Below are 57,471 nucleotides of genomic sequence, written 5' to 3' on the forward strand. Positions count from 1 at the left end.
CAAATCCGTCATCAGTCATTAGTTCAATGACTTTCTTTTTTGCTGTGTCTGAAACTTTTATCATCGTTTAAATAGATTAAATCTAAGTGACTGCAAAGATAATGACAAAATATGATTTATATCATTTTTTGAAATGAATATAGTTATTAAGCGATAAAAATTGTCTATACTTTAAATCTGCTTGCTGATTGTTAGAAGATTATTGCTGAAAATCAGGATTGTTTACAAAATTTGTATCAGAAAGACTCAAAAGAAAAGCTTTTAAGTCAGCTTTATCTTTGTTTGAGAGTTGTACACCTCCTTGATTGGCTTTTTTCATTAAAGGGTCGATTGTAGAAGATAACTTTAATCCTTCAGAATAATGATTTATTACTTCTTCTAAAGTAGTAAATCGCCCATCGTGCATGTAAGGAGCGGTGAATTTTAAGTTTCGTAAGGATGGGCTTTTAAATTTTCCATTATCGTTAGGGTCACCTGTAACAGCGCCTAAACCTAAGTCGGTGAAAGTTTCGTCTAAACCATTGTTATGGAATTTGTTGTCTGTCCATAAAGGGTTGTTGTCGCTTCCATGACAATGAAAACAATCGCCACGAGTTTCCTCCATAAAAACATTGAATCCGTTTTGTTCTTCAGGAGTCAATTCAACTTTTCCTAAAAGAAATTGATCAAATTTTGAGTTCCCTGAAATTAAGGTTCTTTCAAATTGAGCGATTGCTTTGGTAACTAAGGTTGAGTCTATTTTAGATGCTCCAAAAGCTTGTTGAAAAAGCGTTGGGTATTCAGCATGTTCTTGTAATTTTTCAGCTACATTTTCCCAGTTACTATGCATTTCAATTGGGTTACGTACAGGTGAAAATACTTGACGTTCAATACTGAGTTCTTTTCCGTCCCACATAAAGCGTTCATCAAAGTTCCAAGCTAAATTAAATAACGGCATTGAATTTCTTGTTCCGAATTTACCATCAACACCTTCACTAAATTGAGTATCATCAGTAAATGCTCTTTTAGGGTTGTGACAGCTTGCACAAGATTGAGTATTGTCTTTAGATAAAATGGGGTCAAAGAATAATTTTTTGCCCAAGGCTATGCCTTCTTCGGTTAAAGGGTTGTTGGTTGGAATAACAGGAGCAATTAATTTTTGTTGAAATAACTCCGGGATTTCTAAACTAGTTTGAACAGGTGTGTATACACTCTCTTCTTCTCCTTTTGAAGAACAACTTATTAAAAGAAGTAGTAGCAAAGTAAGATGTATACTTTTTTTTATCATTTTATTGAGAAATATTTCCTAAGCTAAATACACCACTTTTCCCATTTTCAGAAATTTCTTTCTGAGCTTCAAAATCCATCATCAAATCAACACTTTTTTCGTTTAAATCCCAATCATTAGGACTTTTAAACCACCCAGCTACATTCATTTTTATTTCTATAGTAGCATTGTTTTTTAATAGGATAGAACCAGTTTCAACTCCAAAAGAAGTATCTAAAATAGAGTCTTTTTCTTTGTCGTAAGCTCTTATAGCATGAAAATTATATGGGTTTTCTACTCCTAAAGTGTCTTTGTATTTACCGTCTAGTTGCATGTAGTGATACCCTCCCCCCATCATATCGGGTACATTCCAATCAGCAGAGTTTAAATCTGGATATACCCCACTTTTATTGTCATTATCGTTAAGACCAAAAGTAAAAAGTAGCTTATAGCTTCCTTCTGATACTTTTTCAGAAAGAGCGTAGGTTAAACTATCTGGTTTACTTGAGTCTATTAGCTTGTAACTATCAAATTTGGTTGTGTCTCCCGCGCCATTAACAAGGCTAATACGTGAGATTAAATAGCGTAACCTACTTATAGAAAGTTTGCTTCCTGTTTTGTTGGTGAATTCGGTGTTTTCTAAGTCAGATTTTTCAATTAAAGTACCATCCCAATTTTGACTGAATTTTAGTTTTACTGAAACTTCTTTGATAGATTCATCATTGTCTGAGCTACAAGAAAATAGTAATGCACTAAGGAAGAAAGTTAAAAAATATTTCATTTATTATTTTAGTTTGATAATTAGTAGGTCTGAAAAGCCCTTGTTTGTTGTTATATCTTGATTATTACTGCTGCTTTCGCCAACAGCAATAATGTTTCCGTTTGTTAATTCAACAGCATCATAGCAAAAATCTATTTCTGTCCCTCCAATGGTTTTTTGCCACAGGAGATTTCCATCTGTATCAATTTTCATAATTAACGCGTCATTTTGACCTTTATTGGTAAAATTGTTGTCAGCACTTCTTGAACTTCCAGATATTAAAAAGTTTCCGTTTGAAGTCTTTTTAATCGACCGACCAACATCAAAACTTGAACCACCATAGTTCTTTTGCCAAAGTAGTTCACCTTGATTAGTTATTTTTATAGCCCATAAATCGGCTCCTCCATTGTTTTGTGAAATATTTTTATCAGAACTGCGTGTATCTCCTACAATAATAAAATCCCCATCATTGGTTTTTGTTATTGCTCTAGCTTCATCAATTTCTGTACCACCAAAAGACTTTTCCCAAAATAAATTTCCGCTTTTGTCAATTTTAACAACCCAAAAATCATAAGAACCTTTGTTGTTTTTTATATCTACATCATTGCTGTCAGAAGAACCGATTAATAGATAGCCATCAATAGCTTCAGCTACGTCGTAACAAGTATCAGTATTTGTTCCTCCAAAGTATTTTCTCCATTCAATATCTCCGTTAGTATTGAGTTTAATACCCCAGTAGTCTCCACCAGCATGCTTTGCTGATTGTTTAGAGTTACCTAAACCTCCAGATGCTGTAACGTCTATAATGCTTCCAGCAAAATACCCCCCATCAGAAGTTTGAATGATTGAGAAACCTTGGTCAGCTCCAGAGAAACCAGTGGTTTTTTTCCAGACTATTATACCGTTACTGTCTAGTTTTAATATCCAAACATCATCAAAGCCCTGATTGATGTCTACATCTCCATCATCACTTTTTCCATAGCCTACAATAGCAAAACCATTGTCATTTGTTTGAATAATTTTAAATGCTTTGTCATCTTTTGAACCCCCATAGGTCTTTTGCCATTGAAGATTGTCGTTTGCATCAAATTTTAAAAGCCAAAAATCATATTGAATTGTATTTTGGGTGGTTTCTATATCTCCATCAATACTTTGAGTAAAACCAGCTACAATATATCCTCCATCAATAGTGTTAATTACACTTCTACCACTTTCATTTACTGAGCCCCCGAGAGTTTTAACTAAACTAACTTCAGGAGTTGTTAAAGTAGGGTTAAGCTGTATGCCATCATCTTTATTACAGCTGTAAATGATTAATACGAAAAGTAATAATAAGAGTTCTTTGAGCATTTATTGTTTTTTAAGGATAAATAAACCTCTATTGATATCGCTTACCACAATTTTTCCACTTTTAAAGTAAGGGTACACACTCCAGACCCCATTGAAGTTAGCGTTGTCATTTTCAGGATAAGTGTCAAAATACCCTGTTTCAGAAATATTTTTACTTTCAATGTTTGAAATATTGATAAAACGAGCACCAGCGGTATAGTTGGCTAAATAGAAAGTATTTCCTTTAATGTACCCATTATGATCAATAGCTGAAGTAGGTCCTGTATATATAAAGTGTTCTTTTGGGGCATCTAAATCAGAAAAATCAAAAATAATAGTCCTTGTATCATGACCAAAATTTTGTTCATCTAACTCATCTCCTAAAATAAAATATTTTTGATCTTCAGTAAACCAACCTTGATGTGTATAGCCAACATTTGCATATGAAATTTTAGAAATGTTTATAGGGTTGGCTTTATCGGTAATATCAACAATTACAACTTCATTTTCGTTACTTCCTATTAATATTTCTTTACCTGTGTGGTCTGTATCTGGTCCATTATAGGTTACTACTTGTGCATCATGACTATAGTTGTCCATTCCCCATCCACCTTCGCTTATTGGGTTTATAGGGTTTTGTATGTTGATAAATAAAGGTCCTCCTTTATATGTTCCAGATCTATTTGTGCCAACAGGATATGCATAACCAGAGTCTTCATTAATAACTATATTGTGAGCACTACCAAAATCAGTAAAGTGCTTGTCAGCTGTTAATGTAATAGGTGGATTAGTTATATCTCTTAGTTTGGTTAAATCAAATACTTGCATGCCGTGGTTTGTTGCTTCGCTAACAATAAAAGCATAATTGTTATAAACTTTTACATCCCACCAATCTTCACTTATAGTCGCAGTAGGAAGTTTGCCTAAATAAACAGGGTTTTCTGTGTCAGTAATGTCTACAAAAATAGTTCCATTGTCTACACACATAATAGCGTATTCCTTGTTGGTGGTTTCGTCTGTCCACCCCCAACAATCACTTCCGCTAATTGCATTAAATGTACTTAAAGGAATGTTTAATAATAAATCATAGTTATCACATGAGTAAATTCCAGCTTTACCATTAGAACATGTAGATTTATTGGTTTCTACTGGAGCTTCGCTTGAAGAGGATGAGCAAGAAGTTAAAAATAACATCCCAAATAAAACAAACAGAATTTTAAGGTTTTTCATAAATCGGGGTTTAAAATCACTAAATTAAGTAATTAACCACTTATACAACATACAAAAACAGCAAAACTCTATTTTTATTTTGTGTAGATTACACTAAGCAAAATAGGTTTGTTTGTTTGCTAGTCATTATCTTTGCAGCATGTTAGAAGATAAAAACCAAGAAAGAACTTCGTTAGCTGAGCTTGGAGAGTTTGGATTAATAAACCATTTGACAAAGCACTTTAAAATGTATCATTCATCAACAGTGAAAGGAGTTGGAGATGATGGAGCTGTAATTAATGCATCGGATAAAGAAACTGTAATTACTACCGATTTATTGGTAGAAGGTGTGCATTTCGACTTGAGTTATATGCCTTTAAAACATCTAGGGTATAAATCGGTAATGGTTAACTTATCAGATGTGTATGCTATGAATGCTAATGCGGAACAGATTACAGTGTCAATTGCTGTGTCTAACCGTTTTCCATTAGAAGCTATTGAGGAATTATATGCAGGAATACAATTAGCATGTGATACGTATCAAGTAGATTTAATTGGAGGAGATACAACATCTTCAACGAAAGGAATATTAATTTCTATCACAGCTATTGGTAAAGCTAAAAAAGAAGATATTGTATATAGAAATGGAGCTAAACCTACCGATTTAATTGTTGTTTCTGGTGATTTAGGTGGAGCCTATTTAGGTTTACAGGTGTTAGAGCGTGAAAAACAAGTGTTTCAGGTAAACCCTCAAAGTCAACCAGACTTAAGTAAATATACTTACATAATTGAACGTCAATTAAAACCAGAAGCACGTAAAGATATTCCTAAGTTATTAGAAGAATTAGAGGTGAAACCTACTTCTATGATTGATATTTCTGATGGATTATCATCTGAAATTATGCATATCTGTACGCAAAGTAAAACAGGGTGTAAAATTTATGAAGATAAATTACCTTTAGATCCTCAAGTAATTTCTACTTCTGAAGAGTTTAACATGGATAGTACGATGATAGCTTTAAGTGGAGGTGAAGATTATGAGTTATTGTTTACAGCTTCTATAGATGATTATGATAAAATAAAAGGAAATCCTAACTTTACAGTTATTGGTCATATTACCGAGAAAAACGAAGGAATAAATTTAGTAACTCGTGCTAATCAAGAAATAGAACTAAAAGCGCAAGGTTGGAACTCTTTTAATAAAGAGTAAAAAGAGCAGCAAAATAAATAGATTAAGCATCCTAATTGGGATGCTTTTTTTGTTAAAGAGAATTCTTTTAAACTATTTATGGAGTAGAATTTTTGGTATAAAAATTGTATATTGGTCAGACAGAAAAAAGATTATTAACAAAAAATCAAAAAAGAGAATGGGAATTTTTTCATTTATTAAAAATGCCGGAGCAAAAGTTTTCGGTATCGGAAAAACAACTGAAGAAGAAGCTACAGAAAAAGCTGCAAAATTAGTAGATGCAGTAAAAAAACTAGAGCTTTCTGTTGAAAACTTAGCTATTAATGTAGATGATGATAAAGCTACAGTAGTAGGTGAAGCTTCGGATTTAGCTACTAAAGAAAAAGTAGTTTTAGTAGTAGGTAATACAGAAGGTATTGCTTCTGTAGAAGATAACATGACGGTTGCGGAAGTTGAAGTAATTGAAGAAGCTGCAATGGCTCAGTTTCACACAGTAGTAAGTGGTGATTCATTAAGTAAAATTGCTAAAGAATTTTATGGTGATGCAATGAAGTATCCAGTAATTTTTGAAGCTAATAAGCCAATGTTAACACACCCTGACAAAATTTATCCAGGACAAGTATTAAGAATACCACCTTTAGTGGACTAATCAGAAGTTAATCAACCAAAGGGAAAAGCACTGCATTTGCAGTGCTTTTTTAGTTTAAAAAATAAGGTATTTAAAGAACGGTATAGGATAAAAAAGTAGTAGAAAAGAATAAAATTATCATCATCTTTGCACTTGTTCTTAAAACCATAAAAATGAACCAAAGAGCGTTAGCACTTACCGCAGCATCTATCGCGACACTTATTTACGGAATTACTTTTACTGTTGCTAAGGAAGTGATGGAAGGATATGTTCAGCCTTTCGGGTTTATATTAATTCGTGTTGGAGGAGCTGCTATAATTTTTTGGTTATTAGGGCTTTTTGTGAAAGCACCATCTATTGAAAAAGGAGATTACAAAAGAGTAGCAATGGCAGCCTTTTTTGGAATTGCTTTTAATATGCTTACTTTTTTTAAAGGATTAAGTTATACTACACCCATCAATGCATCAGTAATGATGGTAACCACACCTATTTTAGTGTTGATTTTTGCGAGTATTCTTTTAAAAGAAAAGCTAATTTTAAGAAAAATTGCAGGAGTTATTGTTGGTATGGTGGGAGCAATAGTTTTAATAGCTTACGGGAATCCGCTTAAAGGAGATGCAACCAACATGGTGTTAGGGAATTTCTTAGTATTCATTAATGCAGCATCGTATGGTATGTATTTGGTTGTTGTTAAAAAACTGATAACAAAATACAATCCTATTGTTTTTGTAAAGTGGTTATATCTTTTTGGGTTGATACTTGTGCTTCCCTTCGGTTTTTCTGAATTGTTAGAAGTACAATGGCAAATGATGCCAACATCTATCTATTTGAAAGTAGGTTTTGTAGTACTGTTTACTACCTGTATTACTTATTTGTTTAATCTATTCGCTTTATCAAAGTTAAAACCAACTACAGTAAGTGTTTTTATGTACTTACAACCAGTGGTGGCAGCTATTTATGCTTTGATTGTAGGTAGTGATCATTTAGATTTGATTAAAATAGGAGCAGCGTTATTAATATTTTTAGGAGTATTTTTAGTAACCAAACGACCAGCTGAAACTCCCAATAAATAAACGTATCTTTGCGGATTATTAAACCGAAGTTATGATACAGTCTATGACGGGTTACGGTAAATCCGTACTACATTTACCCTCAAAAAAAGTAACAATCGAAGTTAAATCTTTAAACAGTAAAAATTTAGATTTAAACACAAGAATTCCTTCATATTATAGAGAAAAGGAACTAAATGTTCGAAAAAAACTAGCTAGTAGTTTAGTAAGAGGTAAAGTAGACTTTTCTATTTATGTAGAAATGACTGCAGATGAAACTTCAACTACGGTGAATACAGGTGTTGTAAAAGAGTACATGCAACAATTAAGAAATGTAACTCAAGTAGGAACTTCTGATGATGTTGAGTTAATGAAAATGGCTGTTAGGATGCCAGACGCATTAAAAACTGAACGAGAAGAGCTAGATGAAGAAGAATGGAAACAGATAGATGCACACATCGATGTAGCATTAAAAGAAATTATTCAGTATAGAATTGACGAAGCTAAATCGTTAGAAGAAGACTTTAAAACTAGAATACTAAATATTCAATCTGCTTTAGAAGAGGTTAAAAAATTAGACGGTGATAGAATAGAAAATGTTAAAGAACGTTTACAAAAAGCATTGACTGATTTAAAAGTTGAGGTTGATGAGAACCGTTTTGAACAAGAGTTAATTTATTATCTAGAAAAGTTAGATATTAACGAGGAAAAGGTACGTTTAGCCAATCACTTAGAGTATTTCTTAGAGCAGTTAGATACGAATGATTCTAATGGAAAAAAATTAGGTTTTATCGTACAAGAAATAGGAAGAGAAATCAACACAACAGGATCGAAAGCTAATTTTGCACCAATGCAAAAGTTAGTAATCCAAATGAAAGACGAGTTAGAAAAAATAAAAGAGCAAATTTTAAACGTTTTATAAAAATGTCGAAAGAGTTTAAAGGGAAATTATTTGTGTTTTCAGCACCATCAGGTTCAGGTAAAACTACTATTGTACGTCATTTGTTGGCACAAGAACGGTTTAATTTAGAGTTTTCTATCTCTGTTACATCTAGAGTACCAAGAGGAGAAGAGGTTGATGGGAAAGATTATTATTTTATTTCAGCAAAAGAATTCAAGCAAAAAATAAAAAGCGACGAGTTTTTAGAGTGGGAAGAAGTATATCGAGATAATTTTTATGGTACTTTAAAGACAGAAGTTGAACGAATTTGGGCGAAAGGAAAACATGTGATTTTTGATATTGATGTAGTTGGAGGATTACGTATAAAAAAGAAGTTTCCAGAAGAAACATTAGCTGTGTTTGTTAAACCACCAAGTGTTGATGAATTGAAGATTCGTTTAAAGAAAAGAAGTACCGAAAGCGAAGACAAAATTAATATGCGTATAGCTAAAGCATCAGTAGAATTAGCTACAGCGCCACAGTTTGATAAGATTATTAAAAATTACGATTTACCAGTAGCTTTACAGGAAGCGGAAGAGTTAGTAGATGATTTTTTAGAAATAGAAAAAGAAGTTAAAGAATAAGTCTAGTATCTATAAATATGAAAAACATAGGATTATACTTCGGGACTTTTAATCCAGTTCATATTGGGCACTTAATTATAGCCAATCACCTAGTTGAAAACTCAGATTTAGATGAAATCTGGATGGTAGTGACGCCACATAACCCTTTTAAAAAGAAAAGCTCGCTGTTAGATAATCATCATCGTTTAGAAATGGTGTATTTAGCAACTGAAGGATATGAGAAAATTCAGCCTTCAGATATCGAGTTCAAATTACCACAACCAAATTACACCATAAATACGTTAGCTCATATTTCAGAAAAACACCCTAATTATAAGTTTAGCCTAATTATGGGGGAAGACAATCTGAAAAGTCTACACAAATGGAAAAACTATGAGTTTATTTTAGAGGATTATAATATTTATGTTTACCCCAGAATATCAAACGGTGTTGTAGAAAATCAATTTAAAGATCACGAGAAAATTCATAGAGTTGAAGCACCTATTGTACAAATATCTTCAACCATGATTCGGAATGCAATAAATGAAGAAAAAAACTGCAAACCTTTGTTGTCTGATAAAGTGTGGAAGTATATAGATGAGATGAATTTTTATAAAAAATAGTTTCGCCGTTTTTTCGTTGTATATTTGAAATCCAAACAAGTATAAAACGTGGCAAAAGATAAAAAAAAGCGAAAGCTAAAACAAAAACTTACCGATAAATATCGCTTAGTAATTATAAATGAAGATACCTTTCAAGAACGATTTTCTTTAAAGTTATCACGATTAAATGTTTTTGTATTTGGAGGAGTTTTTTCCGTACTTCTCATTGTACTTACTACTTTGTTAATAGCATTCACAGGCATACGAGAATACATACCAGGATATTCTTCAACAGCTTTAAAAAAGAAGGCTACCAGATTAACGTATGAGGCAGATTCACTAAAAACTAGGTTGTCGATTATTGAAAGCTACACAAAAGCGTTGAAACCTGTTTTAACAGGGGAAATAAAGCCAGAAAAAATAGACTCTATAACAAATGAAATGAAAACTATTGCTTTTGATGAAAGTAAGTTACAGGCATCTAGGGAAGATTCATTGTTTAGAGAAAAAATTGAAGGAAAGGACTTGTTTCCTTTGTATAATGGTGGGACAAATAGAGCTAAAAATGTATTCTTTTCTCCTTTAACAGGAAGTATATCACAACCATTTGATGTTAATGACAAACATTATGCGATTGATATAGTAGCAAAAACAGGCACACCTGTAAAAGCAGTAGCAGATGGAACAGTCATTTTAGCAGAATGGACAGCAGAAACTGGATATGTAATGACCATACAGCATTCTAACGAATTTATATCAGTATATAAACATAACGGAACTTTGTTAAAGCAACAAGGTGATGTTGTAAAGTCGGGAGAAGCAATAGCGAGTGTAGGTTCTACAGGAGAATTAACCACAGGACCTCATTTACACTTTGAATTGTGGAATAACGGATTTCCAGTTAACCCAACAAATTATATAGACTTTCAGTAAATAAGAATAAAGAAGATATAGCTAAAAAAAGCATTGAATCTTATTTTAAATAGTAAATAAAAAATGAGCGTAAAATCAATACTAGCAATTCCATTTGCGAAAATTGTTCGTAAACAAGTATATAAATGGGCAAACAACCCACATAAAACTCAAGAAAAAGTTTTTGAATATTTGGTTACTGAAGGATGTAAAACAGCGTTTGGGAAAGATCACGATTTTATATCAATCAATAATTACGAAGATTTTAAAAAAAGAGTTCCGATTAATGATTATGAAGGTTTACGTCATTATATAGATAGAGTTGTAGCCGGAGAAGAGAATGTTTTGTGGAAAGGAAAACCTTTATACTTTGCTAAAACCTCAGGAACAACCTCAGGAGCAAAGTATATTCCTATAAGTAAAGAATCAATGCCAACACATATCAAAGCAGCTCGAAATGCTTTGTTATTTTATATTACAGAAACAAATGACGCTAGTTTTGTTGATGGAAAGATGATTTTTTTACAAGGAAGCCCAGTTTTAGAAGATAAAAACGGAGTAAAACTAGGACGTTTAAGTGGAATAGCTGCGCATTACGTTCCAAATTATTTATTAAAGAATCGTTTACCAAGTTGGGAAACTAACTGTATTGAAGATTGGGATACCAAAGTAGATAAAGTTGTTGAAGAAACGTTACCAGAAAATATGACGGTGATTAGCGGAATTCCGTCTTGGGTACAAATGTATTTTGAACGTTTAAAGGAGAAAACAGGTAAGAATGTTTCCGAACTCTTTCCAAACTTTAATTTCTTTGTGTATGGGGGGGTAAACTTTGAACCATATAAAAACAAGTTTGAAGCGTTAATAGGAAAGAAAATAGACTATGTAGAGTTGTATCCTGCTTCCGAAGGATTTATTGCATACCAAGATTCGCAAACCGAAAAAGGAATGTTGTTGCAATTAAACTCCGGAATGTTTTATGAGTTTATTCCCGCTAATGAGTTTTTTGATGATAATCCAACAAGAATTTCATTAAAAGATGTTCAGTTAGGTATTAATTATGTTATTATCCTTAACACTTCCGCTGGATTATGGGGATATAATATTGGAGATACAGTTGAGTTTACTTCGTTAAAACCTTATAGAATAAAAGTAACAGGACGTATAAAACACTTTATTTCTGCCTTTGGAGAGCATGTGATAGGTAAAGAGGTTGAAAAAGCGTTAAATGATGCTATAAAAGGAACTCATGTGAACATAAGTGAGTTTACAGTTGCTCCGCAAGTGAACCCAGAAAGCGGATTGCCATATCACGAGTGGTTTATTGAGTTTGAAAATGAACCTGAAAACTTAGAAGAACTAGCATCAAAAATTGATGCATCTATGCAAAAGCAAAACGTATATTATTTTGATTTAATTGAAGGAAAAATTTTGCGTCCACTTGTTATCAGAAAAGTAAATAAAGGAGGTTTCCATGAATATATGAAATCTATAGGGAAATTTGGAGGCCAGAATAAGATTCCACAATTATCAGACAACCGAAAAATTGCAGATGTATTGCAGAACTTTTTAATTGAATAAAAAAGAAAGAAATGAAAATAGTAGCAACAAATATAGGAGAAAGAAAAGAAATTGATTGGAAAGGAAAAACTGTTACCACAGGTATTTTTAAGTTTCCTGTAGAAAAACCTATCTTTTTAGATGTTGAAAAAGTAAAAGATGATGTTATTTGTAATAGAGAACATCATGGAGGAATAGATCAAGCAGTTTATGCTTATTCAGAGAACCATTATTCGTACTGGAAAGAACTGTACCCTAATTTAGATTGGAAGCATGGAATGTTTGGTGAAAATTTAACTGTTGATGATTTAGATGAAAGTCAACTGCATGTAGGAGATACTTTTAAAGTAGGAGAGGTTATTATTGAAGTAACTAAACCACGTCAACCCTGTATGAAACTTGGTGTGCGCTTTAACAATATGAAGATTGTAAAACAATTTTGGCAACAGAACATACCAGGTATTTATTTTAAAATATTGCAAACAGGTTTTGTGAAAACTGGGGATGAGTTTGAGCAAATAAAAAGTTGCCCTCATAATCCAACTATTGAAGAGGTTTACGAGAGCAAGAGGGAAGCAAAGTTTAAACCTAAGAAGTAAAAGTATTAGAGTCTAAAATGTTTTTAGAAGCCATTGAGGCAAATCCCATTTTGTATAAAATATCAGCTCTAGTATTTTCTTTATGGTTTAATGTTTCCATAGTTTCAATAATATCTTCTTTAAAACCATTTCTATGATAAGTTTTATGAACTTCTTTAATAAAAGGAGTGGGAACTTGGAAACAGTGTGAACCAATCACGTCCATAGCTGCCCCTTTTGACAGTAAATAAGCTTCATTACCAAATTTCTTTTTATCTACAGAAGGGTATAAGTGCATTTCAATAGCAGTTTTAATAATAGCAGCTTTATTTTCAGTGTCATTTTTCTTTACGAAATCATTAGCATAAGAACTGCCATAATTAGCAAAGCATTGTTGATTGCATACATGATTGTGAGAATCAGTTAAACCGATATCGTGTAGCATTGATGAGACAAAAAGTAATTCTTTATCGTAATGTAATTTTTCTGAAAGAGCAATTCCAGCAGACCAAAAAAAGGTTCTATAAGAGTGATATAAAAGTATTGGGTTACATAACTCTTTTGCTTCTTCTAAAGCAAGATGAGATAGCTTAGAGTCTGGAATTTTAACAACGTCAATATCAAAATTTAGTTTAGATTTAATACCAGTTTTATATAAGAACTTAGCATAAGTTTCTTTTAATTTTGAGGTAATTAAAAGTTTTTTAAACTGCTGGATTTCTTTTCTGTTGAGTACAGACGGACTATAATTATTATGTATTTGCATTGCTTGTTTTTTAAGACAAAGCAAAGATAAAATAAAAACATACTATATGGTATGTTTTTATTGAGTTTAAGATTTTTTTAAAATAGTTAAGTAAAGTTTTAATTGTTTTAAATGATAAGTATACATATTTTTTTTGTTGTTTAGTTTTCCTAAAGCTCTAGCTCCCCAATAGCTAGCTATAATAAAATCAGCAACTTCTTCGGCGTTACTATTTGTATTAATAGTATTGTTTTGTTGTTCTTTAGTGATGGAATCAGTAATAGCGTTTGTCCATAGCGTTTTTACTTCGTTAAGAGCCTCTTTAAAATCATTATCTAAAGGAGACATTTCTTGAATTAAGTTAGCTAAAGGACAGCCATATTCTATGGTTAAAAAAGAATTGTGTAAAAGCAATTCTTCAATCATTGTATATAAAGAATCCTGTAAACTTGTAGAAGAAGAAAGAAAACTTACTGAAAAATCAATGGTTTTTGGCTGTATAACTTCTTTAATAACAGCAATTCCCATTTGCTTTTTATTTTTAAAATGATAATAAAAAGCACCTTTTGTAACTTTAGTAGTAGCTATAATCTCATCAATACTGGTAGATTGATATCCCTTTTTATAAATAAGCTCAAAAGCTTGTTGTAAAATAGTTGCTCTGGTGTTTGCGGATTTCTTCATTCGTAGTAGCTTACTTTTTATTGATTTATGCGTAGCACAAATTTACTATTATGAACATAACAAAATAAGGATAAGACTACGATTTAGAGTAAAAAGAAATTTTAGCTAGGATTCCCCCTTCCACTTAAGAAGTTCTCAATAATAAAACCAAAGAATTTAAAAGCCAACACTATAGCAAAAAAAATACTCCAAGTACTTTAAGTGTTTTTTTATTCATTTTGTAGTTTTTCTAATTCAAACACTTTTTGAAGCATTTTATCATCTTTTTGGTCTACTTTATACAAACCTTCATCGCTAAAAAGCTCACGAGCAATTAATACTCTTAAGTTACTACGAAGTTGATTTTTTGTTCTTTCCGAAAGTCTAAAGTCTTTTAGTTCAACTAAGAATTTATCAGAAACTTCATTACTTTTATCAAATTTGTTAATAAAGTCTTCAACTGTTAATGAAGCTAGTTTTTTACGATTATCATCTACATAGGAAAAAGCAAAATTATTTAAAGGACGGAAGAATATTGTAGGAACATAAGCTGAGGTATCTACCGCTACAAAATGATCAGGGATAATTCCACCACCACCGTATACAACTTTTCCTTTTGGTGTTGTAAACTTTAAACTATCAATAGTTTTAATACTGTCTTTAGTGAATAATTCACCATTTTCTAATCGATGTTCAAAATCGTGACTGTATTCTTCAGAATCGGCATCTTTTTTATAAGGCTTTTGAATTGAGCGTCCCGTCGGAGTATAGTATCTAGCGGTAGTTAATCGTACTGCAGAACCATCACCTAAGTCCATTTCTTGCTGCACCAACCCTTTCCCAAAAGAACGACGGCCAATAATAATACCCTTATCGTTATCTTGTAAAGCACCGGCTACAATTTCAGAAGCAGAAGCAGAGTTTTCGTCTATCAACACATATAAACCACCGTGTTCGAAATCACCTTTATCGGTGGCGAAAGACTCTACAATATCACCTTTATTATTTTTTGTAAATACAATGAGTTTCTCATCTTCTAAAAACTCATCTACAATATCATTAGCAATATCAATAAAACCACCACCATTTCCGCGGAGATCTAAGACTAAATCAGTCATTCCTTTGGTAAGTAGTTTATTTAAAGAAGATTTAAATTCAGTATAGGTGTTACGAGCAAAACGATCTAATTTTATATAACCAACACTATCGTTTAGCATATAAGCAATATCAACACTTTTAATATTTACTTTACCACGATTAATAGTAATATCAAAAATGCTATCATTGGTTTTTCTGTAAACTTGTAAATCAACTTTAGTATTTGGTTTCCCTTTTAAAGCTTTCATTATTTGGGAAGTTTGCAATTTTTTTCCAAAAAGAGTATCCTTATCTGCAAGCAAAATTCTATCACCTGCTTTAATACCAGCTTCAATACTTGGTCCACCCTTAATAGGCTCTATAACTGTGATAGTGTCTTCAATCATACGAAATTGAACACCAATTCCAACAAAATTACCTTGCATGTTTTCGGTAACCAATTGTAGGTTTTCTTTCGGAATATATACTGAGTGTGGATCTAACTTACCTAGCATTTCGGCAATAGCTCCGTCTAGTAACTCATCGGTATTTACATCATCAACGTAATCACTTTGAATGTAGTCAATCAAACGTTTTATTTTTCGTTCGCTTGACGAACTTTTTCCAATAAGGCTACTTGAATTTCCATTGCTGAAAAAGGTTCCGATAAGAATACCGAAAATTACTGCAATAGATAAATATATAGGTAAATTATTCTTGTTCATAAGGTAAATAGGTCAGTTCAACTCCAGCTTTCTCTAAAAAATCCAATCCTGATCGGTCTTTGTATGCTTGTGCGTATACTACACGTTTTATTCCTGCTTGATGTATTAACTTACTACATTGCTGGCAAGGAGAAAGTGTAATGTATAGAGTTGCACCTTTGCACGATTGAGTTGAAGAAGCTACTTTTAAAATAGCATTGGCTTCGGCATGTAACACATACCATTTGGTGTATCCTTCTTCGTCTTCACAATAATTTTCAAAACCAGAAGGAGTACCATTATAACCATCAGAAATAATCATTCGATCTTTAACAATTAAGGCACCTACTTTTTTACGAATACAGTGAGAAAGTTGTCCCCATTCATTTGCCATTTTTAAATAGGCAATGTCATATTTTAATTGTTTTTTTTTCAAACTTTTTAGCGTGATTTTTCTTAGATAAGCTAAGGTAATTAGATTTGAGTTAGTTAGTCGTTAATTTTTTACCAAAAAACGCGGTTAAACATCATTTGTAGCGCAAAACCAATAACGATAGAAGACATGATTAAAATCCAATCACGACGGTTTACACTAAAAATTGATTGTACGAGTGTTCCAATTAATAGTATACCCAATACAATAATAATTTGTGCTACTTCTACACCTAATGCGAATTCTATTAAAGGTAAAAATTTATCAGAAGTTTTTCCAATCATAATTTTAAAATAGTTAGAAAAACCAAACCCGTGAATTAATCCGAAAAATAATGCAAAAAATAAATTTTGATTTTCTTTACCTACTGAGGCCTTTTTAGCGGTTAATACATTCATTAATCCCGTAATAAAAATAGTTAACGGAATTAAAAACTCAATTAAATCTGCTCGCACATTTAAAACTCCGTATGCCGAAAGTGCTAAAGTTATTGAGTGGCCAATAGTGAATAAGGTAATTAACCACAAAACTTTTGTCCATTGTTTAAATTGGTATACAACAGCTAATACAATTAAGAATAAAATGTGGTCATAGGCTTTAAAATCTAGTACATGAAACAAGCCCATTTTAAAGTAGAAGATAAAATCGTTCATTCGGGGTTTTTAAATTTTTATTTGTCGATCTATTTGTTGGTCTAAAGATATAAAAGTTTCGGTTCTTGAAACCCCTTTTATGGTTTGAATATCCTTATTTAACAAATGCATTAAGTCTTCGTTGTTTTTACACAGTATTTTGATGAAAATAGCGTAGTTACCAGTAGTATAGTGACTTTCTACAATCTCAGGAATTTCTTTTAAACGTTTAATTGCTGAAGAATATAGGCTAGAAGAATCTAAAAACACCCCAACAAAAGCAGTAGTAGTATAGCCTAAAGCTTTTGGATTTAATATCATTTTATAACCATCAATTAAATCCGATTCGTCTAACTTTCGTAATCGTTGATGAATGGCAGCACCAGATATACCCACTTCTCGAGCAATGCTTAAAATAGGAGTACGTGCGTCTTTTACAAGACGTTTGATAATAATTTTATCGATTCCGTCAATTTTTAATTTTCTAACCATGAAACAAAAATAAGGAAAGTTAGTTAGAGTTCATTTTTCAATATTCAGTACCTTTACAGTTATGTATGCGTTGGTAGATTGTAATAACTTTTATGCTTCTTGTGAACGGGTTTTTAATCCGAATTTGCAAGGAAATCCCGTAGCTATTTTAAGTAATAATGATGGGTGTGTTATTTCAATGAGTGACGAAACAAAAAAGTTACAACTTCCATTTGGTGCACCTATTTTTAAGTGGGATCAGTTCTGTAGAAACAATAATATTTCAGTACTGTCTTCAAATTACCCATTGTATGGAGATATGAGTGCTAGAGTTATGAAAACTTTAGAACAATTTTCTCCTGATGTTGAGGTGTATTCTATAGATGAAGCTTTTTTACAATTCAAAGGTTTTGATGAATGTGATTTTAATTCCTACGGAAAAGAAATTAGAGGAAGATTGTTGCAGTGGACAGGGATTCCAACTTGTGTAGGAATTGCACCAACAAAAGCGTTAAGTAAAGTAGCTAATAAAATTGCCCGTAAATTTCCAAAAGAAACAGGAGGTGTGTATGTGATTGATTCCGAAGAAAAAAGAATCAAAGCACTAAAATGGATTCCTATAGAGAGTGTTTGGGGAATTGGTAGAGGTATACAGAAGAGGTTACTAGCTAAAGGATGTAAAAGAGCATACGATTTTACGCAGTTAAATGATGATTGGGTATTGAGAAATCTTTCAATAACAGGCTGGAAGTTGAAAAAAGATTTAGAAGGAGATTCGAAAATAGAATTAGATGAACCTACTAATAAAAAAGCAATAGCAACAACTCGAAGTTTTGAATATACATTTTCTGACTTAGATAATATTAAAGAAAGAATTTCAACCTTTGCAGTGAGTTGTGCAGAAAAATTACGCAAACAAAACTCTAGTTGTCATATGGTGATTGTTTTGCTACGAAGTGATTATCATAAAAAAGATACAGAACAACACCGAGTGAGTAAAACGGTTGTATTTCCGTACCCAACAAACTCTACATTGACTATTAGTAAAAGTGCAGTACAGGCGGTAACAACTATTTTTAAAGAAGGAATAAAGTATAAAAGAGCAGGAGTTATTGTAACAGGATTAGTTCCTTCAGATAATTATCAGATAGATATGTTTGCAAGCGAAAATCCGAAACATGCTTCTTTAATGAGCGCAATTGATAAAATTAATCAAACGTATAAAGCAGATAAGATTAAATTAGCCAATCAAGATTTGCAGCGTACTTGGAAGATGCGTCAAGAGCGATTATCACCCAAATACACTACAAATATTAACGACATTATTAAAGTAAAATAAGTTTAGTTAAACAACAAACAATAAGATGTTACGAAAATTAAAGCCAGTAAAAGCATCAGAAGTATTGACTTTTTTCTTGCCAAAAGAGTTAAACGAAAGCGAAGGAGCTATTTTAATGGATACAGGTATTTCAGCGGGATTTCCTTCTCCAGCGGATGATTTTAGAGAAACTAGAATTTCACTAGACGAAGAGTTGATTAGAAATAAAGAAGCTACTTTTTTTGCACGAGTAAGCGGACAATCGATGATCGGTGCAGGTTTGGATGATAATGACTTGTTGGTAATTGATAGAAGTATTCCGCCAACCAATAATAAAATAGCAGTGTGTTTTTTAGATGGAGAGTTTACCGTAAAACGTTTACGAGTTGAAGGAGGAGAGGTTTGGTTGAAGCCTGAAAACCCAGACTATCCAATTATTAAAATTACAGAAGAAAATAATTTTATTATTTGGGGAGTTGTAACTAATGTAATTAAGAAAGTATAGAGAAAAATCAAGATCGCTTCACTGTTAGATATAAGAATTAAGATTGTTTTTTGAAAAAGTTAAAGAGTTTTTTAAAATCTTGCATGAGAAATCTCAAAGTAAAAAATCCAGCAAATAGCTGGATTTTTTGTCTTTGTTCTTTACTCTAAAAAATCTTGTGTCTTAAAAAAGATTAACAAAATTCGTCGTAAGCAGCGGCTAAATTTTGTGCAATAGCTTGTGCAGAACGTCCTTCAATATGATGACGTTCTAACATGTGTACTAAATTACCATCTTTAAATAAAGCAATTGCAGGAGATGATGGAGGGAAAGGAATCATATATTCTCTTGCCTTCGCTGTAGATTCTTTTTCTACACCTGCAAAAACTGTAGTTAAGTTTGTTGGAGTTTTATCTGCTCCTAAAGAAGCAATAGCACCAGGTCTTGCAGTACCTGCAGCACACCCACAAACAGAGTTTACCATTACTAACGTAGTTCCTTCTTTGGCTAAAGCATTGTCAACATCTTCAGCAGTATATAAAGCTTCAAAACCAGCGTCAATTAATTGATCACGCATTGGTTTTACTAATTCTTCTGGATACATATTTTTGAATTAAAATTTAAGGCAAAGATACTTCTTTTCGTGGCAACAATCAACTTGAAATATGTATGGAGATAGATTGGTAATGTTTTATCTTTGTGGCCTCTAAAAAACAAACAATGGGAAAATTTGCAAAATGGCTTGGAGCAGGAGCTGGCTTTACATTAGGAGGTCCAATAGGAGCTGTTATAGGGTTTGCTGTAGGAAGTTTTATTGATGGAATTTCTGTAGAAGATTTCGTACAAGAACAGCTAGAATATCAAAAAAAGACAGGAGGTCAACCAAGAAGAGGAAGAGCCACGTCAGGTGATTTTGAAATAAGCTTATTAATATTAGCGTCTGTAGTTATAAAATCTGATGGAAAGATAGATAAACGTGAGTTAGATTATGTTCGTTCATACTTTGTGAAAATGTATGGCAAAGAACGAGCAAATCATGCATTCAAATTGTTTAGTGGGATTATTAAAAAACAAGTATCTACACGTCAAGTTTGTTTACAAATACGTCAGTATATGTCGCATGCTACACGATTACAGTTACTACATTTTTTGTTTGGAATAGCAAAAGCAGATGGGCAAGTAACTAGTGTAGAGGAAGAAGAGATTAGAAAGATAGCAAGTTACTTGTATATTAACGAATACGATTATTCTTCAATAAAGGCAATGTTTTATGACGAATCTGATAGTGCTTATAAAATGCTTGAAATAACTAAGGAATCAACGAATGATGAAGTAAAGAAAGCCTATCGTAGAATGGCAAAAAAACACCATCCAGATAAGTTACAAAACTTAGGAGACGAGCATAAAAAAGGAGCGAAAGAGAAGTTTCAAAAAATACAGGCAGCTTACGAGCAAATTAAAAAAGAACGAGGAATGCACTAAAAATAATTATTTTTTAGTATCAAAACATAATAAAAGTGTGTCTAAATAGGAAAGCCTAACATTATGAAAAAAATAATAATAGTAGTTTTTATTTTTCTTACTAGTATTTGCCAAGGTCAAAGGAAGTATACCGCAGATAAATATTTTGAAGGTTTTGCATATAAAAAAGCTGCAGAGTTATACGAGAAAATTTATGATAAAGGAAATGGATCGTATGAAATAATTAGTCGTTTAGGAGATTCTCATTATTATAATTCAGAGTTTTTGGAGGCCGAAAAATGGTATAAACTTTTAATGGGTAACTATGAAAGTATGACTTCGCCAGAATATTTTTTTAGATACGCACAATCTTTAAAAAGTAATGGTAAAGTTAAAGAATCTGACAAATGGCTTTTAAAGTTTAGTACCATTAACGAAAAAGACAGTAGAGGTAAAGCCATAGGAGAAAACAAAAATTATTTTAGTGATTATACAAAGAGTAAAAAGAAAGTTTTTGTAAATATTAAAAACCTATCAATAAACTCAAAGTATTCAGACTTTGGAGGTTTTATTTATAAAAACTCATTCTACTTTGCTTCTACAAAACCTGTTGGAGAAAATGACAAGTTATATAAATGGAACAACCAACCACATTTAAATATCTACAAAGCAAACGAAGTTTATGATCAAGAAAATCAAATAGTTGATTTAAAAGAAGAAGAAATAATTTCATCATTAAGCTCAGAGTATCACGAATCTAACGCTGTGATTACTTCTGATGGTAAAACAATGTACTTTACCAGAACAAATTTTAATGGAAAAAAGTTAGAAGGAGGAGATAACCAAATAGCATATCTTAAAATATATAAAGCAGAACATATAAATGGCGAATGGGAAAATATAACAGAGCTTCCGTTTAACAATGACAATTATTCTGCTGGGCATCCAGCGTTAAGTGTAGATGAAAAAACGTTATACTTTATTTCTGATATGCCAAATGGTTTTGGAGCAACAGATATATACAAGGTAGCCATTTTAGAAGATAACACTTACGGAGAACCAGTAAATCTGGGGAAAGAAATAAATACAGAAGGAAGAGAAATGTTTCCTTTTATAGCTAAAGACAATACCCTGTATTTTGCTTCAGACGGACATCTAGGTTTAGGCGCTCTTGATATTTTTGATTCAAAAAATAATGCTGGTACTTATCAAAAACCAAATAACCTAGGAGCTCCTATAAATGGAGCCTACGATGATTTTGCTTTTGTGATAGATGATGAAAAAAACAATGGCTTCTTCTCTTCTAATAGAAAAGGAGGAAAAGGAGACGACGATATTTATAGTTTTATTTTATACAACTGTAAAGAAGATATAACAGGTGTAGTATCAGAAGAAAATAGTAACAAACCAATATCAGGAGCAATAGTTAAATTAATTGATTCAGAGGGTAAAATTCTAGCACAACAATTAACAGAAAAAAACGGAGACTATAGGTTTATTGAAGTTGAATGCGAGAAAAAATTTGTCGTTGTAGCAGAAAAAGAAGACTATAAAGGTGATACAAAACAGTTACAAACCCTTGATGTAAATAAGCAGTTTGTTACCACAAATTTATCACTAAAATCATTAATTGTAGAAGATCAAATTGTAATTAATCCAATTTATTTTGATTTTGATAAATATACAATAAGAGAAGATGCAGAATATGAGTTAGAGCATATTGTTTCGGTAATGAATAATCACCCAGAAATGATTATTAAGATAGAATCTTATACAGATAGTAGAGGAACAAAAAAATACAATAAAAGATTGTCTGAGAAGAGAGCAAAATCAACTAGAGACTATATTGTTTCGAGAGGAATTTCGCCTAGTAGGATTAAAAGTGCTCTTGGTTTTGGTGAAGAACAATTGTTAAATAATTGTGATGGGACAACAAATTGTTCTGCAAAAGAGCATCAAAAAAATAGAAGATCTTATTTTTATATAGTTAAAAAATAACAATTATAACTTGTAAAGTATCAAAGCGTCTCATTTTTGAGGCGTTTTTTTAGGTCTCAAATTCAACAATTACAAGAAAATACGTAATTTCGCACATTCAATTAATACACCGACAAAATGAGTAAGAAGTTTACTGAATACAAAGGCTTGGATTTACCAAAAGTAGCAGAAGAAATATTAAACTATTGGGAAGAAAACAACATCTTTGAAAAAAGTATTACTACACGTGAAGGAAACGAACCATTTGTGTTTTTTGAGGGGCCACCTTCAGCAAACGGTTTACCAGGAATTCACCACGTAATGGCACGTGCCATTAAAGATATTTTTTGTCGTTATAAAACCCAAAAAGGATACCAAGTTAAGCGTAAAGCAGGTTGGGATACACATGGGTTGCCAGTAGAATTAGGTGTTGAAAAAGAATTAGGAATTACCAAAGAAGATATTGGAACCAAAATTACTGTTGAAGAATACAACGAAGCTTGTAAAAAAGCCGTAATGCGTTATACTGATATTTGGAATGACCTAACACAAAAAATGGGATATTGGGTAGATATGGAAGATCCGTACATTACCTATAAACCAAAATACATGGAATCGGTTTGGTGGTTGTTAAAACAAATCTATAATAAGGATTTGTTATACAAAGGGTATACAATCCAGCCATATTCACCAAAAGCAGGAACAGGATTAAGTTCACATGAGTTGAATCAACCAGGAACGTATCAAGATGTTACGGATACTACAGTAGTAGCTCAGTTTAAAACAATCAAAGAAACCTTACCAGAGTTTTTACAAGTTGAAGGAGATGTACACTTTTTAGCTTGGACAACAACTCCATGGACACTTCCATCAAACACAGCATTAACGGTTGGTCCAAAGATTGACTATGTGTTAGTAAAAACATTCAATCAATACACCTTTGAGCCAATTCAAGTTGTGTTGGCTAAAAACTTAGTGTCAAAACAATTTGCAGGGAAGAAGTTTAATCAAGTAGAAGATGTAGCTGAATTAGCAAATTATACTAAAGAAGATAAGCAAATTCCTTATGCAATTGTAAAAGAATTTATCGGAAAAGATTTAGTAGGAATTAAATATGAACAATTATTACCATTTGCTTTACCATATCAAAATCCAGAAAATGCTTTTAGGGTAATTTCAGGAGATTTTGTTACTATTGAAGACGGTACAGGTATTGTACACACAGCACCTACCTTTGGAGCGGATGATGCTTTAGTTGCCAAACAAGCAATTCCGGAAATACCACCAATGTTAGTATTAGATGAAAATGAGAACCCAGTTCCTTTAGTAGATTTACAAGGGAAATTTCGACCAGAAATGGGTGAATTTGCTGGGAAGTATGTAAAGAATGAATACTATACAGATGGTGAGGCTCCAGAAAAATCGGTAGATGTAGAATTAGCAATTCAACTAAAAACAGAAAACAAAGCCTTTAAGGTTGAAAAATATGTGCACAGCTATCCAAACTGTTGGCGTACGGATAAACCAGTTTTATATTATCCATTAGATTCTTGGTTTATCAAGGTAACCGATGTAAAGGATAAAATGTTCGATTTAAACGAAACGATTAACTGGAAACCAAAATCAACAGGAGAAGGACGTTTTGGTAACTGGTTAAAAAATGCGAATGATTGGAACTTATCACGTTCTCGTTTTTGGGGAATTCCATTACCAATTTGGCGTACTGAAGACGGAACAGAGCAAATCTGTATCGGTTCTGTAGCTGAATTAAAAGAAGAGATTCAAAAATCAGTAGATGCAGGAGTACTATCTGAGGATATTTTTGCTGATTTTGAAGTAGGAAACATGTCAGAAGAAAACTATGATAAAATCGATTTACATAAAAATGTAGTTGATAAAATTATCTTAGTTTCAGCCTCAGGAAAACCAATGAAGCGTGAAAACGATTTAATTGATGTTTGGTTCGATTCTGGTTCTATGCCGTATGCACAATGGCATTATCCGTTTGAAAACAAAGAACTCATCGGTAATAAAGAAAGCTATCCGGCTAACTTTATTGCTGAAGGAGTAGATCAAACTCGTGGATGGTTCTATACGTTGCATGCCATCGGAACGATGGTGTTTGATTCTGTAGCGTATAAAAATGTAGTGTCTAACGGGTTGGTGTTAGATAAGAACGGACAAAAAATGTCAAAGCGTTTAGGAAATGCGGTAGACCCGTTTACTACATTGTCTGAATTTGGCCCTGATGCTACGCGTTGGTACATGATTTCAAATGCAAACCCATGGGACAATTTAAAATTTGATTTAGCAGGAATAGAAGAAGTAAAACGTAAGTTCTTCGGAACCTTATATAACACCTATTCATTTTTCTCTTTATATGCAAATATTGATAACTTCACGTATAGTGAAGCAGAAATAGCTATTAATGAACGACCAGAAATTGATCGTTGGATTTTATCTGAATTAAATACATTAGTTCAAAAAGTAGATAAATTCTATGCAGAATACGAACCAACCAAAGCAACCAGAGCAATTTCTGATTTTGTACAAGATCACTTAAGTAACTGGTACGTGCGTTTATGTAGAAGACGTTTCTGGAAAGGAGAATATGCACAAGATAAAATATCAGCATATCAAACTTTATATACTTGTATATTAACGGTAGCTAAATTAGGTTCTCCAGTGGCACCTTTCTTTATGGATCGTTTGTATAAAGATTTAACAAAAGCAACAGGAAAAGAAAACTTTGAAAGTGTGCACATTGCTGAGTTTCCTAAATATAATGCTGATTTAGTAGATAAGTCGTTAGAGCGTAAAATGGAAAACGCACAAACAATTTCTTCGTTAGTACTCTCTTTAAGAGCTAAAGAAAAAATAAAAGTACGTCAACCGCTACAAAAAATAATGATTCCTGTATTAGATGCAACTCAAAAAGAAGAAATTTTAGCAGTAGCAGACTTAATAAAATCAGAAGTGAACGTTAAAGAGATAGAATTACTAGACGATGCTTCAGGAATCTTAGTAAAACAAATCAAACCAAACTTTAAGGCTTTAGGGCCTAAATTTGGGAAAGAAATGAAGCTTATAGCAAATCAAATTCAAAGCTTTACACAAGAAGACATCGTTAAAATTGAAAAAGATGGTGAAATTTCTGTAAAAGTTAATGATAAAATGATTACTTTAGAAACCGCAGATGTGGAGATTTCATCAAAAGATATCGAAGGCTGGTTGGTAGCCAATGCAGAAGGGTTAACAGTAGCTTTAGATGTTACGATAAACGATAATTTAAGAAAAGAAGGTGTGGCAAGAGAATTAATTAATAGAATTCAAAACGCACGAAAAGACACAGGTTTAGAAGTAACCGATAAAATAAAATTAACCATTTTACAAGCGAACGATTTAGAAGAATCGGTATTGGCAAATGAAAACTACATTAAGGCAGAAACATTAACAAACGAATTAATTTTTGTTGATGATTTAAAAAATGGTACAGAAATTGAGTTTGATACCATTAAAAGTAGAATGTTAATTGAAAAAATATAGCATTATGGATGATGTTAAAATAAGATATTCAGATAGTGATTTACTAGAGTTTAAGGAAATCATTCAAAAGAAAATTGAAAAAGCTGAAGAAGACTTAAAATTGTTACAAGCATCGTATAAAAACGGTTCAGATAATGGAACTGATGATACGTCGCCAACATTTAAGTCTTTTGAAGAAGGGTCAGATACGATGGCTAAAGAAGCAAATATGCAGTTAGCCATACGTCAGGAAAAATTTATTCGTGACTTAAAAAATGCCTTAGTTCGTATTGAAAATAAAACCTATGGTATTTGCAGAGTTACAGGTAAGTTAATTCAGAAAGAACGCTTAAAGTTAGTACCACATGCTACTTTAAGTATTGAAGCAAAACGCAAACAATAACGTATTAAAGTTAAAAATAAACAGAGCCTCTTTTAGAGGCTTTTTTTGTATGAAAAAAAATGTGTTTTTATTATTTGCCTTAAGTGTTCAAGTTCTTTTCTGTCAAGAAAAGACAATACAGAAAAGAATAATGTTAGCACATGAACTTGAAATAATTACTTACGGGTTAGATGATATTGTAATAGAAAACTCAGAAGATGATAAGTTAGAGGTGCTTTTATTTGATGAAAATCCACACGCACATAATATAGTGTTCAAAAAAGAAAGAGAGGTTCTTACAATAGCATTTGAATTACACATTTCAACATTAAAAAATGAAGTTTTTCGAAAATATATAACAAGAAGACTCGAACGAGCGAGGGTAGTTATAAAAGTTCCAAAAAATAAACGTATAAATGTTCATGGAAACACTATAGGAGTCAATTCAAAAAGTTATGATGGAGATTTAGGTATTTATATTGAAAGAGGAAATGTAAAATTAAATAGGATATATGGGAACACTAATGTGCATCTTTTCCAAGGGAATGTATTTGGGCATATAACTTCAAAAAGTAAGTTAAATTTAACCACAAATAATGGAATAATTCTTATAAACGGAGCGGAAAAAGAATCTCCATTTCTTAAAGAAAACTCATCAACTTCTAAAAAACTTACCATAAATTCAATTCATGCCAACATAAACATAGAATTAGAGTAATTAACAAAATTTTATAATAATTACACGTAACAAAATATAAGTTACTTTGTCTAATGGTTAATTAAAAACTAAGAAATGAACAAAAGTATACTAACCGCAGCCATTGCAGCATTGTTATTAATAAGCTGTAATTCCACAAAAAAAACAACAAACGATTTAGCTGTTCAAACCCCAATTGTAACAACTTTAGACCTAACAAAGGTTGATAACGATAAAGTACCTGTAATAGTCAACCCAGGTAGATTTACAGTTGAAAAAGTAACCTATCGCTTACCAAGAGTGGTACAAGGAACTTATTCTGTAAGTGATTTTGGTAAATATATAGATAGCTTTAAGGCTTTAGATTATGAAGGAAATGAATTAGAAGTTACAAAAGTTGATACCAATACATGGGAAATTACCAATGCTGAAAAATTAGATAAAGTAACGTATTTAGTAAATGATACTTTTGATATGGAAGTCTCAGGAGGAATTGGAGGAGACACCCCATTTTCACCAGCAGGAACTAATATTGAGTCTACAAACTATGTGTTAAACCTTCATGGATTTGTAGGGTATTTTGATTCTTTAAAAAATAATCAATATAAGTTAGATGTTGTTTCGCCTACTAACTTTAAAAGAACTTCAGCATTACAAGAAGTAGGAACAAAAACAAGTGAAGATGGATCAACGTTAACTTCAAGCTATTTTGCTCCACGTTATTTTGATATTACAGACAACCCGATGTTTTACGGAGAACTAGATGTAGAAGAGTTCAAAGTAGGTGATATTAAAATTGTATTAAGTGTATACTCTCCAAACAAAAAGCACTCAGCAGAAAAGCTTAAAAAAGTTATGAAGAAAATGATGCAAGCACAAAAAGCATACTTAGGAAGTGTTAACAGTACTGCTCGTTACGATATTTATTTATATCTATCTGATGGAACTGAAAAAGCACCTAAAGGATTTGGAGCTTTAGAACATCACACATCAACAGTAGTAGTATTACCAGAAGCAATGTCAGATGAAGCATTAGCAAAAAGTATGATAGATGTAGTATCTCATGAGTTTTTCCATATCGTAACTCCGTTAAGTGTACATTCAGAAGACGTACATTATTTCGATTACAATCAACCAACATTCTCAAAACACTTATGGATGTATGAAGGAATTACAGAATACTTTGCTACATTATTTCAAGTAAATCAAGGTTTAGTAACAGAAGATGAGTTTTACAGTAAAATTATGGGTAAAATTAAAACTGCATCTTCCATGAATGACGCTATGAGTTTTACTAAAATGAGTGAAAATGTATTAGACGAGCCTTATGCTTCTCAGTATTACAATGTTTACCAAAAAGGAGCTTTAATAGGTATGTGTATTGATATTTTAATGCGTGAAGAAAGTAATGGAAATAGAGGTGTGTTATCATTAATGAAAGAGTTGTCATTAAAATATGGGAAAAACAAACCATTTGAAGATGATAAGTTAATTGGAGAAATTACTGAAATGACATATCCATCAATAGGAGCGTTTTTAAACACACACGTAGTAGGAGGTACACCAATTAATTATAATGAGTTTTTTGCTAAAGCAGGATTAGTGTTAGATGAATCAAAAGTGAAAACAAATTATATCCAAAATGATGGAGCTATGATTGTTAGACCAGATAAAGCGACACAAACTATCCGATTTACAGAAGCTGTAAAAGACAACAGCTTTTGGGCTGAAAATGGAGCACAACCTAATGATGCAATCAAAGAAGTTGATGGAGTGGCTGTGACAAAGGAAAGTGCAAATCAAATTTTTACGAAAATGTTTATGTGGCAACCAGGAAACGAAGTTGAAGTAAAATTAGAAAGAGATGGTAAAGAGGTGGTTATTAAAACAACTTTAACTCAATCATATACAAAAGGAACTAGTTTAAAAGATGATCCTAATGCAACACAAAAGCAAAAAGAACTAAGAAAAGCTTGGTTAAAAGGATAGTTTCTTTTTATTAATATAAGTTAAGACCAGTATGACTAAAAGTCTATTGGTCTTTTTCTTTCTATAAATCAGAAGAAAAACATAAAAATAGTTTTCTTATTTTTGTTTCCATTAAATAGAAAAAATGTCTAAAAAACACATCGCAATACTTACTGTAATTTTGGCAATTTTAATTGATCAAATTAGTAAAATTTACATTAAAACACATTTTCAATTAGGTGAAGAAGTTGTTGTTTTCAATGATTGGTTTAGAATCCATTTTACGGAGAACAATGGAATGGCATGGGGCTTTGAATTTGGGGGTAAAGCAGGAAAACTGTTTTTAACCTTATTTAGAGTTATTGCGGTTACAGGTATTGTGTATTGGCTGTGGCAAACTATAAAACGAAAGGCGCACACCGCTGTTATTATTGCTATTGCATTAATTTTAGCAGGAGCAGTAGGTAATATTATCGATTCTGTTTTTTATGGAATTATTTTTGATTCTTCATACCACAACGTGGCAACACTTTTTTCAGATAATCCTTACGGAGAACTATTCCACGGAAAAGTAGTAGATATGTTATACTTTCCTATTTACGAAGGGGAGAGTTTTACTTTTTTTAACGCGATATTTAACGGAGCAGATTCTTGGATTACTATAGGGGTAGCCTTGTTGTTTATTTTTAATAAACAGGCATTTCCTAAGGAAGAAAAAGAAACAAAACAAGTTTTATAAAAGACTTTAGATACTTTTTTTATATTTATAGAAAAAGAAAACTATGCGTTTATTAAAATATCTTGCTGCTTTTATACTGGGATTTTTAATTGCAAAACTATGGTACGAAAAGAAAGAAGAAAAGTACGAGCAAGAAGAAATTCAAGTAGTATTAAACGGAATTCAAAACCTAAGTAAGTTAGTGGTTTCAGAAGGGAATTTCTCTGAAATGTACAGCTTTACGGATGCAAGAAAATATTTTTATGGATACCTTACATTTGAAAAGAAAGCAATGCTTTCTGTAAATGCTAAAGTTGAGGTAGGTTATGATTTATCAGAACTAGAAATCCAGATAGACAGTATTGGTAAACAAATCATCATTAATAAAATTCCTGAAGAAGAACTAGTTATATCTCCTGATATTAAGTATTTTGATTTACAACAAAGTCAGTTTAATACCTTTTCTAAACAAGAACTGAATAAGTTGAATGTTAAAGCGATTGAAAAGATTAAATCGACAATAACTGTATCTCAACTACAAAAAGATGCTAAAACACGCTTATTTGAAGAATTGTCTAAACTTTACCAGCTTTCTAAAATTTACAATTGGAAAGTGGTAGATAATACGAATTCTGGTGTTTTTGAAAGGCTGTTACTAAAAGATTAATTAGGTAACTTCTTACTCAATAAACCATAAATAAAAGCACCTAAGAGCGCTCCTAAGAGCACAATAATCATCGGGAGTATTCCTTGACCTATTAAAACAAAAATAGGAGCAGGACAAGCACCTGCCAATGCCCAACCCAATCCGAAGATAGTGCCGCCAACTAAAGTTCTTATAAATCCTTTCTTCTTTTCTTTAATGTTGATTTGGTTTCCTAAGTAATCTTTAACCTTTCCACTTTTAAAGAAATACATAAATATAGCAGAGATAGCCACAGAAGAACCAATGATACCATACATGTGAAATGATTGGAATTTAAACATTTCATAAATACGATACCAAGAAACAGCTTCAGATTTCGATAAAATAATTCCGAAAACAATACCGATAATTAAAAATTTTATATTCTTCATCTTAACCAAAAATTAAAGGGAATAATACCCAAATCATAAATAAACCACCAATAAAAAAACCAAGTACTGCAATTAAAGAAGGTAATTGAAAACTACTTAAACCTGTAATAGCATGTCCTGAAGTACAACCACCTGCATAACGAGTTCCAAATCCGATTAAAATTCCAGCAACTAATAAAATTGTAAAACCTTTTAAGGTTAACATGCTTTCAATACTAAAAATTTCGTTTGGTACATAGGTTTCTCCTGCATCAGAAAAGCCTAAATTAGCTAATTCACTAACTGTTGTTGGGTTTAAATCAATTCCTGGTGTAGCAGAGAGGTAGTTGATGGCTATATATCCTCCAATTACTAAACCAATTAAAAAAACAATAGCCCAATCGCGTTCTTTCCAATCCTTTTTAAAGTAACTAGATACTTTACCAGCTCCTGCCATGGTACACATGGTTTCTAGGTTGGTAGAAACACCAAAATTTTTTCCGTGGTAAAAGAATAAAAAAAGTATTATGGCGATGAGTGGCCCTGAAACAAACCACGGCCAAGGTTGTATGATAAAATCCATTATAAAAGTTTTTTAATGTAGTCCATTATGGTTTTGGTAGCTCCAATATTGTTTTTTATGTATGTATAATTTGTGTTACCCATATGAGCTCTTAAATCATCATTGTTTTTTAGTAATGCAAAGTTAGAGTTTAATTCCTTCCTATTTGTAACAATTGTAACACTTCCAAGTTTTAGTAAGTCGGTTGCTTCTTGAAATTTTTTATACTTAACACCTCCAAAAATAATAGGAATGCCAAAAGTAGCAGGTTCTAAAATGTTGTGTAAACCAGTTGCTAATCCACCACCTACATAGGCTACATCAGCATACGAATAAATTTTAGTGAGTAAACCAATGGTGTCAATAATAAATACTTGATATCCAGCTAATTTTTTCTTGTCTTTTTCAGAAAATAAAACCGTTTTTTTATGGATTGAATTTTGTAGCTCTTTTATTTGTTTCTGATGAATATTATGTGGAGCAATAATAAACTTTTCGTCATCAGTGGCGTGATTATTAATATAGTCAATAATCAATTCTTCGTCTTCTTTCCATGTACTACCTGCAATGACGGTATGTTGATTGTTTTTAAACTTAGAAATAAAGTCTAAAGAATTGTTTTGCTGTAAAATATCGTATACGCGATCAAATCGCGTATCACCAGCAATGGTTACATTGTGGAAATCAATAGAATTTAATAGGTTTTTAGAAGTTTGGTTTTGCACAAAAAAGTGATTAAACGCTGTCAATTTTTTACGCATAAAACCTCCGTACCACTTAAAAAAAGATTGCTTTTTTCTAAAAATACCTGAGATTAAAATTGTAGGAACCTCTTGCTTTTTTAATTCTGAAAGGAGGTTAGGCCAAAATTCATATTTAATCATAACAGCCATTTCTGGATGTACCTGTTTGATGAATTTTTTAACGTTTGATTTTGTATCGAGAGGCAAGTAACAAATTACATCTGCCAACGGATAGTTTTTCCTGACTTCATAACCAGAAGGAGAAAAAAAAGTAACTAGAATTTTATGGTTTTTATAGTCTTGCTTTAACTCTTCAATAATAGGTCTTCCTTGTTCAAATTCACCTAAAGAAGCTGCATGAAACCAAATTACCTTGTCAGTTTTAGAAATATTATTAAGTTTAGTGAAGGTTTCTTTTCTTCCTTCATAAAATAGCTTTATTTTTTTGTTAAATAAAGCTATTAAAGGCAAGAGTATCGATGCAATGAAAAGAGATATGTTATATAAAAAATTCATTATGCGAATTTAGGAAATAAAAAAATCAGTGAAGTTACTCACTGATTTTTTATTGTATGTTGAAATTTGTTATGCTTCCATTTCAAAATCTTCCATAAATTTAGTGGTATAATTACCCGCTACATAATCTGGATGATCCATTAATTGTCTGTGGAAAGGAATCGTTGTTTTTACACCTTCAATAACATACTCATCTAATGCACGCTTCATCTTGTTGATTGCTTCTTCACGAGTTTGTGCAGTAACAATTAACTTAGAAATCATAGAATCGTAGTTTGGTGGAATCATATACCCCGCATATACGTGAGTATCGATACGTACACCATGACCACCTGGAGCATGGTATGAAGTGATTTTTCCTGGCGCAGGTCTAAATCCGTTATACGGATCTTCTGCATTAATTCTACATTCAATAGAGTGTAATTGTGGCTTGTAATTTTTACCAGAAATAGGTACACCAGCCGCAACTAAAATTTGCTCACGAATTAAATCGTAATCAACAACTTCTTCAGTAATTGGGTGTTCTACTTGAATACGTGTATTCATTTCCATGAAGTAGAAGTTACGGTGTTTGTCTACTAAAAATTCAACCGTTCCAGCACCTTCATACTTAATGTATTCAGCAGCCTTAACAGCAGCAGTTCCCATAGCATCACGTAATTCTTCCGTCATGAAAGGAGAAGGCGTTTCTTCCGTTAATTTTTGGTGACGACGTTGTACTGAACAGTCTCTTTCTGATAAGTGACAAGCTTTACCATAAGCATCGCCTACTACTTGAATTTCGATATGGCGAGGCTCTTCAATTAACTTCTCCATATACATATCATCATTTCCAAAAGCAGCTTTTGATTCTTGTCTAGCAGAATCCCAAGCATCTTTTAAATCTTCAGCTTTCCAAACAGCACGCATACCTTTACCACCGCCACCAGCAGAGGCCTTTAGCATTACAGGGTATCCTGTTTCTACAGCGACTTTTTCACAGTCTTCAAAAGTAGAGATCACTCCATCACTACCTGGTACACAAGGTACTCCAGCAGCTTTCATGGTGGCTTTAGCGTTTGCTTTGTCTCCCATACGGTCAATCATCTCAGGAGAAGCTCCGATAAATTTAATTTCGTGCTCTTCACACAATTTTGAAAACTTAGCATTTTCTGCTAAGAAACCATACCCTGGATGAATTCCATCAGCGTTCGTAATCTCCGCTGCAGCAATGATACGATCCATTTTTAAATAAGACTCGCTACTTGGTGCAGGTCCAATACATACCGCTTCATCAGCAAATCTTACGTGTAAACTTTCAGCATCTGCTTTAGAGTAAACAGCTACTGTTTTAATACCCATCTCTTTACAGGTTCTAATTACACGTAGCGCGATTTCGCCTCTATTGGCAATTAATATCTTTTTAAACATGTCTTTTAGTTTATGAGTTTATTGGGTTTAGTTGTTTAAGAGTTTAGCGATGTACTAAACTTCTAAACTTAAAACTTCTAAACCAAAAATTATGATGGGTCTACTAAAAATAATGGTTGATCAAATTCTACAGGAGAAGAATCGTCCACTAACACTTTAACGACTTTACCAGATACTTCTGATTCAATTTCGTTAAATAACTTCATTGCTTCAATGATACAAACAGTATCACCAACTTTTACTTCAGTTCCCACTTCAGCAAAATTAGGTTTGTCTGGAGAAGGCTTTCTGTAAAAAGTACCAATGATAGGTGATTTTATAGTTACATATTTTGAGTCGTCTGTAGTTTCGGCTGCTACTGGGGTTGAAGCAGGAGTAGCTGGTTGTGCAGGGGCTGCGGCTACCATTTGTGGAGCTGCCGCTACAGGAGCAGGAGCTTGTATAATAGTAGTTTCAGGAGTTTCGCTTCCAGTTTTAATGGTGATTTTAATATCTTCCATTTCTAGCTTTACTTCACTTGCACCTGACTTAGCTACAAACTTTATAAGACTTTGAATTTCTTTAATGTCCATTTTCCTAAATTTTAGTTGTTTAGTTATGAGTTATATGCCCATTTTAAGTAGATAGCTCCCCATGTGAAACCACCACCAAATGCAGCAAAAATTAAATTATCTCCTTTTTTCAACTCTTTTTCATAATCAGCAAGTAACAACGGTAAAGTAGCAGAAGTAGTATTTCCGTACTTATGAATATTCATCATTACTTTATCATCTTCTAAGCCAACTCTATTTGCTGTAGCTTCAATGATTCTTTTATTTGCTTGGTGTGGAACTAACCACTGAATGTCTTCTTTTGTTAAGTTATTTCTGGTTAACATTTTTTCAGAAACATCTGCCATGTTAGAAACAGCAAACTTAAATACTGTTCTTCCTTCTTGATGAACAAAGTGTTGCTTGTTTTTAACAGTTTGTTCTGATGCTGGTAAGATTGACCCACCTGCATCAATTTTTAAGAAATCACGACCAATTCCGTCGCTTCTTAAATACTCATCTTGTAACCCTAAACCGTCGTTATTGGGTTCAAATAAAACAGCACCTGCTCCATCTCCAAAGATGATACAAGTAGCTCTGTCGCTATAATCTATAATTGATGACATTTTATCAGCACCAATTAGTAACACTTTTTTATATCGACCACTTTCAATATAACTTGATGCAGTTGACATACCGTATAAAAAACTAGAGCAAGCAGCTTGTAAGTCGTAAGAAAAAGCATTTACGGCTCCTATTTTAGAAGCGGTGTAAGCTGCTGTAGAAGCTACAGGCATGTCTGGAGTAGCTGTTGCTACAATAACCATGTCTATATCTTCTGGGTTTGTGTTTGATTTTTGAAGTAAATCTTCTGCTGCTTTTATAGCCATAAAAGAAGTTCCAAGGCCTTCACCTTTTAAAATCCTTCTTTCTTTGATCCCTGTTCTGCTAGTAATCCACTCATCGTTTGTGTCTACCATGGTCTCTAGCTCTTTATTAGTTAGAGCATGTTCTGGAATATATTTTCCTACCGCTGTTATAGCTGCAGTTATTTTAGTCATAGTTGTTTGTTTTGTAGTAAAACGAGTTTTCAAAGTAATGAAAATTATTTCACTTTTTTATAGAAAAAAACATCAAAAAGAGTATTTTTTGATGTAAAAACATAAAAAAACCCTCAAAGTAGAGGGTTTTTTAATTTTTTAAACTAGTTTTTAAGCCTCAGCTGCAGCACTTTCTAATACTACTTGACCTCTGTAATAAAGTTTTCCTTCATGCCAGTGAGCTCTGTGGTATAAATGAGCTTCTCCAGTTGTAGGATCAACAGCTATTTGAGGTACAGAAGCTTTATAATGAGTTCTTCTTTTATCTCTTCTAGTTTTAGATATTTTTCTCTTTGGATGTGCCATTTTATGTCTTATTTATCTGTTAGTAAATCCTTTAATTTATCCCATCTAGGATCTGTTGATTCTTCCTCAACAGTTTTTTCTTCGTTAATTCTTAATTCTTCTAATTTTCTTAAAGCATCCGATTGCATAGTACCATCAGTAACATTTGGATGTACTCTTTTGCTCGGTGTTGATAATACGATTAATTCATAAATGTATTGAGCTACATTTACTTGATAAGCTTCATGTGGAAGGATCAAAATTTCATCGTGTTCATCATTAAATTCATGACCAAACTTAACAACCAAATCTAAATTACCATTAATGGGTAAGTCAAATAACTCATTAGTGATATCACAAGGAACGTTAACCGTTCCGCTTATATTAAAAGTAAGCTCTATCAAAGTGCTTTTTTTAGTAAATGTAATATCAGCTTTTACGTTGGCGTTGTTAAACTCGTTAAACTGAAATGCTTCAAAGAACGTTTTGTCAATTTGATATTCAAACAAATGACTTCCTTCTTTTAAACCTACAAAAGGTATGTTGAATTCTTTTAAGTCTTTCATCTACAACTATCAATTTGAGCGTGCAAAGATATAAAAAATGTTTTTACTTTTATATTTTGAGTAAAAAAAATGAACTATTTTGCTTTTAATGCGTTTTTTGTAAGTTCTTGATACTCTTTTCTGTTCTTAAATATTTGTAATGAGGTAAATAAGGCTTCTTTAAAAGATGTAGGGTTGGCTTTGTTTTTACCTGCAATATCAAATCCAGTTCCATGGTCTGGAGAGGTTCTTACTTTACTCAATCCAGCGGTAAAGTTTACACCATTTCCAAACGATAAAGCTTTAAAAGGAGCTAATCCTTGGTCATGGTACATTGCTAAAACTCCATCAAATTGCTCGTAGGTTTTTGAACCGAAAAATCCATCGGCTGCATACGGACCAAAAACTAATTTACCTGATTCTTTAATTTCTGAAATGGTTGGACGGATAATTTCATCATCTTCAGTACCAATAATTCCTTTGTCACCACAGTGTGGATTTAAACCTAAAACAGCAATTTTAGGTTTACTAATGTTAAAATCTTGTTGTAACGAAGTATACAACGTTTCAACTTTAGTCTTAATAAGTTCTGGAGTAATTGTTTCTGCAACTTGAGACACGGGAATATGGCCAGTTATTAAACCGATACGTAATTCATCTGTCATTAAAACCATTAAACTTTTCCCGTCAAAATTTTCCTCTAAGTATTCTGTGTGACCAGGAAACTTAAATTCTTCTGATTGAATGTTCTCCTTGTTAATAGGAGCAGTAACAATAAGGTCTATTTGATTCTTTCTTAAAGCTTCAACAGCTGCTTGTAGTGACTTTAAAGCAAATTTACCTCCGTCTTCAGTAATTTTACCGAGGTCTATTTTAACTTCTTCTTTCCAGCTATTTAACAAATTAACCTTTCCATGTACAAGTTTATCTAAAGAAGTAATGCCATGGATACTGGTATTAAGTTTTAAAGCTTTTTTATGGTATGAAATTAATTTGTTTGAAGCGAATAAAACAGGAGTGCAAAAATCAAGCATTCGTTTGTCTTCAAATGTTTTTAAAATAATTTCGATACCAATTCCGTTGATGTCTCCAACCGAAATCCCAACAATAATTTTGTTTGCTTTATCCATAGTTTACTTTCGTAGGTAAAGTTGTATTTTTGATGCTAACAAAAGTAACTAAATTTTTATAGAATGTTTACCGGAATAATAGAAACTCTTGGAATTGTTAAAGGTATTGAGCGTGAAAAAGAGAATTTACACCTTACAATAAAAAGCTCAATTACTAATGAGTTAAAAATAGATCAGAGTGTAGCACATAACGGTGTTTGTTTAACAGTTGTAGCGATTGATAAAGATGAATATACGGTTACGGCTATTAAAGAAACGTTAGATAAAACCAATATAGATGATTTACAGGTAGGAGATGAGATAAACCTTGAAAGAGCAATGAAATTAGGAGCTCGATTAGATGGACATATAGTACAGGGACATGTAGATGGAACAGGTGTTTGTGAAAATATTGCAGATGCGGATGGTAGCACAGTTTTTACTTTTTCGTATGATTTTGACGGAACAAATATTACTATTGAAAAAGGTTCAATTACTATAAACGGGGTAAGCCTAACAGTAGTAAACTCTAAAAAAAATGAATTTAGTGTGGCAATTATTCCGTACACATACGAGCATACAACCTTTAAAAACTTCAAAAAAGGTACTAAAGTGAATTTAGAGTTTGATGTAATTGGGAAATATGTGGCTAGACTTCATGCTTTAAGAGAGTAAAATTAATAAGAAATAAAATTGCACGAAAACTATGGAAGTATTTAAGTCTATAGCCTTATGTTTTTCAGGAGGTGGTTATAGGGCAGCTTGCTTTTCTTTAGGAACATTATCATTGTTAGAAAAAGTAGGATTGTTAGAAAATGTAAAAGCTATTTCTACAGTTTCAGGAGGAACAATTACTGGGGTTAAATATGCACAATCTCAATTTGAAGAAAAAGATTTCCAAACTTTTTTTAATGAGTACTATACATGGTTAGCTAAAGATGAATTAACAAATAATGCATTAAGTCATTTAAGATCGCCTTTAATTTGGAATCAACTAGAAAATAAGCATAAGCGAAAGAATCCAATAAATGCGTTTGCTATAGAATACAATGAGCTAACAAACCATGCAACTTTAGGGCAAGTTCAAGATGCAATAAGTCGAGGTAAAACGCATTTAGAAAGAGTGATTTTTAATGCCACAGATTTTGATAGTACCCATCAGTTTAGGTTTCAAAATATAAAAGGGAATCAAAAAAGGTTTGGAAACGGAAAAGTACATAGCAAATATAAAGGAGTTATTAATGATATAAAGTTAGGAGATGTAATTGCAGCTTCTACAGCATTTCCAGGTGGGTTTGAACCCATAGGGTTTCCCTATGATTTTACTCCAAAACATAATGATTTAGAGGAAATAGGATTGATGGATGGAGGTATTGTAGATAATCAAGGGGCTTCTGTTTTTGTGTCTGAAGCACAAAACCAATGCGATGGAAAACCAGAACTTCATGATTTGTATTTTTTGTGTGATGTTTCTTCGCCATATCCAGGAGAGGGTTTTAAGTTTGCTTCTGATTCTTGGTTTAGCAAATATGTATCCTATGTGTCAAGTGCTTTTACCTTATTATTTATGTTGATGGTTACGGTATTTTTTGGAGTTCAAAAAATGATGGTTTGGTACACAATAAGCGTTGTAATATTAGCTTTTTTGGTGTTTATTCATTTTTTATTTTTCTCATTATCTAAATTAATGCAAAACGAAACAGGTGTAGATCAAAGACTGTATTTGCCACCGAGAAGAGTAGGTTTTTATATACTTAATAGAGCAAAATCTTTGGTGCGTATGGCAAGTGTAGTTTTTCTTAAAAATGATAGGAGGCAACATGCAAATGCAATTTACAGTACTTTCCCTAATAAAATAATTACTTCTACAGTATATGAGTTACGATGTAAAGATACTTTAGGAAATCAAAGAACTCGACCAGAAAATGAGAGAGGATGGGAGGGAATTGTAAAATATACAGGAGAGATAAGTGAAACAATTATTGAAAATTCAAATAAAAGTGCATCGTTTGGTACTACTTTATGGTTCACGAAAAAAGATAAGGCAAACGGTATGTTAAACAGTGTTATTGCGTGTGGAGAATATACTGCTTGTTATAATTTGTTGTCACATTTGATTCTTCAATACGGAGAAGAAGCTACTGAGATTCCCATTTTTAAAGAGTTGTTATTACTGTGGGAAAAATTTCAAAAAAATCCTAAGTTTTTGATAGAAGAACGTCAAGAGAAATTAAAGACCATGAATAGATAAATATTCATGGTCTTTTAGTTTTAAAAAACTATGATTTTTATTGTATCTACAATAGTTTTAACAATTTTGTTTTTAAAATGTCCTAAGCTTATTTTTGAAATACCAGCAGCTTGTAAAGCCTTCATTTGAAATAAATCCTTCTGGCTTTTTACTAACCATTCAAAATCTTCTATAGTAAGCTTGCCTTGTGCTAATAAAGACGTCCATCTTTCTAATTTGTCTTTCGACTCACTTAAGAACAGTTCAATGTCTTTTTTTGATTCTTGTGAAAATTCACTAAACTTATCACTAAACAATGAAACTAATGATTTTTTTAATTCTTGTAATATTTTTTCGAAATCCATAGCGTATTAATTGTTTGAAAGAAGTTCTAGTAATTTGTTTTTTGTGGCAGGTTCTTTTTTGCTTTCGTATTCAAGTAACAGATTAAATGCCTCAGTTATTTGCCCTTTAGCTTCCGTGATAAAAAAGGGTGAAAGTTTATCTTTTTCTTTCCATCGTTTTAAAAAACCTGCAAGTAAGTTTTTGTCTTGGTCAGCTAATAATAACCACATTTTATAGGTTATCTCGTTGTTGGGTTTGTACTTCTCGTATTCAACAATTTTAGCAATTTCATTATGTAACTTTTCAATCTTGTTAATATTTTCTTGGTACGAACTTTCAGCTTTTTCGATAAGCTGATTAGCATCTATTTTTATTTCAATAGTTTTTTGAAATGAGTATTGGTCGTAAGGAGCTGTTTTAAGAATACTGCAAGAAGAAAGAAAAGCAGTAATAAACACTAAAATAAAGAAGGGCTTGTTGTTTTTCATTGGATAGTTAGGTTACTTTTTTAAGTAAGTAAATTTAATACTTTATGAATTAAAATAAAGAGAAAAAACACCCATAAAAAAGAAGTGTTTTTCAGGAGTCGTTATGATAGAATGTTATCGTTTGCTTGGTTTTTGTGGTAAAGATAATGGCAATCAATGAGTTATATTCGTATCTTTGAGTAGAGTGTAAAATTAATGAGTTATGGATATATCAGTTTTTTTACTAAAGTTTTGGGGATGGTACTGTATTATTTTCTTCTTTGTGTTAAGCTTTAATCCTAAAAGAGTAAAACAAATAGTAGATAATTTACAAGATGCACGGTTTTTAATTATTCTCTCGCTCTTTGCAATTATAATCGGTTTGCTTAATGTGTTGGCTCATAATATATGGGAAGCAAATAGTAAACTGTTGGTAACTCTGTTTGGTTGGCTAGCTTTAATCAAGGGTGTTATTTTATTTACTTTTCCTAAGCAAACAATTAAACTACTAAAACAAAGTAATATAAAGTTTATACAGGGAGTTTACTTGTTATTATTCTTCTTAGGTATGTTTTTGTTGAATGAGGCCTACGGAATTGTTCCTTTTTAAATTGAAATAAAAAAGATTAAACCAATAAATAGGTAATAAAAAACGGCGTTGAAAATCAACGCCGTTTTTTTAAATTATTTATGAAGCAATATAGCGCTTTACTACCCATAAAGGAACATGTAAATCATGAGTAAATAACTCTTCAGTAACACTTCCTACTAAAAGAGAAGTAAAGTTATTGTGCCCTTTGTCAGCAACAAACAAAATATCAGTTTTTTCTTTCTCTGCAACAGCCCTTATTTTTTCAGGAATACTGTCATCACCAGCTGAAGCCTTTAAAGTTTCTACATTTGAAGTTTTTACTTTATTAAGTAACTTTTCAAACTGTAACCCAACATGTTTTTCTACTTTCTCACGAGCCTTATCTACTTTGATATATGGGAAAAACAATTGAGGTATTTTAAAAACATTTAATATTTTTAAAACAGATTCTTTCTTTTTGTTGATAGATGAAGCAATATTAAAAGCCTTAAGAGAGGCTGAAGAAAAATCGGTTGCGACCATAAAGTTTTCAGGATTTAAGTTTGCTTCCTTTGGAATGGAAAGAATATTACATTTTGCCATTCGTAATAGCTTTCCTGAAACCGATCCAGATCCTTTGTAGGTGTTTTTATTACCCAAAACAATTAAATCAGCGTGGTATTTATTGGCAACATAGCTAATTAAACTTTCCGTATAAGCATCGTCAGAAACTAATAACTCATAATTACAATCAGCATCAAAATGTTTACTAATGCTGTTGTCTAACTCTTCTTCAATAATATCTTCAATGCTTATATTTTCTAACTGTTCAGAAAATAAATTACTTATTTCATACTTTTTTACATTATGAATAAAATATACATTTTCTGTTTCATGCTTTTTTGCAAGCATGCTACAGTATTTAATAAGTGTAACATCTAGTTCAGAAAGGTCTAAGGCTACTAGTATATTTTTAATTTTCATAATTTAAGGTTTTTGTTTTTTCGAATCTATTAATCTTTTTACAGTTTCTTGGTATTCTTCCTTCTCTTTTTGATTTAAGCGTTTAAGATGCTCTTTGTAATCTTCCCTTAAGCCTTTAAAAAGAGAATAACACATTAATAACAAAAGTAAGGTAAAAGGAAGACCTGTGGCAATAGAAGCAGTTTGAAGTGCCTTTAAACCACCTCCTAATAGTAATACAGCAGCTACAGCACCTTCAGCAAGAGCCCAAAATATACGTTGCCCAACAGGAGCGTCGATTTTTCCACCAGAAGTTAAGCTATCAACTACCAAAGAACCAGAATCTGAAGAAGTAACAAAGAAACTAGCAATAAGTATAATTGCAATAATATTTAGAGCCATTGAAAATGGAAAATCTTCTAAAAATACAAAAAGGGCAGTAGCAACATTATCGTTCACACCATCTGCAATAGTAGGATCTCCTCCTAAAATTTCGTGTAAAGAAGTTGCTCCAAAAGCAGTAATCCAGAATAAAGTGATTAAAGTAGGAACAATTAACACTCCAAGAATAAACTCTCTAATAGTTCTTCCTTTAGAAACACGAGCGATAAACATACCTACAAAAGGAGACCATGCAATCCACCATCCCCAATAAAAAATAGTCCATGAGTTTTGCCATTCTGTTCCAGAATAGGCTTCTGCCCAAGTAGAAAGGCTTACCAAATCGTTTACATAACTACCTGTGTTTTGTACAAAGGACTTTAAGATGAAAATAGTAGGCCCTAAAATTACCACAGCGAGCAATAGAAGTACTGCAATACGCATATTCATTTCACTTAAAAACTTTACTCCTTTGTCAACTCCTGAAACTACAGAAATGGTTGCAATTAACGTAATTCCGACAATTAACCATATTTGTAGTGAAATTCCTGAGTCTAAACCAAAAACATGTTCTAAACCAGCAGCAACTTGCTTAACACCCAGTCCAAGAGAAGTTGCTAATCCAAAAACAGTAGCCAAAACAGCAAAAATATCTATAATATCACCAATTCTACCGTAAATCCTATCTCCTAAAAAAGGGTAAAAAACAGAACGAATTGTTAAAGGAAGTCCTCTAGAGTACGTAAAATACGCTAACGATAAACCTACCAAGGCATAAATACCCCAAGCATGTAACCCCCAGTGTAAAAAAGTAACGTTCATAGCTTCTTTAGCAGCAGCGGCAGTATTTGGGTCAGCCATAGGAGGTGAAGATAAATGATAAACAGGTTCAGCAATACTCCAAAAAAGTAAACCAATTCCCATACCAGCACTAAAAAGCATTGAAAACCATGAGGTAGTTGAGAATTCTGGTTTCGCTTTTGCGCCTCCAATACGTAAAGTTCCATATTTACTAAAGGCTAAGTAAAGCATAAAGGCAACAAAAATGTTTACGGCTAAAATAAATAACCAACCAGTTTTGTTTGCTATGAAATTTTGTGCTGTATCAAAATATGTTTGTGCCCTTTCTTTAAATAGTAAAGTTAAAGCTACACTTAGTATAATTACTATTGAAGAAGTGAAGAATACAGGTCCGTTAACTTCGAGTCCAAAGATTGATTTTCGCTCGTCACTTCTAATTATTTTTTTTGCTTTCTTCATGTGTTAATGTTTTGTGCTATGTATTCTATTAAAAATAGTATCCGATATTTATGTTAAACCTCATGTCCCAATCAGCATTAGGTGTTCCGTTGGCTAAAGCATTTGTCCACACTGGACCTAACCAAGGGTGATCTTTTCCCGCGGCAAAATCTATATAAGTATACACATTACCAGCTGTTACTAAGAAGCCAAATACATTCATTAAACTGTCTTCGAAGTTTTCAGCTGCTTTATCCATGTAACCAAAATCATTATATACTTGTATGCTAGAGATAGGTTTCCATTTTACAGGAAAAGTATAAGCAGCACCTAAAGTATACGTTGTTGCTTCTGTAGCGGTAAGGTAAGGAGCTCCATAGGCAGTTAAAGCGATAAGATCGCTATAGGTAGTGTTTTTAGTATTGTATTTGTAAGTAGATACTTGTGCTTTTGCATCAAAGTTTTTTACGTTTAATTGGTAATGTAGGGCAAAAGCATGGTGACTTGAAGTATCTTCAGTATCTAAATTATAAAGCCCTCCATATTGAGCAGAAAACCCTATTTGGTGCTGTGTGTTTTCACTTCCGAAATGATAATTTACTTTACCATTTAATTGGTTTGTCTCCTTATATCTTAAATCAAGGTTTCCATCTCCATCAATGTCTATAGAGGCAACATCGTAAGAGTATCGGCTATCAGAAACATCAGAGTTGCTTCCGAAATTAAGTTCTTCAGCATTTTTAAAAAAAGCCAAGGCATATTCCCATTTCTCTCCTTTATGGGTAAATTTTACTCCCATATCATGGTCATCTTCTAGTCCTAAATAATAATTAATACCAAAAAACCAACTATGAGAATTGTATTGAGTAATACCAAAAGGCACTTGTGTTAACCCTAATTGAATATTGTCGTTATCGTTAAAGTCGTACCCTAACCATCCTTGTTTTAGCATACCGCCCCCAAAACTTTGAGAGTAAAAACGATACTCGGCATTTAGCTTTATTCCTTTATACTTTGCTTTAGCGTTAATTCTAAAGACGTCGAAACCGAAATCGCCTCCACGCTTTTTTTGACCGTCTTTCCAAGAAGATAGGTTATAGTTAAATCGTAGTGCTCCGCCAATTTTAACCTCAGGCTTTTCTTGTGAAAACATAACTGTAACAAAAGAAAAAGCAACTAAGACTAGGCTTTTTTTTGTGAAATTCATTGTTAATTTTAATAAATGTGAAGAAAGCGTACTCATAAAAGCACATTTTCAAGTGTAAAGGATAATAAAAACCTCTTTTTAGCTTAAAAAAAAGATGATTATTTTGAAGGAGGAATGAATTTATCTGATTGATTCCTAAAAACTAAAAAGTTAAAACTGAATATTCGTTTATTCTTTTTGTCTTTGAGCTTTTTTATCATAAGGCTGCAAAGGTACTGATTAAAAAGGAGGTTCAAAAGAAAAATTTTGTAGAAGTAAATAAAAAAGCACCTACAAATAATATGTAAGTGCTTGTGTTTAAAGGTGGTCCCACATGGGCTCGAACCATGGACCCCCTGATTATGAGTCAGGTGCTCTAACCAACTGAGCTATAGGACCAGTTAAATTTGGATTGCAAAAATAAAAACTTTTTTAAATAAACACCTATTTTTTTACACTTTTCTACTCATTAAATTTTTGCCAAAAGTACGTAAACCTTCTTTATGCTTACCAGAAATGGTAAGGTAATTTAAGCTTTCGAAAGACTTATCTGTGTAGTACTCAATAAGTTTGTGGGTTTCTTTCGGGATGTTGTTTTTCTTAAAAATAGCTGAAACAGTAGTCACTTTTTCAGTGTTGTTTTTTTGTTTTCCATTGTAAAGTTTTAGTAAATTTTCTTTGTCAGCATCATTAGCTACCTCTAAAGCCTTTAAATAAAGAAATGTTTTCTTGTTTTCAATAATATCTCCACCAACTTGCTTTCCAAAAGATTCTGGGTCGCCAAAGGTATCTAGGTAATCATCTTGTAACTGAAAAGCAATTCCTAAGTTTAAACCGTAATTATATAAATGTTGGGCTTGCTCTTCATTAGCGTTAGCAACAATAGCACCCATTTTTAAAGCAGCAGCAACTAAAACAGATGTTTTTAACGTAATCATTTTAATGTATTCATCAATGGTTACATCATTTCTAGTTTCAAAGTCAACATCTAACTGTTGGCCATCACAAACCTCTAAGGCAGTTTTACTAAATAATTGTGCTAGTTTTTGAAAAATTTTAGGCTCGTAATTTTCAAAATATTGATAGGCCAAAATAAGCATAGCGTCACCAGATAAAATACCTGTATTTATATTCCATTTTTCGTGTACAGTTTCCTTACCTCTTCTTAAAGGTGCATCATCCATTATATCATCGTGTACTAAAGTGAAGTTATGAAAAACTTCAACAGCGAATGCAGCAGGTAATGCCTTTTGATAATCGCTTGAAAAAACATCAGCAGCAATTAAGGTTAACATCGGGCGAATTCTCTTACCTCCTAATCTTAAGATGTAATCTACTGGTTCATAAAGGTTTTTAGGTTCTCTTGAGAACTTCTGAGATTCTAAAAAAGTTATAAAGTCTGATTGATATGATAATATGTCCAAATCTGAAAATTTTTGTAAAAATAAGGTAAACATAAATTTTAGCTACAACGTAATGTTAAAAAAAGATTAAAACTCTGGAAACTTTTTTTGTTTCTAGAGTTTCCTGTTGTACATTTGCAAACAATTATGAGAGATAAAATAATTAATAAAGCAGGAGAAATGTTTTTAACCTTAGGGTTTAAAAGCACAACGATGGATGATATTGCGAAAGAACTTGGAATGTCTAAAAAAACATTGTATAAGTATTTTTCAAATAAAACAGCTTTGGTAGATGCCAGTACAGAGTCGGTTCATAATACAATTAGCGAAACGATTGACAGAGTTAAAAGTCAAAATTACAATGCTGTAGAAGAAGAATTTGCAGTGAAAGCAATTTTTAAAGAAATGTTTAAAAATGCAAAAACTTCACCAATGTATCAGTTAAAAAAATATTACCCAGAAACATATACAAAGTTGGTAGAACGTGAGGTGTGTATGTTTAGAGATTGTAATGTAGATAACTTGAAAAAAGGTGTTGAGCAAGGTTTGTATAGAGCCAACATAAAAGGAGAGCTATTAGTCAATTTTTATTTCACGCTAGTCTTTGGTGTGTTTGAAAGTGAACTATACAGCAACGATATGCAAGAGGTTATGGAAATTGAATATGAAATTTTAGAATATCATATTAGAGCAATAGCTACGCAAAAAGGGGTAGAAGAACTAGAAAGACAATTAAGAAAAATAAATAAAAACTAAAAACAATGAGGAAATACATATACGGTGTATTTGTGTTCTTTTTTACGGGGTATATAACTGCTCAAGAGAAAGAAATGAGTTTGTCAATGCAAGAAGCAATTGATTATGCTATAAAAAACAGTTACGACAATAAGGTGTCCTTAAACGATATAGAAGCAGCAAAAAAGAAAAAGTGGGAAACTACCACTATAGGTTTGCCGCAGATTAACGGAAAAGTAGAATATCAAAACTGGATAAAACAACAAGTGTCTTTATTACCAGTTGCAGCTTTTGATAATACACAAAGTACAATAGATATAGTTGAAGAATATTTTGATGGAGTTATAAGAAATGGTAAAGAAGTGATGACGCCAACAGGTTTCGTTCCTTTGCGTTTTGGAACAAAACAAACAATGAATGCATCAGTAACTTTAACCCAATTGTTATTTGATGGTTCGTATTTGGTAGGGTTGCAATCAGCAAAAACATATTTAAAAATCTCTGAACAAGCAAAAGAAAAAACAGAATTAGCAACACGTGAAGCTATTATTAATGCGTACGGTAATGTGTTAGTTACTGAAAAATCAATTGAGATTTTAGAGAATAACAAGAAAGTACTTGAGAAAAACTTGAATGAAACTCAAAAAACCTATGATAATGGGTTAACAGAGTTAGAAAACGTAGAGCAATTACAAATCACTTTAGGAAACGTTGAAAGTAACTTAAGAAACACCGAACGATTAAAGGAAATAGCGTATCAAATGTTAAATGTTTCTTTGGGAAATTCAATTGAAACAAAATTAACATTAACTTCTACACTAGATAACTTAGTTATTGATAATACTGATTTAAGTTTATTAGCTACTCAATTTAATATTGATAATCATATAGATTTTAAAATAGCTCAAAATGACAGGGAAAGTAAACGTTTATTAATGAAGTTAGAGCAAAGTAAAGGATTACCTAGTTTGTCAGCGTTTATAAACTATGGAGCTAACGCTAACTCAGATGATTTTAACTTTTTAGATAGCAATCAAAAATGGTTTGATTACTCTTTGTTTGGAGTAACTTTAAATGTGCCCATATTCAGTAGCTTTGGAAGAAGCTCTAGAACAGCTCAAGCAAAAATAGCATTAGAGAACGCAGACATTCGATTAGAAGAAGCGAAACAAAAGCTAAACTTACAGGTAGAGAGAGCTAAAAGTGAGTATCAATTAGGAATTGAAAATCACGAAACAGCTAAGAAAAACTTAGCACTAGCTGAACGAATAGAAAAAAAGCAACAAGTAAAGTTTTTTGAAGGAATTTCTTCAAGCTTTGACTTGCTACAAGCACAAAACCAGTTATACACACAACAAAATAATTACGTACAATCAATGTTAAACGTAATTGCTAAAAAAGCACAATTAGAAAACGCATTAAACATACCACTAAAATAAAATCAACTATAATGAGAAAAATATATTCACTATTCGCCATTACATTGCTTTTAGCCTCATGTGGGGGTAAAAAAGAGCAGTCTGTACAAGACGTAATAGCATCTAACGATTTAACTAAAATTAGAGAGAAAAAAGCATCGTTAGATACACAAATGCAAACACTATCTGATGAAATAAAGATTTTAAATGATAAAATTTCTGAATTAGATACCAATAAAAAAGTTCCTTTAATTACAGTTCTTTCGGCAAAGAAAGAAGCTTTTAATCATTATTTAGAACTACAAGGAGCTGTACAAACAAAGCAGAATGTACTCATCTATCCTGAAATGCCAGGGCTTCTAGTACGTATTTATGTAAAAGAAGGACAGTATGTTAAAAAAGGACAAACTTTAGCAAAAATTGATGATGGAGGTTTAGCTAATCAATTAGCACAAATTGAAGCGCAAGCAGCATTAGCAGAAACAACGTATAAGCGCCAGAAACGTTTATGGGATCAAAAAATAGGATCAGAAATTCAGTTTTTACAAGCAAAAACTAATTATGAAGCACAAACCAGTGCTGTTAGTCAGTTAAGAAGACAGTTAGCAAAATCAGTAATTACAGCACCTTTTTCAGGAGTAATTGACGATGTAATAAAAGAGCAGGGAACTGTAGTGGCGCCAGGAATGGGGTCTGAGATTTTTAGAATAGTAAACTTAAAAAACATGTATATCGAAACAGATGTGCCTGAAAGTTATATTACATCTATTAAAAAAGGAAAAAATGTTGAGGTTGAGTTTCCTGTATTAGGAGAGAAGTTAACTTCTAAAATTCGTCAAGCAGGTAACTTTATAAACCCAGCTAACAGAACATTCAAGGTTGAAGTTGAAGTTCCAAATAAAGATGGAAGCATAAAACCGAATTTAACAGCGAAGTTAAAAATCAATGATTACTCTAATGAAAATGCAATTTTAATTCCTCAAAGTATTATTTCAGAAAATGCGAATGGAGAACAATATGTGTATGTAGTAGAAAATATCAAAGATCAGGTTGGAACCGCTAAGCAAATAATTATAACTACAGGAAAAACACAAGGAGATATTATTGAAGTTTTGAGTGGAGTTGAAGACGGAACAAAAATTATTGAAGAAGGAGCTCGTAGTGTGAAAAACGGACAAGAGGTTAAGGTATTAGACATTAGTCAGTAGTTTTTTAGTTAGTAGAATGAAAGAAATTAAATTTAAGTTCGAAGATTTAAAAGTATATCAAAAGTCACTTGATTTTGTAGATGTTGTTTATAAAGTTAGCAATACGTTTCCAAAAGAAGAAAACTATCGATTAACGTCACAATTCATAAGAGCAGCCACTTCTGTAGCATTAAATATTGCAGAATGCTCAGGAGATACAAACCCACAATTTTCTAGATTTTTGCAAATAGCATTAGGTTCTGTTAAAGAATGTGTGGTTTGTGTAGCAATTGCTAAAAATCAAAAGTATATTTCAATAGAATAAGAAAATAATTTAAGAGAAAAATTAGAAGAACTATCAAAGATGATAAGCAGTCTTCAAAAGTATCTTAAAAACACTAATGACTAAAAACTAAAGTCTAATGGCTGATAAAAAACAAAAAAAACAAGTAGATAAAGAGTTTGGTTTATCCTCTTGGGCAATAAATAATAAAACAACTATCTATGTAATGATGGTTATGATACTTATAACAGGTATTTCTGCCTTTTTAAGTATGCCTAGAGAAAATTTCCCAGAAATTAGAGAAACCAAAATTTATATAAGTTCTCTATACCCAGGAAATACAGCTGAAGATATAGAGAAGCTAATTACCGACCCGTTAGAAGATAGACTTAAAACGGTAAGTAATGTAGTAGAAATTACTTCTACATCTCAAGAAGATTACTCAATGGTAATTGTTGAGTTTGACGAAAACATATCAGTAGATCAAGCTAAACAAAAAGTAAAAGATGAAATAGACCAAGAAACGTCTGGAGAAGATTGGCCTACGTTTAACGGAGCTAAAGTAGAACCAAATGTTTTTGAGCTAAGTATTTCTGAAGAAATGCCAATTCTAAATATCAATATCTCGGGAGATTATCCAGTAGATAAATTAAAAGAATTTGGGGAGTATTTAGAAGATGAAATTGAAGATTTACAAGAAATAAAAAAAGTAGATATCCGTGGTGCTGAAGAAAAAGAAGTTGAGGTAGCTGTAGATATTTACAAAATGATGGCAGCACAAGTAAGTTTCCAAGATGTAATTAACGCAATTAACGGAGGAAACTTAACAATGTCGGCGGGTAATTTAATTGCTAGCGGACAACGACGTACTGTTAGAATTTTAGGAGAAATTGAAGACCCGCAGGAATTACAAGACTTTGTAGTAAAATCGGAAAAAGGAAACTCAATTTATCTACAAGATATTGCAAAAGTTTCTTTTAAAGATAAAGATAAAACTACCTATGCTCGTGAGTTTGGAGAAGCAGTAGTAATGTTGGATGTAAAAAAACGTTCAGGAAAAAACATGGTAGAAGCTGCTGAAAAAATTCAGAAGATTGTAGAAGATACCAAAGCCAACATATTTCCAAGTAACTTAAAAGTAACCATAGCTAATGATCAATCTTCAAAAACTATTGGTCAGGTAGATGATTTAGTTAATAACATCATTTTTGGGGTAATTTTAGTAGTATTAGTACTAATGTTCTTTTTAGGGTTTAAAAATGCCTTATTCGTAGGATTTGCCATTCCAATGTCAATGTTCATGTCATTAATGATTTTGAGTTGGCTAGGATATACCATGAACACCATGATTCTTTTCGGGTTAATTATGGGGCTGGGAATGTTGGTAGATAATGGTATTGTAGTTGTTGAAAACGTATACCGTTTGATGGATGAAGGTATGCCAAGAATTGAAGCAGCAAAAAAAGGAATCGGTGAAATAGCATTTCCAATTATTATCTCAACAGCAACAACAGTAGCAGCATTTATTCCTTTAGGAATGTGGCCAGGAACTATGGGGCAGTTTATGATTTATTTTCCTGTAACATTATCTGTAGTATTAGGTTCTTCGTTATTTGTGGCAATATTTTTTAACTCGGTGCTAGTATCTAAATTTATGAGTGTTGAGGATAAAAATATGCCGTTAAGGCGGATTATTATTTTATCAGCTATAATGGCAATAATAGGTTTATTAATAGCCTTTTTAGGAGGGACTTATAGAGCTTTGGGTACGGTGATGGTATTTACAGCTATTATGTTATGGGTATATCGATTAGCGTTACGCCCTTGGGCAAATCGTTTTCAAAATACAGTGTTACCGCGTTGGGAACGTTTTTATGAGAGAATGTTAAGAGCTGCCTTGAGAGGTTGGAGACCGTACATTATTTCTTTAGGTACTTTAGTTTTATTATTTGTTGCTTTTGGAGGGTTTGGAGCCTCAATAGGAAGTCAACGTACTAAAGTAGAATTCTTCCCAGATAATACCCCTAATCAGATTATTGTATATATCGAGTATCCGCAAGGAACTGATATAGAAAAGACAAATCTGATTATGAAAGATTTGGAAGAACGCGTGTACAAGGTGTTAAATTTACCAGAATACATAGATAACGGTTATAATTTCTTAGTAGAAAGTGCGGTATCTCAAGTAGGAGCAGGTTCAGGTAACCCGCAAACTGATGGAGGTTCAACAGCTGAAATGCCTCATAAAGGAAAAATTACGGCTTCAATGCGTGAGTACAAATTTCGTAGGGGAGCAGATAGTAAAGAGTTACAAAGAAAAGTAACCGAAGCATTAAGAGGAATTTACCCAGGGTTAGAAATTTCAGTAGAAAAAGAAGCAGTAGGTCCACCAGCAGGATATCCTATCAATATTGAGTTAGAAGGAAATGATTATGCAGAATTAATCAATACCGCTGAAAAAATGCGTGATTTTATCAACTCAAAAAGTATTGCAGGAATTGATGAGTTAAAGATTGATGTAAACAAATCTAAACCATCAATGTTGGTAAATGTTGATCGTAAAAAGGCTGGGGAATTAGGAGTGAGCTCATCACAAGTAGGAAACCAATTACGTAATGCTATTTTTGGATCTAAAGCAGGCATTTATAAAGAAGATGGTGATGATTTTGATATCTACGTTCGTTTTAATAAAGAAAACAGGTATAATAAAAGTGCAATTTTCAATCAGAAAATTACTTTTAGGGACATGGCTACAGGAACGATCAAAGAAATCCCTGTATCAGCAGTAGCAGAACAAACAAATACTTCTGGGTTTAGTGCAATTAAACACAAAGATGTAAAAAGAGTGGTAACGGTATATTCAGCTTTAGCACCAGGATATACTGATGCAGCTGCGATTGTATCTCAAATTCAAAATGAAATGAAAACATTTACTGAACAACCAGATTCAGTAAAAGTTGATTATACAGGGCAAATAGAAGAGCAAAACAAACAAATGGCGTTCTTAATGAAAGCATTTTTTGGAGGGTTAGGTTTGATTTTCTTGATTTTAATTTTCCAGTTTAACTCTGTCTCTAAGCCTGCAATTATCATGTTAGCAATCTTCTTAAGTTTAATAGGTGTATTTGGAGGATTAATTATAACAGCAAAGCCGTTTGTAATTATGATGACGATGATGGGAATTATTTCGCTTGCTGGTATTGTGGTAAATAATGGGGTGGTATTGCTCGATTATACTCAATTATTAATAGATAGAAAGAAAGTAGAGCATGGTTTATCTTCTGATGAATATGTAGATGTTATTACTTTAGGAGAAGCTGTAATTAGAGGAGGAAAAGCACGTTTACGCCCGGTATTATTAACAGCAATAACAACTATTTTAGGACTAATTCCATTAGCAACAGGGTTGAATATTAATTTCTTTACTTTAGCTAGTGAGTTAAATCCGCATATATATGTTGGAGGGGATAATGTGATTTTCTGGGGTCCATTAGCGTGGACAGTTATTTACGGATTATTCATAGCAACCTTCTTAACACTAATTGTAGTGCCAATATTATTCTACTTAATCACTAAGTTTAAAATGTGGTTACGTAGCGTTTTATAATTGATTTTTTGTTAACTGTAAAAAGGGTTAAAAGTAAGTTGCTTTTAACCCTTTTTTATATTTTCGTGCTATGAACAAACCGGTTTTTACAGTTGAAGAAATAAAAAGGAAGATTGAGCAGTATTGTGTGTATCAAGACCGATGTCATAAAGAAGTAGAACAGAAATTAAAAGAGTATAAGTTAATTCCTGAAGCTAGAGAATACATTTTATTACACTTATTAGAACATAATTTCCTAAACGAAGAACGTTTTGCAAAAAGCTTTGCTAGAGGGAAATTCAGAATAAAAAAATGGGGAAAAGAACGAATCGTTAGGGAATTGAAGTTTCGAGATATTACAGCTTATAATATAACATCAGCCTTAAAAGAAATAGATGAAGAAGAATACATCAAAACCTTATACAATTTGGTGGAGAAAAAAAATGAATCAGTTTCAGAAACCAATCACTTTAAACGAAAAAAGAAAATTGCTGACTATCTTTTGTATAGAGGATTTGAAAGTAATTTAATATACGAAGCTTTAAAAACTATTGATTCTTAAATAAGCTATCAAGGTTTATCTCACTATCAAATTTTTTCTTAGTGTAAACTGTGTTGATTTTATCGTTAACACTACTAAAAAGCATCATAATTTTTTCAACTTGACTGTTAACTTGGTGTGCTGAAATAGATGGAATAAAGGTCATATCAGCTAAACGTAAAGTTTCATTTTCAAAAACATTAATACGAGCTTTAAAAGCAGGTGTTTTAAGTGTTTCAATATTTAAACTATCTTTAAATTGCTTGGTAAGTGTCTTTAGTTCTAAAGCATTATTTAAAGCCTCAATAGGAGTAGTGTTTTTTAATTCTTGTAAAAAATCTTCAACAGTAAAATATTCTTTCCAAGGTTTAATTTCGTCAATGTACTTTTCGTTTATTTCAGAATAATCAGTATGCTTAACCGAAATATTCATTTCAGTTTTAGTAGGTAACACTTCCTTTTGTTTTTCCTTTTTTTTACAAGAAGTAACTAAAAAAAATAATGAAGCAATAACAAATAAAAAACGACTCATTTCAATAAAATAATTAAGGGATAAAAGTACATATTTTACTTGGTATTCTTTGTGGAATTGAATTAGAAGTTTGAAATCAGTAGATTAGCAGTCTCTTTTGTAGATAGTTAAAAAAGAACAAATACTTTTTGCGAAATCTTAAATTTAATAACTTTGCAAACATGTATTTTTGAATAATTAAAAATGAGTGATACAATATTAATTTTAGGAGCTTGCGGGCAAATAGGAACAGAATTAACCCAAAAATTACGTTCTATTTATGGAGTAGAAAATGTAATAGCTTCCGATATTAGAGAAGGAAATGCAGAAATGATGAGTTCCGGGCCTTTTGAAATCATCGATGCTACCAACCAAGAGCAAATTTTAAAGGTTGTTCAAAAATATAAAGTAACCCAAGTATATTTAATGGCAGCAATGTTATCAGCAACTGCTGAAAAATATCCGTTAAAAGGTTGGGATTTGAATATGACTTCATTATTAGCAGTATTGGAGTTGGCAAAAGAAAAACATATTCAAAAAATATATTGGCCAAGTTCAATGGCAGCCTTTGGACCAACATCACCAAAAATGAATACGCCACAGAAAACTATAATGGAACCTTCTACGGTTTACGGAATTAGTAAAGTAGCAGGAGAACACTGGTGTAATTATTACCATGAAAAGTATGGAGTAGATGTACGAAGCATTCGTTATCCAGGAATTATAAGCTGGAAAACGTTACCAGGCGGAGGAACTACTGATTATGCTGTTGATATTTATTTTGATGCGTTGAAAAAAGGAACATTTGAGTGCTTTTTATCAGAGAATACCCGTTTACCAATGATGTATATGGATGATGCTATCAATGCAACCATTCAGTTAATGCAAGCAGATGAAGAAAGCATTAAAACAAGAACATCATACAACTTAGCAGCAATTAGCTTTACACCTGCTGAAATAGCTACGGAAATTAAAAAATACATTTCAGGTTTTACCATTACGTACAACCCAGATTTTAGGCAAGATATTGCTGACAGTTGGCCGCAAGTTATTGATGATTCAGAAGCAAGAAAAGATTGGGGTTGGAGGCATCAGTTTGATTTAGCTTCTATGACTAAAGATATTATTACCAATTTACAAGCTAAAGCCCAAGAGTCAGCAGAAGTGTAAGGATATACGCATGTTTTCGTCTATGTTATTCAAGATTTACAGTGAATTGTAACTTAGGTTACGTAACATTCACTATAGATAAAATACCTTTGTAATAACAACATGTTAACGATGAAAAAAATTATTCAAAATAGCTTACAAAAAGCACTGTCTTACAACGAATATAGAAACTTAGTAAGTGATTTATTGGCGAAAGGAAAATCTACAGGATCTAACCAATCAAATGATTTGTTAAACTACAGTAAGTTGAATGATAAGCGTATGAAACGTTTAGATAAAACGGTAAAACTTACTGAAGAAACGCTTGCTAAAATTAAAGATGTAAAAGAGCCACAAACTTGGTTAGTATTAACTGAAGGGTGGTGTGGTGATGCAGCACAAAACTTACCTGTAATTAATAAAGTAGCAGAAGAAAATCCTAATATCAATTTAAAACTAGTTTTACGAGATGAAAACTTAGAGTTGATGGATGAATTCTTAACGAATGGAGGAAGGTCAATACCTAAATTAATTGCTTTAAACAAAGAAAACGAGGTAATTAAAACATGGGGGCCAAGACCTACTACAGCAACTAAAATGGTTGTTGATTATAAAGAAAAACATGGTAGCTTGGATGCTGATTTTAAAACAGATTTACAAGTTTGGTACAATAAAAATAAAGGAGAAAATACCCAAGAAGATATTGTATCAATGCTTCAGTAATATAGCATATAAAATAGCCAGAAATTCCCCTTTTTGTTTTTGTCAAAAAGGGGAATTGTTTTCTGTATCTTTGCGCTCATAAGGAATAAATATGTTTGTAGAATTCAGTAGTTTATCAGAAGAAGCAAAAGTTTGGGTATACCCATCAAGTCGAAAGTTTTATCCGCAAGAAATTGACGGGCTAAAAGAAAAGTTACACCATTTTGTAGAAGGATGGAAGAAAGAAGATGCTGATTTCAAAGCTTCTTTTGAGCTGAAATACAATCGTTTCATTATCTTTTCTGTGGAAGAGGGTTCAGATTTAACCAACGCAGATATTGATAAACAAGTAGCATTTATTTTACAACTACAACAAGAATACGAAGTGGAGTTGTTAGATAAAATGAATGTGTGCTTTAAGCAAGGAGAATTTATTCAGTACAAAGACGTCAAAGAATTTAAAAAGTTGCTTAAAAAGAAGTCTGTATCAGCTAAAACAATCGTTTTTGATAATTTAGTACAAACCAAAGTAGAACTAGAAAATTACTGGGAAGTACCAATTACGGAAAGTTGGTATAGTCGATTTTTATAAACTTTCTATAAACTCATCAACACTCAATGCATTATCTACAGAAAAATTTCCAATTTTAGTTCTTCTTAGAACCGATAAGTGCGCTCCAGAATTTAACGCTTCTCCGTAATCGTAGGCAATAGAGCGAATATAAGTTCCTTTACTACATACAATTCGAAACTCTACGTTAGGTAAATCAATATTGGTGATTTCAAAGACATTAATTTCAACTTCACGAGCTTTAATTTCGGTAGTTTCACCTTTTCGAGCTAATTCATATAAGCGCTTTCCGTCTTTTTTAATCGCAGAAAAAATAGGGGGCTTTTG

Annotated in this window: 60 protein-coding genes and 1 tRNA gene (2 of these 61 only partly in view); 31 read left to right on the forward strand and 30 right to left on the reverse strand. The window is 32.2% G+C overall.

Annotated elements, in window-relative coordinates:
• The 5 genes from C7448_RS03175 to C7448_RS03195 all read right to left on the reverse strand — a co-directional run.
• Positions 1 to 64, reverse strand: partial view of a HesB/IscA family protein gene (locus tag C7448_RS03175; protein ID WP_115899898.1) — the start only. The gene continues 266 nt to the left of window position 1, outside the view; 64 of the gene's 330 nt are visible here — the first part of the coding sequence; the start codon lies at positions 62 to 64; its stop codon lies beyond the left edge, outside the window.
• A gap of 135 nt (positions 65 to 199) precedes the next feature.
• A complete protein-coding gene (locus C7448_RS03180; RefSeq protein WP_115899899.1) occupies positions 200 to 1,267 on the reverse strand; it encodes a cytochrome-c peroxidase in 1,068 nt (355 codons plus the stop codon).
• Between the two features lies 1 nt (position 1,268).
• Positions 1,269 to 2,027, reverse strand: coding sequence for an MbnP family protein (locus C7448_RS03185; RefSeq protein WP_115899900.1), 759 nt, complete (start codon positions 2,025 to 2,027; stop codon positions 1,269 to 1,271).
• A 3-nt stretch (positions 2,028 to 2,030) separates the two neighbouring features.
• On the reverse strand, positions 2,031 to 3,356 hold the full coding sequence (locus tag C7448_RS03190) for a hypothetical protein (RefSeq protein ID WP_115899901.1): 1,326 nt from the start codon (positions 3,354 to 3,356) through the stop codon (positions 2,031 to 2,033).
• Positions 3,357 to 4,565 (reverse strand): choice-of-anchor B family protein, encoded by a 1,209-nt coding sequence (locus C7448_RS03195; protein ID WP_115899902.1) that lies wholly within the window; start codon positions 4,563 to 4,565, stop codon positions 3,357 to 3,359.
• 139 nt (positions 4,566 to 4,704) lie between these two features.
• Here C7448_RS03195 and thiL point away from each other — a divergent pair, with 139 nt between their 5' ends.
• The 9 genes from thiL (at position 4,705) to C7448_RS03240 (ending at position 12,586) form a co-directional block, all read left to right on the forward strand.
• Positions 4,705 to 5,754, forward strand: coding sequence for a thiamine-phosphate kinase (gene thiL, locus C7448_RS03200; RefSeq protein ID WP_115899903.1), 1,050 nt, complete (start codon positions 4,705 to 4,707; stop codon positions 5,752 to 5,754).
• Positions 5,755 to 5,911: 157 nt separating this feature from the next.
• On the forward strand, positions 5,912 to 6,382 hold the full coding sequence (lysM, locus tag C7448_RS03205; RefSeq protein WP_115900127.1) for a peptidoglycan-binding protein LysM: 471 nt from the start codon (positions 5,912 to 5,914) through the stop codon (positions 6,380 to 6,382).
• A gap of 152 nt (positions 6,383 to 6,534) precedes the next feature.
• Entirely contained in the window at positions 6,535 to 7,434 is a 900-nt protein-coding gene (locus tag C7448_RS03210) for a DMT family transporter (RefSeq protein WP_115899904.1), read from the forward strand.
• Positions 7,435 to 7,465: 31 nt separating this feature from the next.
• On the forward strand, positions 7,466 to 8,332 hold the full coding sequence (locus tag C7448_RS03215; RefSeq protein ID WP_245939418.1) for a YicC/YloC family endoribonuclease: 867 nt from the start codon (positions 7,466 to 7,468) through the stop codon (positions 8,330 to 8,332).
• Between the two features lie 2 nt (positions 8,333 to 8,334).
• Positions 8,335 to 8,934, forward strand: a complete 600-nt coding sequence (gmk, locus tag C7448_RS03220; protein ID WP_115899906.1) for a guanylate kinase — start codon at positions 8,335 to 8,337, stop codon at positions 8,932 to 8,934.
• A gap of 17 nt (positions 8,935 to 8,951) precedes the next feature.
• On the forward strand, positions 8,952 to 9,536 hold the full coding sequence (nadD, locus tag C7448_RS03225; RefSeq protein ID WP_115899907.1) for a nicotinate (nicotinamide) nucleotide adenylyltransferase: 585 nt from the start codon (positions 8,952 to 8,954) through the stop codon (positions 9,534 to 9,536).
• 48 nt (positions 9,537 to 9,584) lie between these two features.
• Positions 9,585 to 10,448 (forward strand): M23 family metallopeptidase, encoded by an 864-nt coding sequence (locus C7448_RS03230; protein ID WP_115899908.1) that lies wholly within the window; start codon positions 9,585 to 9,587, stop codon positions 10,446 to 10,448.
• 63 nt (positions 10,449 to 10,511) lie between these two features.
• Positions 10,512 to 12,008 (forward strand): GH3 family domain-containing protein, encoded by a 1,497-nt coding sequence (locus C7448_RS03235; protein WP_115899909.1) that lies wholly within the window; start codon positions 10,512 to 10,514, stop codon positions 12,006 to 12,008.
• Between the two features lie 11 nt (positions 12,009 to 12,019).
• Positions 12,020 to 12,586, forward strand: a complete 567-nt coding sequence (locus C7448_RS03240) for an MOSC domain-containing protein (protein WP_115899910.1) — start codon at positions 12,020 to 12,022, stop codon at positions 12,584 to 12,586.
• On the opposite strand, the gene C7448_RS03245 is transcribed toward C7448_RS03240, so the two are convergent.
• From C7448_RS03245 to C7448_RS03270, 6 genes are all read right to left on the reverse strand, one after another.
• A complete protein-coding gene (locus C7448_RS03245) occupies positions 12,576 to 13,331 on the reverse strand; it encodes an HD domain-containing protein (RefSeq protein ID WP_115899911.1) in 756 nt (251 codons plus the stop codon). The two genes, C7448_RS03240 and C7448_RS03245, sit on opposite strands and share 11 nt — an antisense overlap.
• 66 nt (positions 13,332 to 13,397) lie before the next feature.
• Positions 13,398 to 13,994 carry a TetR/AcrR family transcriptional regulator gene (locus C7448_RS03250; protein WP_115899912.1) on the reverse strand — a complete coding sequence of 199 codons (597 nt, stop codon included), beginning with the start codon at positions 13,992 to 13,994 and terminating at the stop codon, positions 13,398 to 13,400.
• A gap of 209 nt (positions 13,995 to 14,203) precedes the next feature.
• Positions 14,204 to 15,775 carry a S41 family peptidase gene (locus tag C7448_RS03255; RefSeq protein ID WP_115899913.1) on the reverse strand — a complete coding sequence of 524 codons (1,572 nt, stop codon included), beginning with the start codon at positions 15,773 to 15,775 and terminating at the stop codon, positions 14,204 to 14,206.
• Positions 15,762 to 16,190 carry a deoxycytidylate deaminase gene (locus C7448_RS03260; protein WP_262510979.1) on the reverse strand — a complete coding sequence of 143 codons (429 nt, stop codon included), beginning with the start codon at positions 16,188 to 16,190 and terminating at the stop codon, positions 15,762 to 15,764. The genes C7448_RS03255 and C7448_RS03260 overlap by 14 nt, the downstream gene beginning before the upstream one ends.
• A 68-nt stretch (positions 16,191 to 16,258) precedes the next feature.
• Complete coding sequence (locus tag C7448_RS03265; RefSeq protein ID WP_115899914.1) at positions 16,259 to 16,840, reverse strand: HupE/UreJ family protein; 582 nt, start codon at positions 16,838 to 16,840, stop codon at positions 16,259 to 16,261.
• 9 nt (positions 16,841 to 16,849) lie between these two features.
• Positions 16,850 to 17,311, reverse strand: coding sequence for an Lrp/AsnC ligand binding domain-containing protein (locus C7448_RS03270; protein ID WP_047789927.1), 462 nt, complete (start codon positions 17,309 to 17,311; stop codon positions 16,850 to 16,852).
• A gap of 61 nt (positions 17,312 to 17,372) precedes the next feature.
• Here C7448_RS03270 and C7448_RS03275 point away from each other — a divergent pair, with 61 nt between their 5' ends.
• A complete protein-coding gene (locus C7448_RS03275; protein ID WP_115899915.1) occupies positions 17,373 to 18,629 on the forward strand; it encodes a Y-family DNA polymerase in 1,257 nt (418 codons plus the stop codon).
• Between the two features lie 25 nt (positions 18,630 to 18,654).
• Positions 18,655 to 19,113, forward strand: coding sequence for a LexA family protein (locus C7448_RS03280; RefSeq protein WP_115899916.1), 459 nt, complete (start codon positions 18,655 to 18,657; stop codon positions 19,111 to 19,113).
• A gap of 172 nt (positions 19,114 to 19,285) precedes the next feature.
• Here the strand turns inward: C7448_RS03280 and C7448_RS03285 are convergent, their stop codons facing one another.
• The gene (locus C7448_RS03285; protein ID WP_073182156.1) at positions 19,286 to 19,696 is read right to left on the reverse strand and encodes a BrxA/BrxB family bacilliredoxin; all 411 of its coding nucleotides are present in this window, start codon (positions 19,694 to 19,696) and stop codon (positions 19,286 to 19,288) included.
• 116 nt (positions 19,697 to 19,812) lie between these two features.
• Between C7448_RS03285 and C7448_RS03290 the strand changes: the two genes are divergently transcribed.
• From C7448_RS03290 to C7448_RS03325, 8 genes are all read left to right on the forward strand, one after another.
• Positions 19,813 to 20,574 (forward strand): TerB family tellurite resistance protein, encoded by a 762-nt coding sequence (locus C7448_RS03290; protein ID WP_115899917.1) that lies wholly within the window; start codon positions 19,813 to 19,815, stop codon positions 20,572 to 20,574.
• A gap of 63 nt (positions 20,575 to 20,637) precedes the next feature.
• On the forward strand, positions 20,638 to 22,551 hold the full coding sequence (locus C7448_RS03295) for an OmpA family protein (protein ID WP_245939419.1): 1,914 nt from the start codon (positions 20,638 to 20,640) through the stop codon (positions 22,549 to 22,551).
• Between the two features lie 117 nt (positions 22,552 to 22,668).
• Positions 22,669 to 26,076, forward strand: a complete 3,408-nt coding sequence (gene ileS, locus C7448_RS03300) for an isoleucine--tRNA ligase (protein ID WP_115899919.1) — start codon at positions 22,669 to 22,671, stop codon at positions 26,074 to 26,076.
• A gap of 4 nt (positions 26,077 to 26,080) precedes the next feature.
• Positions 26,081 to 26,458: a TraR/DksA family transcriptional regulator gene (locus tag C7448_RS03305; protein WP_115900129.1), complete on the forward strand. Its 378-nt coding sequence runs from the start codon at positions 26,081 to 26,083 to the stop codon at positions 26,456 to 26,458.
• A gap of 49 nt (positions 26,459 to 26,507) precedes the next feature.
• Positions 26,508 to 27,155, forward strand: a complete 648-nt coding sequence (locus C7448_RS03310; protein ID WP_147300490.1) for a hypothetical protein — start codon at positions 26,508 to 26,510, stop codon at positions 27,153 to 27,155.
• 75 nt (positions 27,156 to 27,230) lie between these two features.
• The gene (locus C7448_RS03315) at positions 27,231 to 29,123 is read left to right on the forward strand and encodes a M61 family metallopeptidase (RefSeq protein WP_115899921.1); all 1,893 of its coding nucleotides are present in this window, start codon (positions 27,231 to 27,233) and stop codon (positions 29,121 to 29,123) included.
• Between the two features lie 124 nt (positions 29,124 to 29,247).
• On the forward strand, positions 29,248 to 29,841 hold the full coding sequence (locus C7448_RS03320) for a lipoprotein signal peptidase (RefSeq protein WP_115899922.1): 594 nt from the start codon (positions 29,248 to 29,250) through the stop codon (positions 29,839 to 29,841).
• A gap of 43 nt (positions 29,842 to 29,884) precedes the next feature.
• Positions 29,885 to 30,487, forward strand: coding sequence for a DUF4230 domain-containing protein (locus tag C7448_RS03325; RefSeq protein WP_115899923.1), 603 nt, complete (start codon positions 29,885 to 29,887; stop codon positions 30,485 to 30,487).
• Here the strand turns inward: C7448_RS03325 and C7448_RS03330 are convergent.
• The 9 genes from C7448_RS03330 to pdxA form a co-directional block, all read right to left on the reverse strand.
• Entirely contained in the window at positions 30,484 to 30,897 is a 414-nt protein-coding gene (locus C7448_RS03330; protein ID WP_115899924.1) for a DUF6691 family protein, read from the reverse strand. The genes C7448_RS03325 and C7448_RS03330 overlap by 4 nt on opposite strands.
• Position 30,898: 1 nt before the next feature.
• Positions 30,899 to 31,459, reverse strand: a complete 561-nt coding sequence (locus tag C7448_RS03335) for a YeeE/YedE family protein (protein ID WP_115899925.1) — start codon at positions 31,457 to 31,459, stop codon at positions 30,899 to 30,901.
• Positions 31,459 to 32,697, reverse strand: a complete 1,239-nt coding sequence (locus tag C7448_RS03340; protein ID WP_115899926.1) for a 3-deoxy-D-manno-octulosonic acid transferase — start codon at positions 32,695 to 32,697, stop codon at positions 31,459 to 31,461. The genes C7448_RS03335 and C7448_RS03340 overlap by 1 nt, the downstream gene beginning before the upstream one ends.
• Positions 32,698 to 32,766: 69 nt before the next feature.
• Positions 32,767 to 34,107, reverse strand: coding sequence for an acetyl-CoA carboxylase biotin carboxylase subunit (gene accC, locus C7448_RS03345; RefSeq protein ID WP_115899927.1), 1,341 nt, complete (start codon positions 34,105 to 34,107; stop codon positions 32,767 to 32,769).
• A gap of 89 nt (positions 34,108 to 34,196) precedes the next feature.
• On the reverse strand, positions 34,197 to 34,679 hold the full coding sequence (gene accB, locus C7448_RS03350; RefSeq protein ID WP_115899928.1) for an acetyl-CoA carboxylase biotin carboxyl carrier protein: 483 nt from the start codon (positions 34,677 to 34,679) through the stop codon (positions 34,197 to 34,199).
• 23 nt (positions 34,680 to 34,702) lie between these two features.
• Positions 34,703 to 35,698, reverse strand: coding sequence for a beta-ketoacyl-ACP synthase III (locus tag C7448_RS03355; RefSeq protein ID WP_115899929.1), 996 nt, complete (start codon positions 35,696 to 35,698; stop codon positions 34,703 to 34,705).
• Between the two features lie 150 nt (positions 35,699 to 35,848).
• Positions 35,849 to 36,043, reverse strand: coding sequence for a 50S ribosomal protein L32 (gene rpmF, locus C7448_RS03360; RefSeq protein WP_047789948.1), 195 nt, complete (start codon positions 36,041 to 36,043; stop codon positions 35,849 to 35,851).
• Between the two features lie 8 nt (positions 36,044 to 36,051).
• A complete protein-coding gene (locus C7448_RS03365; RefSeq protein ID WP_115899930.1) occupies positions 36,052 to 36,588 on the reverse strand; it encodes a YceD family protein in 537 nt (178 codons plus the stop codon).
• 74 nt (positions 36,589 to 36,662) lie between these two features.
• Positions 36,663 to 37,697, reverse strand: coding sequence for a 4-hydroxythreonine-4-phosphate dehydrogenase PdxA (gene pdxA, locus C7448_RS03370; RefSeq protein WP_115899931.1), 1,035 nt, complete (start codon positions 37,695 to 37,697; stop codon positions 36,663 to 36,665).
• Positions 37,698 to 37,760: 63 nt separating this feature from the next.
• On the opposite strand from pdxA, the gene C7448_RS03375 reads away from it, so the two are divergent.
• Together C7448_RS03375 and C7448_RS03380 are read left to right on the forward strand one after the other, a co-directional pair.
• Entirely contained in the window at positions 37,761 to 38,351 is a 591-nt protein-coding gene (locus tag C7448_RS03375) for a riboflavin synthase (RefSeq protein WP_115899932.1), read from the forward strand.
• Positions 38,352 to 38,382: 31 nt separating this feature from the next.
• Positions 38,383 to 39,927 (forward strand): patatin-like phospholipase family protein, encoded by a 1,545-nt coding sequence (locus C7448_RS03380; RefSeq protein WP_115899933.1) that lies wholly within the window; start codon positions 38,383 to 38,385, stop codon positions 39,925 to 39,927.
• Between the two features lie 20 nt (positions 39,928 to 39,947).
• Here C7448_RS03380 and C7448_RS03385 read toward each other — a convergent pair whose 3' ends face one another.
• Both C7448_RS03385 and C7448_RS03390 read right to left on the reverse strand, forming a co-directional pair.
• A complete protein-coding gene (locus C7448_RS03385) occupies positions 39,948 to 40,271 on the reverse strand; it encodes a hypothetical protein (protein ID WP_115899934.1) in 324 nt (107 codons plus the stop codon).
• 6 nt (positions 40,272 to 40,277) lie between these two features.
• Entirely contained in the window at positions 40,278 to 40,739 is a 462-nt protein-coding gene (locus C7448_RS03390; protein ID WP_115899935.1) for a hypothetical protein, read from the reverse strand.
• 202 nt (positions 40,740 to 40,941) lie between these two features.
• Here C7448_RS03390 and C7448_RS03395 point away from each other — a divergent pair, with 202 nt between their 5' ends.
• Positions 40,942 to 41,328: a hypothetical protein gene (locus tag C7448_RS03395; protein WP_115899936.1), complete on the forward strand. Its 387-nt coding sequence runs from the start codon at positions 40,942 to 40,944 to the stop codon at positions 41,326 to 41,328.
• Positions 41,329 to 41,406: 78 nt separating this feature from the next.
• Here the strand turns inward: C7448_RS03395 and C7448_RS03400 are convergent, their stop codons facing one another.
• The 5 genes from C7448_RS03400 to C7448_RS03420 all read right to left on the reverse strand — a co-directional run bounded on the left by C7448_RS03400 (position 41,407) and on the right by C7448_RS03420 (position 46,482).
• Positions 41,407 to 42,273: a universal stress protein gene (locus tag C7448_RS03400; RefSeq protein WP_115899937.1), complete on the reverse strand. Its 867-nt coding sequence runs from the start codon at positions 42,271 to 42,273 to the stop codon at positions 41,407 to 41,409.
• Between the two features lie 3 nt (positions 42,274 to 42,276).
• Positions 42,277 to 43,893 (reverse strand): BCCT family transporter, encoded by a 1,617-nt coding sequence (locus tag C7448_RS03405; protein ID WP_115899938.1) that lies wholly within the window; start codon positions 43,891 to 43,893, stop codon positions 42,277 to 42,279.
• Between the two features lie 28 nt (positions 43,894 to 43,921).
• On the reverse strand, positions 43,922 to 45,115 hold the full coding sequence (locus tag C7448_RS03410; RefSeq protein WP_245939420.1) for a hypothetical protein: 1,194 nt from the start codon (positions 45,113 to 45,115) through the stop codon (positions 43,922 to 43,924).
• Between the two features lie 268 nt (positions 45,116 to 45,383).
• Positions 45,384 to 45,457, reverse strand: a tRNA-Ile gene (locus tag C7448_RS03415).
• Between the two features lie 53 nt (positions 45,458 to 45,510).
• On the reverse strand, positions 45,511 to 46,482 hold the full coding sequence (locus tag C7448_RS03420; protein WP_245939421.1) for a polyprenyl synthetase family protein: 972 nt from the start codon (positions 46,480 to 46,482) through the stop codon (positions 45,511 to 45,513).
• 126 nt (positions 46,483 to 46,608) lie between these two features.
• Between C7448_RS03420 and C7448_RS03425 the strand changes: the two genes are divergently transcribed.
• The 6 genes from C7448_RS03425 to C7448_RS03450 all read left to right on the forward strand — a co-directional run bounded on the left by C7448_RS03425 (position 46,609) and on the right by C7448_RS03450 (position 54,232).
• Positions 46,609 to 47,217 (forward strand): TetR/AcrR family transcriptional regulator, encoded by a 609-nt coding sequence (locus C7448_RS03425; protein WP_115899940.1) that lies wholly within the window; start codon positions 46,609 to 46,611, stop codon positions 47,215 to 47,217.
• A 5-nt stretch (positions 47,218 to 47,222) separates the two neighbouring features.
• Complete coding sequence (locus tag C7448_RS03430; RefSeq protein WP_115899941.1) at positions 47,223 to 48,635, forward strand: TolC family protein; 1,413 nt, start codon at positions 47,223 to 47,225, stop codon at positions 48,633 to 48,635.
• A gap of 11 nt (positions 48,636 to 48,646) precedes the next feature.
• Complete coding sequence (locus C7448_RS03435) at positions 48,647 to 49,822, forward strand: efflux RND transporter periplasmic adaptor subunit (RefSeq protein ID WP_115899942.1); 1,176 nt, start codon at positions 48,647 to 48,649, stop codon at positions 49,820 to 49,822.
• Positions 49,823 to 49,838: 16 nt separating this feature from the next.
• Positions 49,839 to 50,126, forward strand: a complete 288-nt coding sequence (locus C7448_RS03440; protein ID WP_245939422.1) for a four helix bundle protein — start codon at positions 49,839 to 49,841, stop codon at positions 50,124 to 50,126.
• Positions 50,127 to 50,223: 97 nt separating this feature from the next.
• Entirely contained in the window at positions 50,224 to 53,691 is a 3,468-nt protein-coding gene (locus C7448_RS03445) for an efflux RND transporter permease subunit (protein ID WP_115899943.1), read from the forward strand.
• A 70-nt stretch (positions 53,692 to 53,761) separates the two neighbouring features.
• The gene (locus C7448_RS03450) at positions 53,762 to 54,232 is read left to right on the forward strand and encodes a regulatory protein RecX (protein WP_115899944.1); all 471 of its coding nucleotides are present in this window, start codon (positions 53,762 to 53,764) and stop codon (positions 54,230 to 54,232) included.
• On the opposite strand, the gene C7448_RS03455 is transcribed toward C7448_RS03450, so the two are convergent.
• Entirely contained in the window at positions 54,219 to 54,743 is a 525-nt protein-coding gene (locus C7448_RS03455; protein WP_115899945.1) for a hypothetical protein, read from the reverse strand. The genes C7448_RS03450 and C7448_RS03455 overlap by 14 nt on opposite strands.
• A gap of 183 nt (positions 54,744 to 54,926) precedes the next feature.
• On the opposite strand from C7448_RS03455, the gene C7448_RS03460 reads away from it, so the two are divergent.
• The 3 genes from C7448_RS03460 (at position 54,927) to C7448_RS03470 (ending at position 57,165) form a co-directional block, all read left to right on the forward strand.
• Positions 54,927 to 55,892, forward strand: a complete 966-nt coding sequence (locus C7448_RS03460) for an NAD-dependent epimerase/dehydratase family protein (RefSeq protein WP_115899946.1) — start codon at positions 54,927 to 54,929, stop codon at positions 55,890 to 55,892.
• A 111-nt stretch (positions 55,893 to 56,003) separates the two neighbouring features.
• The gene (locus C7448_RS03465; protein ID WP_115899947.1) at positions 56,004 to 56,594 is read left to right on the forward strand and encodes a thioredoxin family protein; all 591 of its coding nucleotides are present in this window, start codon (positions 56,004 to 56,006) and stop codon (positions 56,592 to 56,594) included.
• Between the two features lie 91 nt (positions 56,595 to 56,685).
• Positions 56,686 to 57,165, forward strand: coding sequence for an ABC transporter ATPase (locus tag C7448_RS03470; RefSeq protein ID WP_115899948.1), 480 nt, complete (start codon positions 56,686 to 56,688; stop codon positions 57,163 to 57,165).
• On the opposite strand, the gene truB is transcribed toward C7448_RS03470, so the two are convergent.
• Positions 57,160 to 57,471, reverse strand: the final stretch of a protein-coding gene (gene truB, locus C7448_RS03475; RefSeq protein WP_115899949.1) for a tRNA pseudouridine(55) synthase TruB. It continues 372 nt past the right edge of the window; 312 of the gene's 684 nt are visible here — the last part of the coding sequence; its start codon lies beyond the right edge, outside the window — the gene reads right to left on this strand; the stop codon is at positions 57,160 to 57,162. The genes C7448_RS03470 and truB overlap by 6 nt on opposite strands.

The organism is Tenacibaculum gallaicum (assembly GCF_003387615.1).
Classification (GTDB): Bacteria; Bacteroidota; Bacteroidia; order Flavobacteriales; family Flavobacteriaceae; genus Polaribacter; species Polaribacter gallaicus.

What these genes read in the sequence shown, in the direction of transcription:
- accB (WP_115899928.1), bottom strand. Translation starts at nt 34,679, where the DNA reads ATGGACATTAAAGAAATTCAAAGTCTTATAAAGTTTGTAGCTAAGTCA.
- C7448_RS03460 (WP_115899946.1), top strand. Translation starts at nt 54,927, where the DNA reads ATGAGTGATACAATATTAATTTTAGGAGCTTGCGGGCAAATAGGAACA.
- C7448_RS03270 (WP_047789927.1), bottom strand. Translation starts at nt 17,311, where the DNA reads ATGGTTAGAAAATTAAAAATTGACGGAATCGATAAAATTATTATCAAA.
- C7448_RS03315 (WP_115899921.1), top strand. Translation starts at nt 27,231, where the DNA reads ATGAACAAAAGTATACTAACCGCAGCCATTGCAGCATTGTTATTAATA.
- C7448_RS03390 (WP_115899935.1), bottom strand. Translation starts at nt 40,739, where the DNA reads ATGAAAAACAACAAGCCCTTCTTTATTTTAGTGTTTATTACTGCTTTT.
- C7448_RS03285 (WP_073182156.1), bottom strand. Translation starts at nt 19,696, where the DNA reads ATGTATCCAGAAGAATTAGTAAAACCAATGCGTGATCAATTAATTGAC.
- C7448_RS03330 (WP_115899924.1), bottom strand. Translation starts at nt 30,897, where the DNA reads ATGAAGAATATAAAATTTTTAATTATCGGTATTGTTTTCGGAATTATT.
- C7448_RS03405 (WP_115899938.1), bottom strand. Translation starts at nt 43,893, where the DNA reads ATGAAGAAAGCAAAAAAAATAATTAGAAGTGACGAGCGAAAATCAATC.
- C7448_RS03385 (WP_115899934.1), bottom strand. Translation starts at nt 40,271, where the DNA reads ATGGATTTCGAAAAAATATTACAAGAATTAAAAAAATCATTAGTTTCA.
- C7448_RS03450 (WP_115899944.1), top strand. Translation starts at nt 53,762, where the DNA reads ATGAACAAACCGGTTTTTACAGTTGAAGAAATAAAAAGGAAGATTGAG.
- C7448_RS03365 (WP_115899930.1), bottom strand. Translation starts at nt 36,588, where the DNA reads ATGAAAGACTTAAAAGAATTCAACATACCTTTTGTAGGTTTAAAAGAA.
- C7448_RS03210 (WP_115899904.1), top strand. Translation starts at nt 6,535, where the DNA reads ATGAACCAAAGAGCGTTAGCACTTACCGCAGCATCTATCGCGACACTT.
- C7448_RS03320 (WP_115899922.1), top strand. Translation starts at nt 29,248, where the DNA reads ATGTCTAAAAAACACATCGCAATACTTACTGTAATTTTGGCAATTTTA.
- C7448_RS03355 (WP_115899929.1), bottom strand. Translation starts at nt 35,698, where the DNA reads ATGACTAAAATAACTGCAGCTATAACAGCGGTAGGAAAATATATTCCA.
- C7448_RS03340 (WP_115899926.1), bottom strand. Translation starts at nt 32,697, where the DNA reads ATGAATTTTTTATATAACATATCTCTTTTCATTGCATCGATACTCTTG.
- C7448_RS03410 (WP_245939420.1), bottom strand. Translation starts at nt 45,115, where the DNA reads ATGAGTACGCTTTCTTCACATTTATTAAAATTAACAATGAATTTCACA.
- C7448_RS03435 (WP_115899942.1), top strand. Translation starts at nt 48,647, where the DNA reads ATGAGAAAAATATATTCACTATTCGCCATTACATTGCTTTTAGCCTCA.
- C7448_RS03215 (WP_245939418.1), top strand. Translation starts at nt 7,466, where the DNA reads ATGATACAGTCTATGACGGGTTACGGTAAATCCGTACTACATTTACCC.
- C7448_RS03180 (WP_115899899.1), bottom strand. Translation starts at nt 1,267, where the DNA reads ATGATAAAAAAAAGTATACATCTTACTTTGCTACTACTTCTTTTAATA.
- C7448_RS03255 (WP_115899913.1), bottom strand. Translation starts at nt 15,775, where the DNA reads ATGAACAAGAATAATTTACCTATATATTTATCTATTGCAGTAATTTTC.
- C7448_RS03280 (WP_115899916.1), top strand. Translation starts at nt 18,655, where the DNA reads ATGTTACGAAAATTAAAGCCAGTAAAAGCATCAGAAGTATTGACTTTT.
- thiL (WP_115899903.1), top strand. Translation starts at nt 4,705, where the DNA reads ATGTTAGAAGATAAAAACCAAGAAAGAACTTCGTTAGCTGAGCTTGGA.
- C7448_RS03235 (WP_115899909.1), top strand. Translation starts at nt 10,512, where the DNA reads ATGAGCGTAAAATCAATACTAGCAATTCCATTTGCGAAAATTGTTCGT.
- C7448_RS03440 (WP_245939422.1), top strand. Translation starts at nt 49,839, where the DNA reads ATGAAAGAAATTAAATTTAAGTTCGAAGATTTAAAAGTATATCAAAAG.
- C7448_RS03445 (WP_115899943.1), top strand. Translation starts at nt 50,224, where the DNA reads ATGGCTGATAAAAAACAAAAAAAACAAGTAGATAAAGAGTTTGGTTTA.
- C7448_RS03465 (WP_115899947.1), top strand. Translation starts at nt 56,004, where the DNA reads ATGAAAAAAATTATTCAAAATAGCTTACAAAAAGCACTGTCTTACAAC.
- C7448_RS03185 (WP_115899900.1), bottom strand. Translation starts at nt 2,027, where the DNA reads ATGAAATATTTTTTAACTTTCTTCCTTAGTGCATTACTATTTTCTTGT.
- ileS (WP_115899919.1), top strand. Translation starts at nt 22,669, where the DNA reads ATGAGTAAGAAGTTTACTGAATACAAAGGCTTGGATTTACCAAAAGTA.
- C7448_RS03400 (WP_115899937.1), bottom strand. Translation starts at nt 42,273, where the DNA reads ATGAAAATTAAAAATATACTAGTAGCCTTAGACCTTTCTGAACTAGAT.
- C7448_RS03335 (WP_115899925.1), bottom strand. Translation starts at nt 31,459, where the DNA reads ATGGATTTTATCATACAACCTTGGCCGTGGTTTGTTTCAGGGCCACTC.
- C7448_RS03290 (WP_115899917.1), top strand. Translation starts at nt 19,813, where the DNA reads ATGGGAAAATTTGCAAAATGGCTTGGAGCAGGAGCTGGCTTTACATTA.
- C7448_RS03395 (WP_115899936.1), top strand. Translation starts at nt 40,942, where the DNA reads ATGGATATATCAGTTTTTTTACTAAAGTTTTGGGGATGGTACTGTATT.
- lysM (WP_115900127.1), top strand. Translation starts at nt 5,912, where the DNA reads ATGGGAATTTTTTCATTTATTAAAAATGCCGGAGCAAAAGTTTTCGGT.
- C7448_RS03195 (WP_115899902.1), bottom strand. Translation starts at nt 4,565, where the DNA reads ATGAAAAACCTTAAAATTCTGTTTGTTTTATTTGGGATGTTATTTTTA.
- accC (WP_115899927.1), bottom strand. Translation starts at nt 34,107, where the DNA reads ATGTTTAAAAAGATATTAATTGCCAATAGAGGCGAAATCGCGCTACGT.
- C7448_RS03455 (WP_115899945.1), bottom strand. Translation starts at nt 54,743, where the DNA reads ATGAGTCGTTTTTTATTTGTTATTGCTTCATTATTTTTTTTAGTTACT.
- C7448_RS03275 (WP_115899915.1), top strand. Translation starts at nt 17,373, where the DNA reads ATGTATGCGTTGGTAGATTGTAATAACTTTTATGCTTCTTGTGAACGG.
- pdxA (WP_115899931.1), bottom strand. Translation starts at nt 37,697, where the DNA reads ATGGATAAAGCAAACAAAATTATTGTTGGGATTTCGGTTGGAGACATC.
- C7448_RS03190 (WP_115899901.1), bottom strand. Translation starts at nt 3,356, where the DNA reads ATGCTCAAAGAACTCTTATTATTACTTTTCGTATTAATCATTTACAGC.
- C7448_RS03380 (WP_115899933.1), top strand. Translation starts at nt 38,383, where the DNA reads ATGGAAGTATTTAAGTCTATAGCCTTATGTTTTTCAGGAGGTGGTTAT.
- gmk (WP_115899906.1), top strand. Translation starts at nt 8,335, where the DNA reads ATGTCGAAAGAGTTTAAAGGGAAATTATTTGTGTTTTCAGCACCATCA.
- C7448_RS03375 (WP_115899932.1), top strand. Translation starts at nt 37,761, where the DNA reads ATGTTTACCGGAATAATAGAAACTCTTGGAATTGTTAAAGGTATTGAG.
- rpmF (WP_047789948.1), bottom strand. Translation starts at nt 36,043, where the DNA reads ATGGCACATCCAAAGAGAAAAATATCTAAAACTAGAAGAGATAAAAGA.
- C7448_RS03250 (WP_115899912.1), bottom strand. Translation starts at nt 13,994, where the DNA reads ATGAAGAAATCCGCAAACACCAGAGCAACTATTTTACAACAAGCTTTT.
- C7448_RS03430 (WP_115899941.1), top strand. Translation starts at nt 47,223, where the DNA reads ATGAGGAAATACATATACGGTGTATTTGTGTTCTTTTTTACGGGGTAT.
- C7448_RS03425 (WP_115899940.1), top strand. Translation starts at nt 46,609, where the DNA reads ATGAGAGATAAAATAATTAATAAAGCAGGAGAAATGTTTTTAACCTTA.
- C7448_RS03325 (WP_115899923.1), top strand. Translation starts at nt 29,885, where the DNA reads ATGCGTTTATTAAAATATCTTGCTGCTTTTATACTGGGATTTTTAATT.
- C7448_RS03265 (WP_115899914.1), bottom strand. Translation starts at nt 16,840, where the DNA reads ATGAACGATTTTATCTTCTACTTTAAAATGGGCTTGTTTCATGTACTA.
- C7448_RS03295 (WP_245939419.1), top strand. Translation starts at nt 20,638, where the DNA reads ATGAAAAAAATAATAATAGTAGTTTTTATTTTTCTTACTAGTATTTGC.
- nadD (WP_115899907.1), top strand. Translation starts at nt 8,952, where the DNA reads ATGAAAAACATAGGATTATACTTCGGGACTTTTAATCCAGTTCATATT.
- C7448_RS03305 (WP_115900129.1), top strand. Translation starts at nt 26,081, where the DNA reads ATGGATGATGTTAAAATAAGATATTCAGATAGTGATTTACTAGAGTTT.
- C7448_RS03310 (WP_147300490.1), top strand. Translation starts at nt 26,508, where the DNA reads ATGAAAAAAAATGTGTTTTTATTATTTGCCTTAAGTGTTCAAGTTCTT.
- C7448_RS03245 (WP_115899911.1), bottom strand. Translation starts at nt 13,331, where the DNA reads ATGCAAATACATAATAATTATAGTCCGTCTGTACTCAACAGAAAAGAA.
- C7448_RS03470 (WP_115899948.1), top strand. Translation starts at nt 56,686, where the DNA reads ATGTTTGTAGAATTCAGTAGTTTATCAGAAGAAGCAAAAGTTTGGGTA.
- C7448_RS03240 (WP_115899910.1), top strand. Translation starts at nt 12,020, where the DNA reads ATGAAAATAGTAGCAACAAATATAGGAGAAAGAAAAGAAATTGATTGG.